This is a genomic window from Azospirillum thiophilum (genome assembly GCF_001305595.1).
Classification (GTDB): Bacteria; Pseudomonadota; Alphaproteobacteria; order Azospirillales; family Azospirillaceae; genus Azospirillum; species Azospirillum thiophilum.
Map to the genome: position 1 here is coordinate 452,501 of NZ_CP012405.1, position 57,671 is coordinate 510,171.

Genomic DNA, 57,671 nt, shown 5'->3' on the forward strand with positions numbered 1-57,671 from the left:
GCCAGTTCGTCGGCGAATGCCGGTTCGAAATAGGCGAGGCCGTCCTGGGCCATGCCGACCAGCGGCGTGGCGATGGACTGGTGCGCCCCGCCTTCCGGCGCAAGCGTGATGCCCGAAGGCGTCGCCACCAGCATGAAGCGGGCATCCTGGTAGCAGGCGTAATTCAGCTGGTCGGCGCCGCGCATGATGAAAGGGTCGTAGACGGTGCCGATGGGCAGCAGCCGCTCCCCGAACAGGCTGTGCGACAGGCCCAATGCCGACAGCAGGGTGAACAGGTTGGATTCGGCGATGCCCAGTTCCAGATGCTGGCCCTTCGGCGAAAATTCCCAGCTGTAGGTGGAAGGGATGCGCTCCTTCTTGAACAGGTCGGCCATTTCGCTCTTGGCGAACAGGCCGCGCCGGTTCACCCAGGCGCCCAAATTGGTGGAAACGGTGACGTCGGGGGCGGTGGTGACGATGCGCTCGGCCAGCGGCGAACGCTCGCGCCCGATCTCGTTCAGGATCAGGCCGAAGGCGGCCTGGGTCGACAGGCTCTTCTGCGTCGGGGCAGGCAGGACCGCGGGCACCCCGACCGCCGGCGCCTCGTAGCGGCGGCGGCCCTTCTGCGCGAAGGGCACACGGTGCAGGAACTCCTCAAGCGCCGCCACGGGCAGGTCCAGCCCTTCGAAACGTTCCCACTCATGACCGGGCCGGACCTTGTTGGCGGCGCGGAAGCCGTCCATCTGCTCGCGGGTCAGCAGGCCGGAGTGGTTGTCCTTGTGGCCGGCGAGCGGCAGGCCGAATCCCTTGACCGTGTAGGCGATGAAGCAGACCGGCCGGTCATGCGTGCGTGCCCCGGCAAAGGCCTCCAGCAGCGACGGCAGGTCGTGGCCGCCGAGATTGCCCATCAGCCGGGCCAACTGCTCGTCGGTCCGGTGCTCGATCAGGCGGGTGACGTCGCCCTGGTCGCCCAGATCGTCCATCAGGCGCCGACGCCAAGCGGCGCCGCCCTGGTAGGTCAGGGCCGAATAGAGCTGGTTGGGACAGTTGTCGATCCAGTCGCGCAAGCGCTCGCCGCCCGGCTCGCAGAAGGCCTCCTGCATCAGGGTGCCGTATTTCAGGATCACCACGTCCCAGCCGAAGGCGCGGAAGATGTTCTCCAGCCGCTCCCACAGCCCTTCGCGGATCACCGCATCGAGGCTCTGGCGGTTGTAGTCGACGATCCACCAGGTGTTGCGCAGGCCATGCTTCCACCCCTCCTGCAACGCTTCGAAGATGTTGCCCTCGTCCATCTCGGCGTCGCCGACCAGCGAGACCATGCGGCCCTCGTCCAGGCCGGGAGCCCAGCCCTTGGCCTTCAGGTAATCCTGGACCAGCGAGGCGAACAGCGTCTGCGCCACCCCCAGCCCGACCGAACCGGTGGAGAAATCGACGTCGTCCACGTCCTTGGTGCGCGACGGGTAGGACTGGGCCCCCTTGTAGCCGCGGAAATTCTCCAGCGTCCCGCGCGTCTGGTTGCCCAGCAGATACTGGATGGCGTGGAAGATCGGGCTGGCATGCGGCTTCACCGCCACCCGGTCCTCAGGCCGCAGCGCCGAGAAATAGAGCGCGGTCATGATGGTGGCCAGCGAGGCGCTCGATGCCTGATGGCCGCCGATCTTCAGCCCGTCGAGGTTGGGGCGGACATGGTTGGCATTGTGGATCGTCCAGGACGCGAGCCAGAGTACCTTGCGCTCCAGCTCGGCCAGGCAGGCGAGGTCGGCGGAGGACGGCAAGGTCGCGGTCATGGGTCTGCTCCCGGACTGGGGTTATGGTTTGCGGAGCCTATCATTTGCGATCTGGCAGGTGCTTGCGAAGTGGCGCCGGCTCCGCGTTTATTTTAGCATCGGATGTCAAATCACGGCTGGAAGCGGCATCCGATGCCAAAGCATGCCCTCGATCGCATCGACCGAAAGATCCTGGCCGCCCTGCAGGAGGATGGTCGCCTGCCCAACAACGAGTTGGCGGAACGTGTCGGCCTGTCCCCGTCGCCCTGCCTGCGGCGGGTCAAGGCGATGGAAGAGGCGGGCGTGATCGGCCGCTATGTGGCGCTGGTCGATCCGGCCTCCGTCGACCTGCCAGTCAACATCTTCGTCAGCGTCAGCCTGGAACGGCAGGTGGAGGCGCGGCTTGACGGGTTCGAGGCTGCGGTGATGACTCGACCGGAGGTGCTGGAATGCTACCTGATGACCGGCGACGCCGATTACCTGCTGCGGGTGGTGGTGCCGGACCTCGCCAGCTACGAACGCTTCCTGAAGGAACACCTGACACGTATCCCCGGCGTCGCCAACATCAGGTCGAGCTTCGCGCTGAAGCAGGTTCGTTACCGCACGGCGCTGCCGCTCGACCATCTGGGGTGATAGGGGTGACGTCCGGACCTCACCCCCGCGCGGCGGCCGGCTTGGCGCGCCCGGCACCGCGTCCCAGCATCGGCACCAGCAGGGCGGCGACCAGGCACAGGGCGCCGGCGATGGCAAAGGCCGGCAGGTAGCTCTGCAGGACGGTGCGCGACAGGCCTGCACCGAAGGCCGCGGCGGCGGCGCCGAGCTGGTGGCCGGCGAAGACCCAGCCGAAGACGAGGTTGGCACGCTCCCGGCCGAAGCGTTCGGCGGTGAGGCGAACCGTCGGCGGCACGGTGGCGATCCAGTCGAGGCCGTAGAAGACGGCGAAGACCGACAATCCGTAGAGGGTGAAGTCGGAGTAGGGCAGATAGAGCAGCGACAGCCCGCGCAGCGCGTAATACCAGAACAGCAGCAAGCGGTTGTCATACCGGTCGGACAGCCAGCCTGACCCGACCGTGCCGATGAAATCGAAGATCCCCATCAGCGCCAACAGTCCGGCGGCCTGCACCTCCGGCACGCTGAAATCGACGCAGAGCGGGATCAGATGGGTCTGGATCAGGCCGTTGGTGCTGGCACCGCAAATGAAGAAGGTCGTGAACAGCACCCAGAAGGTCCGTGTCGCCGCGGCGTCGCGCAGGGCGCCGAAGGCCGCCGGCAGGATCGGACCGGCCGGGGGAGGAGGTGGGGCGTCCTTCGCCTCGCCCAGGGCAGCGAGCCCCAGGTCGGCGGGACGGTCGCGCATCAGCACCAGCATGGCGAGCGCGGCCGTGGCGATCAGCCCGCACAGCAACGCGATGGCGGTCCGCCAGCCATAGGCCTCCGTCAGCATCGACAGGAACGGCATGAAGACCAGTTGCCCGGTGGCCGAACTCGCGGTCAGCAACCCGATCACCAGCCCGCGGCGGGCAACGAACCAGCGCGTGGCGATGGTGGCGCCCAGCACCATGGCGGTCAGGCCGGTGCCGAAGCCGACGACGAACCCCCACAGGACGATCAGCTGCCATACCTCGCGCATCGCCAGCGAGGCAAACAACCCCGCTCCGACCAGGGTCAGGGAGGACAGAACCATGCGGCGGACGCCGAAGCGGTTGATCATCGCCGCGGCGAAGGGTCCCATCAGCCCGAACAGCAGCAGGCGGATCGCCATGGCGGTGGAAATGTCGGCGGTATCCCAACCGAACTCCCGCTGGAGTGGCAGAAGCAGGACGCCGGGGGCGCCGACCGCGCCGGCAGAGACAAGCATCGACAGGAAAGTGACGGCGACGACGACCCATCCGTAATGGATGTTCCGCCGCGCCAGGACGGAGGCAAGAGGGGTGGACAGCATGAATTGCGTCTCCGGCAGCCGGCGCGCGGTCGATCTGGGGGTTACTGGGCGGTCACGCCGCCGTCGATGTTGATGGACTGGCCGGTGACGAAGCCGGCAGAATCCGAGCAGAGCCAGAGCACCGCGGCAGCAACCTCCTCGGGCCGGCCGACGCGGCCGACGGGATGGAGTCGCCCCAGCACGGCTTCGACCTGCTCCGCCCCACCAAAGGAACCCTGGGTCATCGGCGTCTGGATGATCGCCGGGCAGACGGCATTGACGCGCACGCCGGACGCCGCGACCTCGATCGCCGCGGTGCGGGTCAGTCCTTCCACCGCCGCCTTGCTGGCGGAATAGGCGGCATTGCCGGCCATGCCGATCTGGCCCAACACCGAACCGGTGTTGACGATGGAGCCATGACCCTGGCGCTTCATGATTGCCAGCTCATGCTTCAGGCAGAGCCAGACGCCCTTCACATTGACGGTCAGTATGCGGTCGAAGGCGGAATCGTCCATCTCCGTCAGCGGGGCGACCTGATGGATGCCGGCATTGTTGAAGGCGGCGTCCAGGCGCCCATGGTCGCGCTCGATCCGTCCGAACAGGGCGGCGACCTCCGCCGCATCGGCGACATCGGCCGCCACGAAGCTGCCGACTCCGCCGGCATGGCCGATCTGCGCCACCGTCTCCTGCCCCTCCGCCTCGCGCCGGCCGGTGACGATCACCGTCGCCCCAGCCTGACCGAAGGCCAGCGCCGTCGCCCGCCCGATGCCCGAGGTGCCCCCGGTGACCAGAACCACCCGCCCGCTCATATCCGTCGTGATGCTCATCGCTCGTCTCCCTGTTGAACTGCCGAATCCGCCACGGGCCAACCGGTGCGCACCACCGGCGCCAAGCGCCTTATAAATGATGTTCATCATGAATAAGAAATATGATGACGTCCATCATGATTGTTGACGGCAGGCTTGGCCCTCCGGCGCGGCAGCCATGCGCTCATTGAATGAAGACGGATCGGGGAAAATCCTCAGGAAATGTGCCGGTCCCGACATACGCAGGATCCGTTTGCCTCCCTTGCATAAGGACTCCCTTGACCGGTCGTCCGTATCGGATCATGTAAGCGGCGCCCGAACCCGCATGTATCCGCATGTATCCGGGCCGGCAGGTCTTTTAATTTCTTCTGGTCGGTGCGAATCGTGCTCTTGCAGCGCTTGGTCGGCCCAAGACTTGCCATCTCCCAACGGTACAGGCACCCGCCTGATCGATGGCAAGCTTTCATTAACCATAAATCCCCACAACATGTCGGCGGCACATGGCCGCATTCAGCCGACCGCCGGGACCGGGCACCGCTCGGGTCCGTTGGGCGCCACCGCGCTGATCCCTATCGGAAGGCTGATACAGCGTGACCCTGCTGAATACGCGGGCGAATGGCCCCATCGACGTCTCCCCGGCCGGCCAATCGACGATTTCCTCCTGCAGCGCCGCCGATGGTCCGGTGACGATGCTGCGCGGTCCCGTCGACCCGTCCCTGCTGCGGGACGAGTTGCTGTCCGACATTCCACAGACGACCGCCGCGGCCCATCCCGACCGCACGGCCATCATTCATGAGGGACGGCGCGTCAGCTACGCCGAACTCGATGCGCGGGCCAACCGGGTCGCCCGCGGCCTGCGGGCGCGCGGCATCGGCCCCGGCTGCTTCGTCGGGTTGTGGATGGCGCGGTCGCTGGATCTGCATGTGGCGCTGCTCGGCATCCTGAAGGCCGGCGCCGCCTATCTGCCGTTCGACGCCGACGCTCCGGCGGAGCGGGTGGCGGTCAGCCTGACCGACTGCGCCGCCCCGGCGATCCTGGTCGATCTCGTCACCGGCACCAAGGCGGCGGCCCTGACCGCCCACGGCGCGGCGGTACAGACCCTGCGCATCGGCGACGTGATGGGCGACGACGGTCGTCCGCTCGACCTGCGCGCCGACGGGGTCACGCCGGCCAGCCCGGCCTATGCCATCTACACCTCGGGCTCGACCGGCAAGCCCAAGGGCATCGTCATCAGCCACCGCAACATCTGCCATTACCTGCGCGCCGCCAACAGCGTCTACGGCATCACCGCCGAGGACGTGGCGTTCCAGGGCGCATCGGTGGCCTTCGACCTGTCGCTGGAGGAAATCTTCGTCCCCTATCTGGCCGGTGCGACCCTGTGGGTCGCCAGCCGCCAGGTGCTGGACGAGGCCGACCGGCTGGCCGACGTGCTGAACGACGCCGGCGTCACCGTGCTGGACACCGTACCGACCCTGCTGGCGATGCTGCCGAAGGACGTGCCGTCGCTGCGCGTCGTCATCCTGGGCGGCGAAGCCTGCCCGCCGGCGGTGGCTGTGCGCTGGTGCCGGCCCGGCCGGCGCCTGTTCAACAGCTACGGCCCGACCGAGGCGACCGTCGTCGCCACGGTGGCCGAGGTGCTGCCCGACATCCCCGTCACCATCGGCCGCCCGATCCCCAACTACACCTGCTATGTGGTGGACGAGGCGCTGAACCCGGTTCCTCCCGGCACCCAGGGCGAACTGCTGATCGGCGGCCCCGGCGTCGCGCAGGGCTATCTCGGCCGGCCGGAGTTGACGGCGGAAAAGTTCATCGCCAATCCCTTCCGGCCGGATGGCGCCGGAGATGGTCCCGATCCGCTGCTCTACCGCTCCGGCGACGCGGTCAGCCTGGATGCCGACGGCAACCTGCGCTTCCACGGCCGCATCGACGATCAGGTGAAGATCCGCGGCTTCCGGCTGGAGCTCGGCGAGATCGAGGCGAAGCTGACCGAGTTGCCGGGCGTCGCCCAGGCAACGGTGGTGCTGCGCAACGACAATGGCCTGGACCGGCTGGTCGCCTTCCTGGTCGCCCGGCCCGGCGCCGCACCGGACAGGATTGCGCTGCGCGATGCCCTGCGCGCCCAATTGCCGTCCTACATGGTGCCCGCGCACTACGAGCTGGTGGAGGCGCTGCCGCGCCTGACCTCGGGCAAGGCCGACCGCAAGACGCTCCAGGCGATGGCGCTGACCGGGGATGCCGGTGGCGCCGAACAGGAGGAGCCGGGCAGCCCGACCGAGGCCGTCCTGCTGGATGCGGCGCGGCGGGTCTTCCCCGGCCAGTCGATCCCGCTGGAGGCAGACTTCTTCCTCGACCTGGGCGGCCATTCGCTGCTGGCGGCACGCTTCGTGTCGGCGGTGCGCGAGACCGCGGGCCTGTCGGGCCTGACGCTCCAGGACGTCTACGGCGCCCGCAGCCTGCGGGCGATGGCCGAGCGGCTGGACGCCAAGGCGCCGGCCGGGCGCGGCGCCAAGCCGGCCGACCTGTCCTTCGAGCCGCCGCCGCTGCGCCGCCGCCTGCTGTGCGGGCTGGCCCAGGCCGCGGCGCTGCCGGTCATCCTGGCGCTGATGACCGTCCAGTGGCTGGGCGTTTTCGTCAGCTACATGCTGCTGTCGGGCGAGGACGCGACGCTGCTGGGCGAGATCTCCACCCTGTTCGGCGTCTACGTCGTCATCAACATTGCGACGATCGCCATCGCCATCGCCGCGAAATGGCTGATCATCGGCCGCACCATGCCGGGCCGCTACCCGCTGTGGGGCGTCTATTATTACCGCTGGTGGCTGGCGCAACGCTTCATCAGCCTCGTCCACCTGAAGTGGTTCCAGGGATCGCCGCTGATGCGGATGTTCCTGCGGGCGCTGGGCGCCCGGGTCGGCGCCGACGCCATGATCGGCGAGTTCGAATCCGGCGCCATCGATCTGGTGTCGATCGGCCGCGGCACCTCCACCGGCGGCAAGGTGAAGCTGGCCAATGCCGAGGTGATCGGCAACGAGCTGGTGATCGGCACCATCGAGATCGGCGACGACGCCTATATCGGCACCTCCTGCGTCATCGGGCACGACACGGTGGTCGCGCCGGGCACCGAACTGGCCGACCTGACCGCCCTGCCCGCCGGCACGCGCACCGGCGCCTATGAATCGTGGGACGGATCGCCCGCACGCAAGGTCGGCATGGTCGACCGTATCGCCCTGCCCCAGGCGTCCGCGGCTGGTGTCTCCCGCCGGATGACCCAGGGGCTGTTCTATCTGGTCGCCGTGGTCGGACTGCCGCCGGTGGCGCTGATCCCGATCTTCCCCGCCTTCTACCTGTTCGACCGGCTCGACGCCTGGATGGGCGGGGTGTTCAAGGTCAACTATCTCTATTACGTCCCCGCCATCGCCTGGCCGACCGCCATGTTCCTGGTGGCCTTCACCGTGCTGCTGATCGCCGCCATGCGCTGGATCGTGCTGCCGAAGGTGGAGTCCGGCTCCTATTCGGTCCACAGCTGGTTCTATGTCCGCAAATGGATCGTGGCCCTGGCGACCGAGGTGATGCTGGAGACGCTCAGCTCGCTCTACGCCACCGTCTACATGCGGGCCTGGTACCGGCTGATGGGCGCGAAGATCGGCCGCGACGCCGAGATCTCGACCAACCTCGCCGGCCGCTACGATCTGGTGGAGATCGGCGAGAAATGCTTCATCGCCGACGAGGTGGTGCTGGGCGACGAGGACATCCGCCGCGGCTGGATGGATCTGAAGCCGGTGAGGACCGAGGCCCGCGTGTTCGTCGGCAACGACGCCGTGGTCCCGCCTGGAGCGGTCATCCCCACCGGCACGCTGATCGGCATCAAGTCCAAGCCGCCGGCGAATGCCGAGATGCAGCCGGGCGACACCTGGTTCGGCAGCCCGCCGATCAGGCTTCCGGTCCGCCAGAAGTTCGACAACATCGCCGCCAACTGGACCTTCGAGCCATCGCGCGCCCGCCGTCTCGGCCGTGCGGTGTTCGAGGCCTTCAGCCTGTCGATGCCGTCGATGCTGTTCATCACCTTCGGCACCTTTGCAGTGGAGATGTTCGCGCCCGCGCTCCTCGACGGCCGCTGGGGAGCCTTCGCCTGGCAGTTCCTGGCGGTCAGCGTCGCCATCCCGGTCGCGATGGTGCTGGTGGTGGCGCTGGTGAAATGGCTGCTGATGGGCCGCTACGCCCCCACCATGAAGCCCATGTGGTCCTGGTGGGCGATGCGGACCGAGGCAGTGGCCGTGCTCTACTGGGGCCTCGCCGGCAAGGTGCTGCTCGACCATCTGCGCGGCACGCCGATGCTGCCCTGGGTGCTGCGCCTGTTCGGCACGAAGTTCGGCCGGGGGGTCTACATGGACACCACCGACATCACCGAGTTCGACTGCGTGGCGGTGGGCGATTATTCCGCGATCAACGCCCTGTCGGCGCTGCAGACCCATCTCTACGAGGACCGCGTGATGAAGGTCGGCCGGGTGAGCGTCGGCACCGGCGTCACCGTCGGGGCGGGGGCCACGGTGCTGTACGACACCCATGTCGGCGACTTCGCCCGGCTGGGTCCGCTGACCCTGGTGATGAAGGGCGAGGAGATCCCCGCCCATGGCGAATGGGCCGGCGCCCCGGCCGAACCGGTGACGCAGAGCCATGCGGCGGTGACCGGGCAGGTGAAGGCGGCGGCATAGGGAAGTTATCGCCGGGGAAGCGGCACTGGTCTGACCACTTCCCCGCGCTACTCCCAAGAAAATCCTCCGAACTGTCCCAAGTCAAACCGTCGCGACGCCTTCCGCACGGCCGACGGTTGTCTTCGTCCCGCAGCGGTGTATAAGGGGGGCCGAGCGCGGCTTGTTCCCCTTCGCGCGCCCGGCCGGGCGCGTTCCGCGAAGGCGAGCGGACGCAGTTGGATCGTCACGCCAGGATCGTCACGCCAGGATCGTCATAAAGGAACGCCCCCAATGCCCGACGACATCGCCTCAGCCCGCGGAGCCGGCCTGTTTCCGCTCGCCAAGGATGACACGACCTACCGCAAGCTGACCTCCGATCACGTCTCCGTCACCGAGTTCGACGGCGAACAGATCCTCAAGGTCGAGCCGGAAGGTCTGCGCCTGCTGGCCGAGGCGGCCTTCGCCGACATCAACCATCTGCTGCGCCCGGGCCATCTGGCCCAGCTCGCCAAGATCCTCGACGATCCGGAGGCGTCGGCCAACGACCGCTTCGTCGCGCTCGACCTGTTGAAGAACGCCAACATCGCCGCCGCCGGCACGTTGCCGATGTGCCAGGACACCGGCACCGCCATCATCATGGGGAAGAAGGGCCGCCGCGTCTTCACCAAGGGCGGCGACGAGCAGGCCCTGTCGGAAGGCGCGCGCGACGCCTACCTGAAGCGCAACCTGCGCTACAGCCAGCTGGCGCCGATCTCCATGTACGAGGAGAAGAACACCCGCAACAACCTGCCGGCCCAGATCGACATCTATTCCGAGGGCGAGGACTATTATAAGTTCCTGTTCATGGCCAAGGGCGGCGGGTCGGCCAACAAGACCTTCCTACATCAGGCCACGCCGTCGGTGTTGGCGCCCGACCGGCTGCTGAAGTTCCTGGAAGACAAGATCCGCTATCTCGGCACCTCGGCCTGCCCGCCCTATCATCTGGCCATCGTCATCGGCGGCCTGTCGGCCGAACAGAACCTGAAGACGGTCAAGCTGGCATCGGCCCGCTATCTCGACGACCTGCCGACCGAGGGCGGCGAGGACGCGCATGCCTTCCGCGATCTGGCGATGGAGGCCGAGGTCCACAAGCTGACCCAGAACATGGGCATCGGCGCCCAGTTCGGCGGCAAGTATTTCTGCCACGACGTCCGCGTCATCCGCCTGCCGCGCCACGGCGCCTCCATGCCGATCGGCGTCGGCGTGTCCTGCTCGGCCGACCGTCAGGCGGTGGGCAAGATCACCAGGGACGGCATCTTCCTGGAGCAGCTGGAGACCGATCCGGCCCAGTATCTGCCGGAGATCGGCGACGAACATCTGTCGGACGAGGTCGTGAAGATCGACCTGAACCAGCCGATGGAGCAAATCCGCGCCACGCTGTCCCAGCACCCGATCCGCACCCGCCTGTCGCTGACCGGCCCGCTGATCGTCGCCCGCGACCTCGCCCATGCCAAGCTGCGTGCCCGGCTCGATGCCGGCGAGCCGCTGCCCGACTATTTCAAGAACCACCCGATCTATTACGCCGGCCCGGCCAAGACGCCGGAAGGCTACGCCTCGGGCTCCTTCGGGCCGACCACGGCCGGTCGCATGGACAGCTTCGTCGACCAGTTCCAGGCGGCCGGCGGCTCCATGGTCATGCTGGCCAAGGGCAACCGCAGCGCGGAAGTGACGGCGGCCTGCAAGCAGCATGGCGGCTTCTATCTCGGCTCGATCGGCGGTGCCGCCGCCCGTCTGGCCCAGGACTGCATCAAGAAGGTGGAGTGCGTCGAGTATCCCGAACTCGGCATGGAAGCAATCTGGCGCATCGAGGTGGAGGACTTCCCCGCCTTCATCATCGTCGACGACAAGGGCAACGACTTCTTCAAGGAATTGAAGCTCGCCTGATCGGAGCCGGATATCAGGGGGCGCGGCGCCGATGGGAGCCGTGCCCTTTCCCCTGTCCGCTTGCCGGACGGCAGGGCGAAAGCCTATCTTCAATGCCGATGGTTTGCGGAGGGCTTTCCAATGGACGGTGTTCATGACCGGCGCGCACACAAGCAGGACGTCATCCTCTCCCTGGACGAGGACATCCTTCAGCGCGCGAAATCCCTTCCCGGCGACCTGTCGGAGCAGATCGAGAAGCTGCTTGCCGATGAATTGGCGAAGGCGGATCGTGAGCGCCGCCTGGACGCCACGATAGAAGCCTGGAACCTGTTCGACGAAAAGCACGGCTCTTTTGCCGATCAGTATGCCAACGACGTCCTATGAGCCAATTCGACGTCCATGGAAACACGGGCGCCCGCCGTCAGTTCATTCCGTTTGTGGTCGTCATCCAGTCCCGTAGATTCGATGCCGCACGCAGCCGCGTCATAATTCCGATGGTGGACAAGCGTGCCGAACCTCCGATCGATCCGGAGCTGAATCCGTCCTTCGAGATCGAAGGCCGTTCGGTGGTCCTTCATCCATTGCAGACTGTTTCGCTCCGTGCCGAGCAGCTCGGTGAAAAAATCGGCTCCCTCGCCGACGACGGCGACCGCATTATCGCCGCCATCGACCTCCTAATTTCCCGTGCCTGGGGATGAATTGCCCGTGACACCCGCCCAAATCCAAGAACGCATCCTGTACCGCGACGGGCTGATGCTGATCCTCGACAAGCCCCCCGGATTGCCGGTCCATGCCGGTCCCGCCGGCGGTCCGAACCTGGAGCGGCATTTCGACGCACTGCGCTTCGGTTTCCCCAAGCCGCCATCCCTCGCCCACCGGCTGGACCGCGACACCTCGGGCTGCCTGATCCTGGGCCGTCATGCCAAGGCGTTGCGCAAGATCGGCATCCTGTTCCAGAACGGCAAGGTCGATAAGACCTATTGGGCAGTGGTCGTCGGCACGCCGCCGCAGGAGTCCGGGCGGATCGAGCTGCCGCTCGCCAAGGTTTCCAACAAGACCGGGGGCTGGCGCATCGTCGGGTCGCCCGACGGGCAGACGGCAGTGACCGACTATGTCGTGCGCGGACAGGCGGACGGTCTGACCTGGCTGGAGCTGACGCCGCACACCGGCCGCACCCACCAAATCCGCGTCCATTGCGCCTCCATCGGCTGCCCGCTGGTCGGCGATCCGCAATATGGCGGGCCGGAAGGCAAGCCGCTGCACTTGCATTCCCGTGCCATCTCGCTGCCGCTCTACCCGAAGCGCGATCCGGTGGGGGCGGTGGCGCCGGTTCCGCCGCACATGCAGGCCGCGCTGGGCGCCTGCGGCTTCACCGAGGCATTATAGCCTCGCCAAGAGGTCCGGCCGTTGCCGTAACCATTGCCGCGATGCGGCAAACCACCCCATGATGCAGCCTCATGAGGGCGCCCCATGACGGGGCCGGGGAAAAGCGCATGATACCGATCGGCACGACCACGGCGCGCTGGATGACCGTGCGCTACGCCCTGGCGCTGATGCTGATCGCGCTGGGCACCCTTGCCGGCTTCGTCATGACCGAACGGGTGATCGGCCAGCACGAACGGATGCTGGAGGTCGTCAACGTCTCCGGCCGGCAGCGCATGCTGTCGCAACGGACCGCTCTGCTGGTCGAGCAGCTGAAGACCGTCACCGATCCGACGGTACGCGCCGAGCTTGCCCGAAGGCTGTCGGAGGCTACCGACATCTTCGAAACGGCCCACCGCCGGCTGAGCGGCCGGGCCGGACCGGAGGAAGGGCCGCCACTCGGGCCGCCGCCGGGCGACCTGTTCCACGACGGTCCCGATCCGCTCGACCCGGTGGTGACCGACCATATCGCCGCCCTGCGCCGGGTGATCGCTGCCACAGCGGCCGGCAATCCGCCCGACCCGGCGGAAGCGGACCGCATCACCGCCCAGGCGCTCGGCCCGCTGCTGCAACGGCTTGAAAACATGGTGGCCCTATACCAGGAGGAGGGGGAGGCCGGCTTCCACACCCTCCACCAGCTGGGGCTGGCTGCCTTGCTGGCGACCCTGCTGATCCTGGCGGTGGAGGCGCTGGCGATCTTCCGGCCGATGACCCGGCAGGTGCGCCGCCAGTTCACCGAAATCCTGCGCATGGCCGAGACCATCGAGCGGTCCAACGCCACGCTGGAACAACAGGTACGCGAACGGACGGCGGAACTGCAAGCCGCCAAGACTGCCGCCGAACAGGCACACCGCGCCAAGTCCCGCTTCCTCGCCCATGCCAGCCACGATCTCCAGCAACCGCTGCAGGCCATCGGCATGTTCACCGGCATGCTGGAACGCCAGCCCCAGAGCGGCAAGGCGGTGGTGCTGCTGTCCGACCTCAAGGCGGCGCAGCGGTCGATGCGCGACCTGCTGAACGCGATCCTCGACATCTCCAAGCTGGAATCGGGAGTGGTGACGCCGAAGCCGACCGACCTGCCACTCTCCCCCCTGCTCGACCAGTTGGAGGCCGAGTTCGCCGGTCTGGCGGAGACGAAGGGACTGCGGCTGCGCGCCGTCCCGACCGGCGCGGTGGTGCGCAGCGACCCGGCACTGCTGGAGCGCATCGTCCGCAACCTGATCGCCAACGCCATACGCTACACCGAGACCGGCGGCGTTCTGGTCGGTTGCCGTACCCGCGGCGAAACGCTGTGGATCGAGGTCTACGACACCGGCCGCGGCATCGCCGCCCCCGACCGTGCCCGCATCTTCGAGGAGTTCGTCCAGCTCGACCGGCCCGACCGCGACCGCAGCGAGGGGATCGGGCTGGGTCTCGCCATCGTCGAACGTCTGGCGCGGCTGCTGGGTCATCCGGTGACGGTGCGATCCATCGAGGGGCGCGGGACGGTGTTCGCGGTAGGGGTGCCGCTGGCGGGATAAGGGGAGCGGCATAGGTCCGATATTGTGCCTATTAAAGCAACAATCTGGTGTCATTTCCCCAGATTGTTCTCCATCGCCTCCGGTGCCAAATTCCCCTCCAGACAACGACAGCCCAATGGGCACGGAGGGTTCCATCATGATGACCATTCGCCATCGCGACGAGCGTGGGGTCGCCAACATGGGTTGGCTGAACAGCAACCACAGCTTCTCCTTCGGCCATTACTTCGATCCGGCCCATATGGGCTTCCGCGCGCTGCGGGTGATCAACGAGGATCGCGTGATCCCCGGCGCCGGCTTCCCCACCCATGGGCACGCCAACATGGAGATCGTCTCCTACGTGCTGAGCGGAGCGCTGGAGCACAAGGATTCCATCGGCACCGGATCGGTGATCCGCCCGGGCGAGGTCCAGCGGATGAGCGCCGGCCGCGGCATCCGCCACAGCGAGTACAACGCGTCCGACACCGAGCCGGTGCATTTCCTGCAGATCTGGATCCTGCCGGAGACCAGCAACCTGGCACCCGGCTACCAGCAGGCGGATTTCCCGGCAGCGGAAAAGCGTGGCCAGTTGAAGCTGGTCGGCTCGCGTGACGGACGGGAGGGCAGCGTCACCATCCATCAGGATGTCGACCTCTACGCCGCCCTGCTGGACGGGGAGGAAAGCGCCACGCTGGCCCTGCGCCCCGGCCGCCATGCCTGGGTCCAGGTCGCCCGCGGCTGGGTGCATGTCAACGGCACCCTGTTGAAGGCTGGTGACGGCGCCGCACTGACGGACGAGGAGGCGGTGACGCTGGACCGTGCCGACGAGGCCGAGGTGCTGGTCTTCGACCTGGCATGACAGGTCGGGCTTGACATAAAAGCTTGATTTGAACCGGGAGCGGGGCGCGCGGCAGGATTGCCGCCGTCCCGTTCCCGTCGGCGCCCCGCCGGCGGGCCGAACCCAGGGGTGGGCCATGGCAGACCAGATGGGCACCGAGAAGATCTATAACGTCCTGTTTTTGTGCACCCATAATTCCGCCCGCAGCATCATGGCGGAATGCCTGATGCGCCGTTGGGGTGCAGGCCGCTTCAACGCCTGGTCGGCGGGCAGTCACCCGGCTGGCCAGATCAACCCGCACACGCTGGCCACCCTTCAGGCCTTCAAGTTGCCGACCGAAAATCTGCGTTCCAAGAGTTGGAACGACTTCGCCCGGCCGGACGCACCGGCCCTCGATTTCGTCTTCACGGTGTGCGACCAGACCGCGGGAGAGATGTGTCCGGTGTGGAACGGGACGCCGCTGACCGCCCATTGGGGTGTCGAGGATCCCGTCGCTGCGACCGGGTCGGAGGACCGCATCCGCATGGCCTTCCGCCGCACCTATGTCGAACTGGAAAGCCGCATCAAGATCTTCGCCAGCCTGCGGGTGGAACAGTTGGACAGGCTGGCCCTGCAAAGCTCCCTGCATGCCATCGGCACCGTCCACGGTTCCGACATGGACATGATGGCGGACGCTCAGCAATAGAGTCGGCTTTCATCGGCTTGGGCAGGTCGTTTCCAATGGGATCGACCTGCCCGCCGCCAAAGGCATCAAGCGGTCAATCTCCGGCATGGTGAGCGGGATCGGATCGGCAGCCAGACCGATCCGGATCCTCTCCGCCGCCGGCCGCATTGCGCAAGACGGCGCAAAAAAACGAACACCGGCATGGCCAAGGCAAGGGGCCGACACCAGTCCAAAAGCGCAGACCCTATCGGTCGCGCCCAACCTCGCCCTTGGACAATTCCAGGCCGGCTCCGATGACCCGGCACGCCCCGGCCACCGGCATCGGATCTCCATTCCCCGATTCCAGACGTCCCCCTCGATCAAACCAACGCAGGTGGCACTCCATTTTTCGAAAAGTCGAAGTTCATCACTTCAGAACTGCAAACAATAAATCCACACCATTCATCAGACAACCATAATAAGTAGCCATATTCATGGCCATTGTCGCCTCAAACAAGGCTAATCTTCACTGGAAATTATGCCTTTTTATTAAATTCAACAGCAGAATTATTATCAGTTTTATTATATTATGGTTTCTAGAAAATTTTAGTCTTTTAATCAACAGATGAATAATTGTTAAAATTCCGTTAGGGCAGCACCCATCATCATTGGGGGCGACCCGAATATTCCCGCCTTGCGCCATATTGTAGACATGGAGATCGAATGCCCGCTTGACCGGGCCGCCCTCCGATCTTTGAAAGGCGCACGATGTCCGGCTTGCGCGATGCTGCAACCGTCGAGTGCTCGGGTTCCATGACATTGTCGGTGATAGAGGCCGTCCGGGACCGCTTGCAGGATGCGCTGGGCTCCACGACGCATGTCGAAGTGGATTGCCGCGGCCTCACGGATGCCGACGTCTGCTTCATACAGCTTTTGCTGTCGGCACGGGTGGCCGCGGCGCGGCGCGGCATCGTCCTGCGGATGAGCCAGCCGCTCGGGGCACCGCTGCGCGACGTCCTGGAGCGCGGGGGATTTGTCGACAAGTCCGGGGCGATCCGCCCCGATGATGATTTCTGGATCGGGGGGCCGTAACACAATGGCGAAAACCATTCTCAGCGTCGATGATTCGGCCAGCATGCGCCAGATGGTCAAGCTGACCCTGTCTTCGGCCGGCTATCAGGTGGTGGAGGCCGCCGACGGGCGCGAGGCGCTGGCCAAGGCGAAGACGGGCAGCTTCAATCTGGTGCTGACCGACCTGAACATGCCCAACATGGACGGGTTGACCCTGATCCGCGAGTTGCGGACGCTGGCCGCCTACCGCGGCATTCCGATCGTCTTCCTGACGACGGAATCGGACGCCGGGAAGAAGGCAGAGGCCAAGGCCGCCGGGGCCACCGCCTGGATCGTCAAGCCGTTCCAGCAGGACCAGTTGCTCAGCGTCGTCCGAAAGATCATCGGCGCATGACCGGGCATGGCGATCCGGGCCAGATCTTCCGCGAGGAGTCGGTGGAGCTGCTGGCCGATCTCGAAGCGGCGCTGCTCCGCCTGGAACAGCGGCCGACCGACCGCGACCCGCTCGACACCGCCTTCCGGGCCCTGCACACGATCAAGGGCTCGGGCGCCATGTTCGGGTTCGAGGCGGCAGCGAGCTTCACGCACCATCTGGAAAGTGCATTCGACCGGATGCGCAGGGGCGAGTTGAGCGCAACGCCGGCCCTGATCGGCATCGCCTTGGCGGCCAAGGATCACATCCGCATCCTGATCGACGATCCCGCCAACGCCGATGCCGCGACTGGGGAAGGGCTCCTGGCCCGGCTTGCGGAGCAGAGCGTCGCGTCGGCCGACGCCGCCCAACCGGCGGGGGAGGAGACGGAGGAACCGGCAAGCTGGCGCATCCGCTTCCGTCTCGCCCCCGACGCGCTGGAGCGCGGAACCAACCCGCTGTTGCTGCTCGACGAACTGCAGGGACTGGGCAAGGCCGAGATCGTCGCCCTGACCGACACGGTCCCTCCGCTGGAAGAGCTGGAGCCGACCCGTTGCAACATCGGCTGGGATCTGGTCCTGACCACGACCCACCCGCGCTCGACCATCGAGGATGTGTTCATCTTCGTGATCGACGAGACCGAACTGACCATCGAACCGGTCGCCGGACCGGCCGGCGCGTCCGCACCCGATCCGGTCGCGACTCCGGCAAGCCCATCCCCCGCAGAGCCGTCCGCCGCAGCCGAAGAAAGGGCCGGTGCCGCGGCTGCCATACCAGCCGCGGCACCGGCCATCGTGCCGGCAAAAGCACAGCCTGCGGCCAACTCGATCCGCGTGCCCGCGGAGCGGCTCGACGATCTGATGGATCAGGTCGGCGAACTGGTGATCGCACATGCCCGCCTGAAGCAGCTGATCGCCGACAGCCTGGACCTCCAGATCAAGTCGGTCACCGAGGAGATCGAACGGCTGTCCAACGGTCTGCGCGACATCACCATGGGAATCCGCATGGTGCCGGTCGGGTCGCTGTTCGGCCGCTTCCGCCGGCTCGTCCGCGACCTGTCCCAGGAGCTGGGCAAGGACGTCCAGCTCACCCTGTCCGGCGAGGAGACCGAGCTGGACAAGACGATGATCGAGCGGCTGAACGACCCGCTGGTCCACATCATCCGCAACAGCCTTGACCATGGGCTGGAGCCGGCGGCCGAGCGCGTGGCGGCGGGTAAGCCCGGCCAGGGGCAACTCCACCTGTCCGCGCGTCATGCCGGGACCCGCGTACTGATGACCATCCGCGACGACGGGCGCGGCCTGGACCGCGACCGCATCCGCGCCAAGGCGGAGGAGCATGAGTTGATCCAGCCGGGCGTCAAGCTGTCGGACGCCGAGCTGTTCCAGCTGATCTTCCATCCCGGTTTCTCGACGGCACGGACGCTGACCAGCGTGTCGGGGCGCGGCATCGGCATGGACGTGGTCAAGCGCACCGTCGATGCACTGCGCGGCACCATCGACGTGTCCAGCACGGCAGGCGGCGGGACCGAGATCACGCTGGGCCTGCCCCTGACGCTGGCGATCATCGACGGGCTCCTGGTCCGGGTCGGACAAGGCCGCTACGTCATCCCGCTGTTCGCGGTGGAGGAGTGCGTCGAGCTGCCGCCCGAGGGCCGGCGCCATTCCGGACGCAGCTTCCTGAACATCCGCGATTCCCTCGTGCCGTTCCTGCGCCTGCGCGATTGCTTCGGCGTGACCCATCCGCCCGATCCCTACCAGAAGGTGGTCATCATCTCCAACGGCGACCGGCGGGTCGGACTGGTGGTGGATCAGGTGCTGGGCGACCACCAGACGGTCATCAAGTCGATGTCGAAGCTGCACGCCGACGTCGCCAACTTCTCCGGCGCGACGATCCTGGGCGACGGGTCGGTGGCGCTGATCCTGGACATCGCCCAGGTCGTGGCCGCCGGGCAATCGCAGGACCAGCGGAGGGAAGCCTCATGAACGACGCTCCGGCAAGCCAGGGAAGCCCGACATGACCGCCAACGACAACCGCTCCTTCGAGGCGCTGACCTTGGGCCTGGGCGGCGAGATCTTCGCCATCGACGCCAATGCCGTGCACGAGATCCTCGACCTCGTCCCCCAGACCGAGGTGCCGGGCGCCCCGCCGATGGTCGGCCACCTGATCAACGTGCGCGGCAAGGTGGTGCCGCTGGCCGATCTGCGGATCCGGTTCGGCATGGACCGCACCCCGCCGACGATCGACACCCGCATCGTCGTGGTCGAGATCGAGCTCGACGGGGAGCCGACCGTGGTCGGGCTGCTGGCCGACAAGGTCTATGAGGTGACCGGCATCACCGGCGCCTCGATCGAAGACACCCCCGACATCGGCATGCGCTGGAACCCCGACCTGATCAAGGGCATCGGCAAGCGCGGCGCCGATTTCATCGTCATTCCGGACATCGTCCGCATCTTCACGACCCACTGAATCACGGCCTGCCGACCGTCGGACTCCCACAGGCTCGCGTAGCGAGGAACGACCATGCGCATCTCCATAAAAACCAAAATCGTCGCGGCTTTCGGCACCGTCATCCTGCTGTCAGCCGCCACCGCGGGCATCGCGATCAACGGCCTGTCGGACCTGAACCAGAAGATCGAGGACCTCGTCAGTGTCTCCACGCAACGGATCGGCATCGCGCGCCAGATCCCGGCGACGCTCTACATGATCCAGCGCGAAGAGAAGAACTTCCTGCTGTCCAGCAGCAATGAGGACATGGACCGCTTCGACAAGGCGATGCTGGGCCGACGGGACGATCTGAAGATGTTGGTTGAGCAATACCGACGCATCGCCGACTCAGAGGGCGTCCGCAAGGCGACGCAACTCGATGGCATGATCGCGGAATTCGCCGTCGCGCAGGACAAGGTCCGTACGACAGGCCGGGTGCATTCCAATGCAAAGGGTGCCGATCTGACCACCGGTGCCGGCACGGAGGCAGGAAGCACCGCCCTCGACACGTTGCGTCCGCTGCTCGATCGCGTGGAAAGCGGCGGGCTGGCGGCAACGCCCGAGCAAATCTCGATCGCTCACCAGATTCGCCGGATGACCACCGACTGGGCGCAGATTCGTCTGACCATCCGAAATGCACTTCTGGTCTCGGACGATGCCTCAACCGCAGCCGCGCTCAAACCGCTCCCGGATTTGATCCAAAAGGTCAATCAGCAGCAGGACCAGATCCGAAAGTCCCTTGTGACCGATGAAGATATTCGCGCCTTCTCCAGCTTCATGGAAAAATATCGGTCATATACCAAATACAATGACGAAGTGGTTTCACTGGCCCTTCAAAACACCGAGGTGAAAGCTCTTGGAATCTCGGTTGGCGATGTCCAGAACATTGCGAACAAAATGGCGCAGATATCCAATGAGCTCGTCTCCCTCGCCGAGAAGGGCATGGCCGACGACAAGCAGCAGGCCGACGCCACCTACGCACAGATCCGCATGGTCACCATCGCCGCGGTTTCGCTCTCCCTGTTGATCGCCATCGTCGCCGGCGCCTACATCGCCATCTCGATCGCGCGCGGCCTCGGCAAGGCGGTCGGTCTGGCGAACGCCGTGGCCGTCGGCGATCTCGGCCAGCAGGTGGACGTGTCGAGCGACGACGAGATCAAGGATCTGGTGAGCGCGCTGAACGGCATGACCGCCAATCTGCGGACGACCGCCGGGATCGCCGACGAGATCTCCCGCGGCAACCTGACGGTCCAGGCGAAACCGCTGTCCGACCTGGACACGCTGGGCATGGCGCTGGAGACCATGCTGGAGAAGCTGCGCATGGTCGTCACCGACGCCTCGTCGGCCGCCGACAATGTCGCGGCGGGCAGCCAGGAGCTGTCGGCCAGTTCCGAAGAGCTGTCGCAGGGCGCCACCGAACAGGCGTCGGCCGCCGAGCAGGCGTCGGCCTCCATGGAGGAGATGGCGGCCAACATCAAGCAGAACGCCGAGAACGCCACCCAGACCGAGAAGATCGCCCGGCAGTCCTCCAAGGACGCCCAGGCGTCCGGCGAAGCGGTCAGCCGGACCGTGCAGGCGATGCAGACCATCGCCGAGAAGATCAGCATCGTGCAGGAGATCGCCCGCCAGACCGATCTGCTGGCGCTGAACGCCGCGGTGGAAGCCGCGCGCGCGGGCGAACACGGCCGCGGCTTCGCCGTCGTCGCGTCGGAGGTGCGCAAGCTGGCCGAGCGCAGCCAGGGGGCGGCGGCGGAAATCAGCTCGCTGTCCACCGAATCGACCAAGATCGCCCAGGAAGCCGGGCAGATGCTGGGCCGTCTGGTGCCCGACATCCGCAAGACCGCCGAGCTGGTCGAGGAGATCAGCGCCGCCTGCCGCGAACAGGACATCGGGGCGGAGCAGATCAACCAGGCGATCCAGCAGCTCGACAAGGTGACGCAGCAGAACTCCAGCGCATCGGAACAGATGGCCGCGACATCCGAAGAGCTGTCCTCGATGGCGGCCCAGCTCCAGGAAACCATCTCCTACTTCGTAGTGGAGGAACAGGGTGCCCGCCGCCCCGCCGCCCGGACGGCCGCGCCGGCTCCGGCTTCCCGCGCCACCGCCGCGGCCCATCCGGCCCCCACCAACCGCCGCCCTGCCCCGGTTGCCGCCAACACCCAGTCGCACAAGCCGACCGGAAAACCGAACGGCAAGGACCGTGGAGTGAAGATCGCGCTCGAGGCCGGCAAGGGTCCGGACGACCTCGATGGCCGCTACGCCACCTTCTGACCGCCGTTCCCGACGACCACCGGGGGATGGCGCGCAGCCGGCGCCGTCCCCTCCTCCGCAACCCGCTATCCCCAGCCCGAGGAGCGGCGCCCATCCATGACCAGCGCAGCAGCGCCGCGCGAACCGGCGCAATATGTGACCATCGGCATCGACCGCGAGATCTTCGCCATCGAGGTCGGCATCGTCCGCGAAATCCTCGACATGCAGCCGGTCACCCGGCTGCCGCACGCCCCGCCGAGCCTCGTCGGCATGATCGACGTGCGCGGACAGGGGGTGCCGACGGTCGATCTGCGGGTCAAGCTCGGCCTGCCGGCGATACAGACCACGCCGCACACCCGCATCCTCGTGCTGGACGTGCCGCTGGAAGGGCAGCCGCTCCGGATCGGGGTCGTCGCCGACCGCGTGTTCGAAGTGACGGCGCTGGACGGCCATGCGCTGGAGGCGCCGCCCCAGGTCGGCGGACGGTGGCGGTCGGACTGCATCCAGGCGATCGGCCGCGCCAACGGAACCTTCGTCATCGTCTTCGACATCGCCCGCCTGTTCGCCGGTGACGATACGATGCTGCTGAGCCTGCCGGACGCGGTGTCATGAGCGACGCCGGGGATCCGTCCCCACCCCGGACGCGGACGCTCGGCCAGGACGGCCTGGACAGCCGCGACTTCGAGCGGCTGGCGGCGGTCATCGAACGTCATTGCGGCATCCGCATGCCGGCGTCCAAGCGGACGATGGTGGAAGGCCGCCTGCGCCGCCGCGTGCGGGCGCTGGGCCTGCCGGACATGCATGCCTATTGCCGCCATGTGCTCGACGAGGGAGCGCTGGAGGCCGAGTTGGGCGACCTGATCGACGCGGTCACCACCAACAAGACCGACTTCTTCCGCGAGATCGATCATTTCCGTTACCTGACCGGCACCGCCATCCCCGCGCTGACGCGCCTGCCCCATCGTCCCGGCATCGACCGCCCGATGAAGATCTGGAGCGCGGCCTGCTCGACCGGTGCCGAACCCTATACCGTGGCCATGCTGCTCCAGGAGCAGGAGCGGGCCGGCGCCCCCATCCGCCACGAAATCATCGGCACCGACATCTGCACCGAGGCACTGGCCGCGGCCAAGCTGGCCGTCTATCCCTTCGAGATGGCGAAGATGGTCCCGACGCCATTCGCCTCCCGCTACCTGATGCGGTCGCGCGACGGCGGCAACCCATCGATCAGGCTGGTGCCGTCCATTCGCCAGGCGGTCCGTTTCGGCCATCTGAACATGATGGACCCGGTCTATCCGATCGCCTCCGACATGGACGTGATCTTCTTCCGCAACATCCTGATCTATTTCGACAAGCCGACGCAGAAGGCGGTTCTGCACAAGCTCTGCCAGCATCTGCGGCCCGGCGGCTACCTGTTCGTCGGCCATAGCGAAACCATCACCAACATGGACCTGCCCCTGACCCAGGTCGCGTCCGCCACCTTCATCCGGAGCTGAGACATGGGCGCCAAAATCCGCGTGCTGATCGTCGATGATTCCGCAACCGTCCGGCGGACATTGACCGACATCCTGTCTTCGGACCCGGCGATCGAGGTGATGGGCGCGGCGGCCGATCCCTACGCCGCCGTCCGGCGCATCGGCGAGGAGGCCCCGGACGTCATCACCCTGGACGTCGAGATGCCGCGGATGGACGGCATCACCTTCCTGCGCAAGCTGATGAGCCAGCACCCGATCCCGGTGGTGATGTGCTCCTCGCTGGTGGAGGACGGCAGCGAGACGCTGATGCAGGCGCTGGAAGCCGGCGCGGTCGACGTCATCCTGAAGCCGCGGCTCGACACCCGCCAGAGCCTGCTCGACGCACAGGTCCGCATCTGCGACACCGTCAAGGCCGCCGCGCGGGCAAAGCCGCGGCCACGGAACCACGGCACCACGGGAACGGGAACAGGAGCCGCGCGCACCCGTGCGCCGGAACCGAAGCTCAACGCAGACGTCATGATGCCGGCCCCCACGCTGGGCGGGAAGGCGGGCGGCGCGATGGCGCGCACCACCGAACGGGTGGTCTGCATCGGCGCCTCGACCGGCGGCACCGAGGCGCTGCGCGAGGTGCTGGAAGCCCTGCCGGCCGACAGCCCGGGCATCGTCGTGGTTCAGCACATGCCGGAAAGCTTCACCGCCGCCTTCGCCCGCCGGCTCGACGGGCTGTGCGAGGTCACGGTGCGCGAGGCGCGCGACGGCGACACGGTGCTGCGCGGCCAGGTGCTGATCGCGCCGGGAAACCGCCATATGCTGTTGCAGCGCAGTGGCGCCCGCTATCTGGTGGCGGTGAAGGACGGGCCGCTGGTCTCGCGCCACCGGCCGTCGGTGGATGTGCTGTTCCGGTCGGCCGCGCATTGCGCAGGGGCCAACGCGGTCGGCGTGATCATGACCGGCATGGGCGACGACGGCGCCACCGGCCTGCGGGAGATGCGCGACGCCGGGGCCTTCACCCTCGCCCAGGACGAGGAGAGCTGCGTCGTCTTCGGGATGCCCAAGGAGGCGATCGCCCGCGGCGGCGCCGAGAAGGTGGTCGGGTTGACCTCCATCGCCCGCGAAATGCTGCGCCATGACCGGTCCTGACGCCGCTCCGCCACTGAACGACGATTTTCCGAAGGGTTCCGGTATGGACAGCATCTTCGCCGCCCCAGGTCCCCGCGCCGCCGAGGGTTCGGCGGTCGTCCCGGACGGCACCGCCGGGCTGCTGCGCGAGCTGACCGTTGAACTCCGCGCGGCATCGGCTCCGATCGAGGCGACCTTTCTCGGCGTCGGCGACGCGCTGGGCCGGTCGCTGGGCCTGCTGGACGCCATAGGCGACCGATTCCGCGCTTTGTCGACCCTGATCGACAGCGAGGACGGCAGCCGGGCCGTGGACATGCTGACCGGCGTCTGTTCCGGCACCGACGAACTGGCCGGCAACGCCCGGCATACGCTGGACGGGCTGGACGGGCTGGAGCAGGCAGGGACAGGGATGGCCGGGCTGTTCACCAGCCTGTCGGCGATCATCGGCGAGATCACCGCACTCGCGATCAACGCCAAGGTCCAGTCGGTGCAGATCCGCTCCACCACCGACGATTTCAGCGTCTTCAACCGGGAGATCGACCGGTTGCACCGGCTGGCCGAAGAGACGACGGCGAAGGCCTCGTCCCGGCTGGTGACGCTGCGCGCAGCCATCGCGACGGCGAAGGGCAGCGCCGCCGGCTTCCAGCACGACAACCGCGCCCATCTGGACGATGCCGGAACCCGGCTCCGCCGGAGCCTCGACGCGCTGGTGGCCCGCCGGGCCGCCGTCCGCGAGGCCGCCTGCCGGTTCGCCGACCGGGTGGGAGAGATCGGCCGGCGCATCGCCCGCTGCATCAGCGACCTCCAGGTCGGCGACGTCACCAGCCAGCGCCTTGCCCATATCGGCGACGCTCTGGAGGTGCTGCGGATCCTTACCGGCGACACCGACCCGGCCTTGCTGCGCGGCGACCGCCGCTGGCTGGCGACGCTGGAACCGCGCCGGCGGGCCGAACTGCTGGTGGCGATCTGCGAGCTGCAGGGCCGCCAGTGCCGCGACGCCAACCGCGACTTCGCCCAGCAGGTCGGATCGCTCGCCGCCAATCTGACCGGGCTGCTCCAGGATGCCGGGGCCATCGCCGACGAGGCACAGCGGCTCTTCGGTTCGGGGGCGCCATCAGGGACGCCATCGGCTGCCGGGAGGGACGGCGAAGCGGGTCCGGCCTTTCTGCAGGCCGTCGCCGCGGAGGTCGACCGCGCCTTGCAGTTGCTGGACCGCTATTGCCGCGCGGACGAGGTGATCCGCGCCCAGGTCGTCCAGGTGTCGGACGGGTTCGGAGCGATGAGGCGCGATGTCGCCGCCATCCATTCCATCGACGTCGACATGCGGCTGATGGGCCTGAACACCACCTTGAAATGCACCCGCCTCGGCCCGGCCGGCCGGGCGCTGGGGGTCGTCGCGCAGGAACTGCGGGCGTGCAGCCGCCGGACCGAGGATGTGTCCGAAGCGATCGCCCAGGCGATCCGGTCGGCATCGGAGCAGGCCGGCGATCTCGACCGGCGCTCGGCCGACGATCATCTGGCGGCGGCCGGGCTGACCGAGCGGATGACCGTGTCGATGGACATCCTGCGCAAGCTGCAGGCCGACCAGGAGCGCGCGCTGCAGGCCCTGATCCGCGACTGCGCGACGGCATCGGGCCTGCTCGGCACCGCGATGGCGCCGCTCGGCATCGGCCGGCGCCAGGAGGAGTTCGCCGAACGATTCGCCCAGCGGCTGGCGCTGATCGCCGGCTCGCTGCCGGCCGCGGTGCAGGATGCCGCACAGAGTGCCGACGTCGCCGGCGACCTGCACCGGCTCTTCGGCGACACCTACACCGTGGACAGCGAACGGCTGATCCATGGCGGCATCGCCCCGGCCGACGGCCCGGACCGCAATAACGCCAACGGGGCCGGCGAGGCCGGGATGGACGATTTCTTCCTGTAGGCCCGGAGGGCGGGAGACGCCCGAAATCCGGCTCACAGCACCTGCTTGGACAGCGACAGCAGCTCCTTCCTGATGCGGGTGAGGCTGGGGCGGTTGTCGGGGCCGAAGGCGATGGGCCGGCACAGATGCATGGCGGTCAGTCCGACCCGCGCGGTCAGCAGCCCGTTGATCACCCCCTGCCCCATCCGGGTGGAGATGGCCGCGGCGAGCGAGCCGCCCAGCGCCTCCACCGCCACGTGATGGGCGCTTTCCGTCACCCCGGCGACGGCGATGTTGGCGAGCATCCGGCGCAGCAGCCGCAGCGACCCGACATAGCCGGGACGGGCGCCGTAGAGCGCGGCGATCTCCCGCACCAGCTTCAGGTTGCGCCACAGCACCACCGCAAAGTCGAGCAGCGCCGCCGGGCTCAGCGCCGTGGCGACCGCGGTGTCGCGCGAGGCGCGCAGCACCCGCTGATAGGCGGCACGGTCGAGCGGACCCAGAACCTCGCGGTCGAGCAGCCGCACCACCTCATGCTCGTCATGGGCGTCGGTGACATGGTCGCGCACGCGGGCCAGCGCCGGGGCCAGTTCGCGCCGGTCGGCGTAGAGCGCCACCAGCGACCCGGCGAAGCGGTCGGCCCGGCCGCCCACGGCATCGGCCGCCAGCCGCCCGGCCTCGTCCCGCAGTTCCTCGATCCGGCGCAGGCGGCGCAGCGACAGCAGCTCGTTCACCAGCATGGCGAGCGCGGCGATGCCGGCGGTCACAGCCAGCAGCGCGACCAGAACGCCCAGCGCCAGGCTGGCGGCGAAGGCGCGGGCCAGCAGGTCGGCGGTGTCGAAGCCCAGCGCCACCAGCACCAGCGCCGCCAGCGCCCCGAACAGCCAGCGCCCCAGCCGGCGCGTGGTGCGCACCGGGGTCGCCGGGACCGGCAGCAGCTCCGCCGGATCGCCCGATCCGGTCAGCAGCGCCGCTTCCTCCTCCGCCGGCAGCGGCGCGGCACGGTCGAGCTCCAGCTCCATCGGCGGAATCCAGCCGGCGCTGCTGCGGGGGGGATCGCGCTCCGTCACTGCAGGTGATCCCCCAGCAGGAATTGCAGGGCCTGATCGACCCGGATGTGCGGCAGGCCGCGCGGGTCGCGGCCGAGATCGTCGGGCGGCCGGAAGGACAGGAAATTATAGGGGCGGTCGCGGCCGGGCGGGAATGCCTCGGCATCCTCCGGGATTTCGCCGGGGAACAGCACGGTCGGGCGGTCGCGCCCGACCGGCACGCCGCGCACGCAGCGCAGTTGCCGGCCCTCATGCTCCGTCACCACGCTTTCGGTGCATTTCAGCGCGGCGATGGCCATGGTCTCGACCTGGGCGCCTTCGAAGCGGATGGCGTTGCGGGCGTCGCCGACCAGCCTGTCGAGCAGGGCGCGAAGCTGGGCATGCTGGTGGGCGGCGATGTGGTCTGCCTTGGTCGCGGCGAACAGCACCCGGTCGATCCTGCTGCCGAACAGCCAGTCGAGCCAGCCCGACGCACCGTGGCGGAAGGGCTCCAGGCTCAACTCCAGCGCCCGCTTCATGTCGGCCATCCCGGCCGGCCCGGCATTCAGCGCCCCCAGCACGTCGATCAGCACGATCTGGCGGTCGAGCCGGGAGAAATGCTCGGCGAAGAAGCGGCGGACGACGTTGGTCTTGTAGGCCTCGTAGCGCTCCTCCATCAGCGCCCACAGGCTGCCGCGGCCGCGCGCCCCCTGGGGCTGGCCGCCGGACAGCGGGCAGAAGGTCAGCAGCGGCGCGTCCTTCATGTCGCCCGGTTCGACGAAGCGGCCGGGCTGGATCAGGCTGAGCAGCGTGTCGGCCCGGCGGCAGGCGTGGAGATAGTCCGTATAGAGCGCCGCGCCGCGCCGCGCCGTCTCCTCCTCCGCCGCGGCGGCCGGGTCGATGGTGGCGAGCCAGCCGCGCCAGGAGACCGACAGTTCGTCCCGCGGCGGCCGGGCGGCAAGCTCCAGGGTCAGGGCGCTCCATTCGGCAAAGCTCTGACGCAGCAGCGGCAGGTCGAGCAGCCATTCGCCGGGATAATCGACGAGGTCGAGGTTCAAGGTCGCCATCGGCTGCACCGCCCGCTTCAGGACCGAGTCCGGGCGGTAGCGCAGGGAGACGCGCATCTGGCCGATGCCGCGCGTCGGCTCCGGCCAATGGGGATCGGGTCCGGTCAGCGCAGCCAGATGGCCTTCGTAATCGAAGCGCGGCACGTCGGGATCGGGCTGGGGCCGCAGCCGGGCCGCCTGGAAGCGCCCCGAGGACATCGCATCGACGAAGGGCAGCCGCCCTGCCTTCAGCAGATTGTCGACGAGCGCGGTGACGAAGACGGTCTTGCCCGCCCGCCGCAGGCCGGTGACGCCGACGCGGACCGTCGATTCGAGGAGAAGCCGGCTGCCGGCATCGTACAGGCTGTTGAGATCGGGAATGCGCACGGGCGGTCGTTCACCTCTGGCCGATGACCGGTCCTATATGGGGGCGGCGGCCCCGAATGGAACATTTGAAACCGGATGAAACATCCTGGACCGCCTGTTCCACTGTTCCATCCGCCCGGCCGGAGGCGCCTGCGGCGGTGCGTCGCGGTGGGATGGCCGGTGTTGCGGCCAGTCCGGGAGCCGGTTTGGAGGCCGGTGCGGCGAACTGTTCGGGCATGACGGGGCCTCCATGGTCGGAAACGGATGTTCCATCCTATCATGGACGCCTGGCCCGGGTGACGCCCGGATGAAAACCGGCCGCCGTCAGCCGCCGATGTGGTTGGGCATCAGTCTCGCCTGATCGCCGACCCAGACGCTGCACCGGCTGTCCTGGCCGCGGAAGAAATAGACCTTTCCCGGCTGGCGGCGATTCTGCGGATCGATCAGGTTGGCCCCGCCGGAAAAGGCGACGCCATAGCGGCGGTCGGGCGCCGCAGCCCAATAGAATCCGTCGATCTTCTGCAGGAAGGCGCCGCGCCGGCACAGGCGCGACAGCTCCGGGTCGGGCGTGGCGAGGCCGTCGATCCCCTGGGGCAGCTTGTAGACCGCCCGGCTCTCGGTGCGGAGCAGGCGCGGCCCATGGCCGGGGGGCGGCGGCTCGTAAGCGCGGAAGGGCGGACGCAGATGGCCGGGAGCGGTGCGGTCGGTGCGCAGGACCTGCTCCGCCCCGGCGGCCGCGGCCGGGCGCGGCAGCGCCGCCGGAACGAGTGCGGCCGGAACGAGGACGGCCAGCGGCAGGACGAGGAGGAGGCGGGTCAGGATGTGGGGCATCGCGCCCCCGGTTCCGGCGGTCATCCGGGCGTCCGGTCAGGCTGCCGCAAGGAAACCGGCGATGGCGGCCTGGAATTCCTTGGGCTTGATCGGCTTGGAGACGTGGCCGTCGAAGCCGGCCTCGGTCAGCCGGCGCTTGTCGGCGGGGGTGGCGAGGTTGGTGACGGCCACCACCGGCGTCGCGGCCAGGGCGGCGTCGGCGCGGATGCGCTTGATCAGGTCGAGCCCCGACAGGCCGGGCATGACGATGTCCATCACCACCAGATGCGGCGCGCATTCATGCATCAGGTCCATCACGGCCATCGGATCGGCCGTTTCGATCACGGTGAAGCCGCCCTCCTCCAGGCAGCGGACGAACAGCTTGCGCATCAGCACATTGTCCTCGACCACGAGGATCGTCCGCGTCGTCCCGACCGTGTCCACCATGTCGCCATCCATGCCATTGGAGCGGGGGCCGCATCGCCGATCGCCGCGTCGCCGGAGGGGCGCCGGCAGGCAACACGACCGGAACGGCACGCTGCCGCAAGACGACCGCCACAAATCACACGTGGTCCGCTTGTGTACCGGGTTCGGATTTTAAGGTCAACCCGGCGGACGGCGCCGGCGTCATTCCGACGGGATCCGCGCTTGTCAGCGAGTGGTTCCGTCCGGGCCATCCGGCCGTCGCTTTCCACTGGCGCATCCCCCCCGATTGGGGCCATCTTCACGGCAAATCGAGCCCTCCGGCCCACCGGAAACGCCGCGCATCAAACCCCGCGCATCAGGGAGACAGAGCCATCGTGACCGACATCTCGACCGACACCGCGACCGCGCCCTTCATTCTCTACGGCAACGTGAATTCCCAGCCGGCGGCCCGCATCGCGCTGTTCTTCCGTCTGGCCGGCATCCCCTTCGGCTACCGTCATCTCGACCTGCGCAACGGGCAGCAGAAGACGCCCGAATATGGGGCGATCAACCGGTTCGGCCGGGTGCCGACCCTGGTGCATGGCGGACGCTCGATTTCCGAATCCAGCGTGATCCTGACCTATCTGGCCGAACAGACCGGCCGGTTCGGCGGCCGCGACGCGGACGAGACGATTCGCATCGCCGAGTGGCTGAGCTGGCTGGCCGACGTGCTGCTGCCGGTGCAGCGCGCCCGCGCGGTGCGCAAGTTCCACGGCGACGCCAACGCCCTGCCCTGGATCGATGCGGCCGCGGCCAGCGGGATGGCGCTGTTCGACCATCATCTGTCCGGCCACGGCTTCATCCAGGGCGAGCGGCTGACCATCGCCGACATCTTCGCCTTCCCCTGGATCGACCTGATGAACGAATCGGCGATGGAGGCCAAGGATTATCCCAACGTCCAGGCCTGGGCCGACCGCATCCGCGCCCAGCCCGGCTACAAGCCGCAGTACGAGCTGATGCCGCAGGCGGATGCCGAGTGCTGAGGTAGGATTCTTGGTAAGTTAGACCCCCACCTTAATCCTCCCCCGCTGGGCGGGGGAGGAGAGGAGTGCTTGTTCGGAAAATCGACGGCAATCCCTCCCCCGCCCAGCGGGGGAGGCTAGGTGGGGGTCTAACTGCCGCGCGACCGTTACCCCCGCGCGTCGTCGATCACCTTGCCGTCGTTGGGCAGGCTGCCCGGCGCGGCGAACTCCACGGCGCCCTTCAGCTTGGTGACCGCCGCCAGCGTCTCGCGGATGGCGGCGGCGAGCGCCTCGCCACCGTCAGGGCCGCTCTCCACCGCCTCGCACCGCAGGGTCATGGTGTCGCTGGCGTCCTGGCGGCCGACCACCAGGCGGGCGCGGGCGACCTCTGGATGGCGGCGCAGCACCTCGGCCACCTGGGCGGGGTGGACGAACATGCCCTTGACCTTGGTCGTCTGGTCGGCCCGGCCGAGCCAGCCCTTCAGCCGCATGTTGGTGCGGCCGCAGGGGCTGGCCCCCGGCAGCACCGCCGACAGGTCGCCGGTGGCGAAGCGGATCAGCGGATAGGCCGGGTTGAAGATGGTCACCACCACCTCGCCGACCTCGCCGTCGGGCACCGGGGCGCCGGTGCCGGGGCGGACGATCTCGACGATGCAGCCCTCGTTGACCACCAGTCCCGACCGCGCCGGGGTCTCGTAGGCGACGATGCCGAGGTCGGCGGTGCCGTAGCACTGATAGACCTCCAGCCCGCGCGCCTCGTAGAAGGTACGGGCGTCGGGCAGGTAGGGACCGCCCGACACGCTGGCGATGCGGATCGACGAGACGTCCAGCCCGAGCGCGTCGCCCTTCTCCAGGATGATCTTCAGGAAATCGGGCGTGCCGATATAGCCGCGCGGCCTCAACCCGGCGACGGCCTGGGCCTGCATCTCGGTGTTGCCGGTGCCGGCGGGGATGACGGCGCAGCCGATGGCATGCGCCCCGGTCTCGAACATCGAGCCGGCCGGGGTCAGGTGATAGGAAAAGCAGTTCTGGGCGAGGTCGCCGGCGCGGAAGCCGGCGGCGAACAGCGCGCGGGCGCTGCGCCAGGGGTCGGCGCCGTGCGGCTCCGGATCGTGGATCGGGCCGGGGGAGGCGAAGACGCGGGCCAGCCGCCCGACCGTCACCGCCGCCAGCCCGCCGAAGGGCGGGTTCGCCTGCTGGAGCGCGATCAGGTCCGCCTTGCGCGTCACCGGCAGGGTGGCGAGCGCCGCCCGGTCATGGATCGCCGCCGGGTCGATCGCCGCCAGCAATTGGCGGAAATAGGGGGCGGCGTCCTTGGCATGGTGGAGATGGGCGGGCAGTGCCGCGAACTGCTCGGCTTCGCGCCGGTCGGAGGAACGGGTTTCGAGGTCGTCGTAGAAATCGGTCATGGTCGTTCGTCCGTTCAGGGGTCGGCCGAGGTGACGCGCATTGCTCCGCCTTCCTCCTTGCCCCTCCCCATCCCTCCCCCGCCCTCGGCCGACCAAAGGTCGGTCCGATCGCGGTGGAGGGGGTAGGAGCTTTGCGGGAATGCTGCGGCAGTCCCCTCTCCCGCGGAGCGGGGGAAGGTTAGGGAGGGGGCAAAATTGAGAGGGCACCGAAGCGGAACCCCCCTCAAATCCAGCGCTTGCGCCGCTTGAAGCTCTTCAGGTTCTTGAAGCTCTTGCGCTCTTCGCTGCCGCCGCCGAGGTAGAATTCCTTCACGTCCTCGTTGTTGCGCAGCTCTTCGGCGGTGCCGTCCAGCACGACCTTGCCGTTCTCCATGATGTAGCCGCGGGTCGCGGCCTGCAGGGCCATGCGGGCGTTCTGTTCGACCAGCAGGATGGTGACGCCCAGATCGCGGTTGATCTGCTGGACGATGCTGAACACTTCCTTCACCATCAGCGGCGACAGGCCCATGCTCGGCTCGTCCATCAGGATCAGCTTCGGCCTCGCCATCATCGCTCGGCCGATCGCCAGCATCTGCTGTTCGCCGCCCGACAGGTAGCCGGCCAGCCCGGTGCGCTCCTTCAGGCGGGGGAAATAGCTGTAGACCATGTCCAGGTCGTCCTTCACCCCGTTGTCACGACGGGTGTAGGCGCCGAGCCGCAGGTTCTCCAGGCAGGTCATGTCGGCGATGATCCGCCGGCCCTCCATCACCTGGAAGATGCCCTTGCGGACGATCTTGTCGGGGTCGATGCCGTTGATGCGCTCGCCGTTGAAGGTGATGTCGCCGCGCGTCACCTCGCCGTCCTCGGTCTTCAGGAGGCCGGAGATCGCCTTCAGCGTCGTCGACTTGCCGGCGCCGTTGGCACCCAGGAGTGCGACGATCTCGCCCTCCGGCACTTCCAGGCTGAGGCCGCGGAGCACGAGGATCACGTCGTTGTAGACGACCTCGATGTTGTTGACGGACAGCATCATCCGCTTGGCGGCCGTGACGGGCGGCATTCCGGCCTGGGCGGGGGCGTTGGTCGGAGCGGCCGGGGCGGTGTTCAGCATGCGGCACCTGGACTGTTCTGAGAGGGGTGGCGCCCCCGCCGGAAGGAAGGCGGGGGCGCCGGGCACTCGACGGCTTACCAGCCCAGCCATTCCGGCTTGCGCGGGACGTCGACGGTGGTCAGCTTCTCCAGCTTGATGGTGCCGGCCTTGACCAGCTCGTCCACCCCGGCGCCGGTGTCGCCGCCCACCTTGGCGCGGTAGATGTTGACCGCCGTCATGCCGCGGTGGTCGGTATCGGTCCAGGTCGAGGGCACGCAGACGCCCTCCAGCCCGGCCGGAACCCAATCCTTCTTCTGGTACATCGCCTTGCGGATGTTCGGACCGGTGACGCCGCCGTTCTTGGCCGCCCAGTCCATCGCCTCCTTCATGTAGTAGGCGGTGCAGACGCCGGCCATGTAGTGCACCGGGCGATAGGCCTTGCCCGACGTGTCGGAGATCTTCGAGATCTCCTTCAGCAGGGCCATGCCCGGCACCTCGGCGTTCCAGGTCACCGAGGTGCGCATCGGGAACACGACACCATCGGCAGCGGAACCCGCTGCCTTGGCGGCATTCTCGTCCATGCCCCAGACATTGCCCATGAACTGCACCTTGGCGCCGACCGTCTGGCAGGCCTTCAGCACCGAGATGTTGGAGCCGGCGGTGTTGCCGAGATAGGCGTAGTTGACGCCGGACTGCTTCAGCGTCAGGCACTGGGCGGTGTAGTCGCCGGGGGTCAGCGCGAACTGCACGGCCGGCAGCACGTCGAAGCCCAGCTCCTTGGCCAGTTGCTCGCCGGCATCCTTGGGCGCATTGGGATAGGGGTGGTTGGCGCCCATATGGACGTATTTCGGCTTGCCCTGGCCGCCCTGCTTCTTCCAGTCCTCCGCCGCCCAGGTCAGCATGCCGCGCAGCGCATCGGAATAGGAGGGGCCGTAGAAGAAGTTGTAGGGCGCCGGCTTGGAGCCGTGCGGGCCCTTGCCGGTCGGGTCGGTCAGGTGGCCGGAATAGGAGCCGGAATAGGCCGGGATCTCGTCCTTGGTCACGAAGCCGGTCAGCGCCTCGGTGTCGGCGGTGCCCCAGCCCTGGAGCGCGGCGATCTTGTCGCTGCCCGACGACCATTTCTTGTACTGGCTGATGGCACGCGGCGCCTGGTAGCCGTAATCGACGCTGTCGACCGCAAGCTTGGTGCCGCCGACGCCGCCCTTGGAGTTGATGTAGGCGAGCGCGTCCGACACGCCCTGCGCATAGGGCACGCCGACGTCCGAGGTGGCGCCGGACTGGTCCGCCAGATGGCCGACCGGGATGTCGGCAAGTGCGGTGGCGGAGGTCGCCAGCAGGAGGGCGCCGGTAATGGCCGAGGTGGCGAAGAGCGCGGTCTTGATCGACATGGTGCGTTTACTCCCTGGTCTGTTCTGTTCGTTGACCGGCAAAAACGACCGGACTTAGTGCGAGAAGGGATAGAGCTTCCAGTAGGCCTTGATCTGCTTCCAGCGGTGGGCCAGCCCGTCGGGCTCGAACACCAGGAACAGGATGATGACGAGGCCGATCGACATCTCGCGCAGGAAGGCGATGTTGTCCTTCAGGTTCAGCGCGGTGTCGATGGCGGTGCCGCTGACCATCTTGGTCAGCGCCTGCATCAGCTCGGGCAGGAACACCATGAAGGCGGTGCCCATCAGCGTGCCCATGATCGAACCCAGCCCGCCGATGATGATCATGCCGAGGAACTGGATCGAGAACAGGATGGTGAAGCCCTCGACCGACACGAATTGCAGGTAGTGGGCGTAGAGCGCGCCGCCGATGCCGGCATAGAAGGCGGAGATGCCGAAGGACATCGTCCGGTACTTCGTCAGGTTGATGCCCATGATCTCGGCGGAGAGATAATGGTCGCGCACCGCCACCAGGGCGCGGCCGTCGCGGGTCCGCATCAGGTTGGTGGCCAGGATGTACATCACCACCATCGCCACCAGCACGACGTAGAAGAAGCGCTCGTCGGTGTCGAAGGCGAAGCCGAACAGGGTCAGCGGCTCGGCGATGGTGCCGGCGGTGCCGCCGGTGAACCAGTCGGCCCGTGCGAAGAAATCCTGCAGAATATACTGCGCCGCCAGCGTGGCGATGGCGAGGTAGAGGCCCTTCAGCCGCGCCGCCGGCATGCCGAACAGCAGGCCGACGCCGGTGGTGATGACGCCGGCCAGCGGGATCGCCAGCGCCACCGGCACACCCCAGCTGTTGTTCAGCCAGGCCGACGCGAAGGCGCCGAAGCCGAAGAAGGCGGAATGGCCGATGGAGATCTGGCCGGTGAAGCCGACCAGGATGTTGAGCCCCAGCGCCGCGATGCCGAGATAGCCGATCTGGATCAGCAGGCTGAGCCAGTAGCGGTCCATGAAGGCCGGGCAGGCCAGCAGCAGGACCACGCCGAGGATCGCGAAGTTGCGGCTGGTCTTCGTCGGGAAGATGGTGGTGTCGGTCCCGTAGGACGTCTTGAAATCGCCGCTCGGGATGATGCTGACATTCGCCATTTTGGCCTCACACGCGCTCGATGTCTTTGGTGCCGAACAGGCCGTAAGGCTTGATCATCAGGATGGCGATCAGGACGTAGAAGGGCGCGATCTCGTACATGTTGCCCCAGTTCAGCCACTGGCTGTCCAGATAGTGCGCCATGTTCTCCAGCACGCCGACGATCAGGCCGCCGACCACCGCGCCGATGATGCTGTCGAGACCGCCCAGGATCACCGCCGGGAACACCTTGATGCCGAAGAAGGACAGGGCCGACGACACGCCGTTGACCACGCCCACCGTGACGCCGGCCACCGCCGAAACCATGGCGGAGATCGCCCAACTCATCGCGAACATGTGGCGGACCGAGATGCCCAGCGACTGCGCCACCTGCTGGTCGAAGGCGGTGGCCCGCATGGCGAGACCGGTGCGCGAATATTTGAAGAACCAGCCGAAGCCCGCCATGATCAGGATCGAGATCAGCAAGGACATGACGTAGACGGTCTGCACCTCCAGCCCGAACAGGTTGGTGGTCGGGCTGGCGAAGATCTGCGGGAAGGGCTTGGCGAAGACGCCGAACATCCACTTCATCGCCGCCTGGAAGACGATCGACAGGCCGATGGTCACCATGATGACCGAGATGATCGGTTCGCCGATCATCGGCCGCAGCACGATGATCTGCAGGATGACGCCGAAGGCCAGCATGAAGACCAGCGTGATCGGGAAGCCGATCCAGAAGGGCAGCTGCCAGCTGGTCAGCAGCCACCAGCAGGTCCAGGCGCCGATCAGCAGGAATTCGCCCTGCGCGAAGTTGACGATGCGGCTGGCCTTGTAGATCAGCACGAAGGACATGGCGACCACGCCGTACAGCGCGCCGACGATCAGTCCGTTGACGAGAAGCTGGAACAGAAGGGTCATGGCGTGGCCTCGCCGAGATGGGATCCAAATCCCCCGATCCCCACCATCGCAAGCTTCGCTTGCGATGCCGACAGGCGAAGCGAAGCTTCGCTGAAAGGCGGGGAGAGGGTCGGGGTGAGGGGGACGCGCGGCGAGGAGCGTCCGGCAGACGGAACCCCCTCACCCATCCTCTCCCCGCTTTCGGCGGACCAAAGGTCCGCCTGTCGCGTCAGCGCAAACTTCGTTTGCGCGTGAGCGGGGGGGAGAGGGGTTTTCAGCGGTTGCATTGTTAAGCCGCCACCGGCTGCGGCTTCTTCGCCGCGGCAGGCACGAGGTCGATGACGGTCAGCGTGGTGCGGATGCGCTGCTTGGTGCCGTCCTGGAAGGCGATCGTCGTGTCGACGTCGATCCTCGGCTGGCCGGCATAGATGCTGTCGATGATGGTGCCATACTTCTCGGCGACCACGCCGCGCCGCACCTTGCGGGTGCGGGTCAGCTCGCCGTCATCGGCGTCCAGCTCCTTGTAGAGCAGCAGGAACTTGGAGATGCGCTGATATTCGGGAAGCGTCTGGTTGACCCGCTCCACCTCGCTGCGCAGCAGCTCGTACACCTCCGGCCTCGACGCCAGATCGGAATATGTGGTGAAGGCGATGCGGTTCTTTTCCGCCCATTTCGACACGATGGAGAAGCGGATGCAGACGATCGCCGACAGGTAGTCGCGCTTGTCGCCCAGGATCACCGCCTCGGCGACATAGGGGCTGAATTTCAGCTTGTTCTCGATGAACTGCGGGCTGAAGCGGTCGCCGCGGGCGGTGGTGGCGATGTCCTTGATGCGATCGATGATGACCAGATGCCCCTTCTTGTCGAAGAAGCCGGCATCGCCGGTGTGCATCCAGCCGTCCCGCATGTCGGCGACGGTCGCGCTCTCGTTGCGGTAATAGCCGGCGAACATGTTGGGATGGCGGGTGACGATCTCGCCGACGCCATTGTGGTCGGGGTCGATCACCTTCACCTCGATGCCGCCGTCGAACGGCACGCCGACGGTGTCGAAATCCACGTCGGTACCGCGATGGACGGTGTAGGCACCCATCGTCTCGGTCTGGCCGTAGATCTGGCGCAGCGGCACGCCCAGCGCCTGGAAGAACTTGAAGGTGTCGGGGCCGAGCGCGGCACCGCCGGTCGCCGCCGATTTCAGGTTGGTGAAGCCCAGCCGGTCGCGCAGCGCGGTGAACAGGATCCTGTCGGCCAGCGCCGACCGCTGCCCCTTGGCCAGCGCCTCCAGCCCGAGCTTCATGCCGAGATCGTACATCTTCTGCTTGAAGGGCGAGGCGTCCATCATCCGGGCGCGCACGTCGGCGGCGATGGCCTCCCACAGGCGCGGCGCGAACAGGACGAAGCTCGGCCCGATCTCGCGGAAGTCGTGCATCATCGTCTCGGCTTCCTCGACGAAGTTCACGCGCATCCGCGACACCATGCTCATGCCGACCGCATAGACCTGCTCCATGATCCAGGACAGCGGCAGGACCGAGACATACTCGTCCTCCGGCCCCTTGGGATCGGCCGACAGGTAGCTGGCGACATGGCGGATCAGCCGCCCGGCCGGCAGCATCGCCATCTTCGGGTTGGAGGTGGTGCCCGACGTGGTGCAGAGGATGGCGACCTCCTCGCCCTTCGTCTCCGCAACCATGCGGTCGTAGAGGTCCGGCTGCCGGGCATGCAGCTCCTCGCCCATGCGGATCAGGTCGGTGACCGGCATCAGGCGCGGGTCATGGTATTTGCGCATGCCGCGCGGGTCGGAATAGATGATGTGCTGCAACGTCGGCAGCCGGTCGGCGAGGTTCAGCAGCTTGTCGACCTGCTCCTCGTCCTCGGCGAACACCACCTTCACGTCGGCATAGGTGATGAGGTAGGCGACCTCCTCGTCCAGCGCGTCGCGGTAGATGCCCAGGCTGTAGCCGCGCACCGCATGGGTCGCGATCTCGCCCATCACCCAGTCGGGGCGGTTGTCGCCCAGCAGCCCGACCACCTCGCCCGGCACGACGCCGATCTTGGTCATGCCGAGCGCGAAGCCGCGGACCCGGGCCTGCACATCGGCCCAGGTGAAGCTGCGCCAGATGCCGAAATCCTTCTCGCGCATGGCGATGTCGCCGCCATGGTCGCGGGCGTGCAATGCCACCAGCTTCGGCAGCGTGTCGTGGACGGAGAGATCGGGCAAGCCGGAGGGGGAAGCGGTGGGGGAAACGGTGTTTGCGGCCATCACGCGACCTCCTTGCGGGGGGGCTGCTGGTGGGCGGCGGCGGGCGCCTCCTCGTCGTCGTCCTCGCCCAGATAGGCGCGGCGGACGCGGGGGTCGGCCAGAACCTCCTCCGGCCTGCCTTCGGCGATCTTCTTGCCGAATTCCAGCACCATCACCCGGTGCGAGATGTCCATGACCACGCCCATGTCATGCTCGATCATGACGACGGTCATGCCGAACTCCTCGTTCAGGTCGACGATGTAGCGGGCCATGTCCTCCTTCTCTTCCAGGTTCATGCCGGCCATCGGCTCGTCCAGCAGGATCAGGTCCGGCTTCAGCGCGATGGCGCGGGCCAGCTCCACCCGCTTGCGCAGGCCATAGGACAGGGTGCCGGCGGTGGCCTTGCGGACATGCTGGATTTCGAGGAAGTCGATGATCTCCTCCACCTCGCGGCGGTGGGACAGCTCCTCCTTGCGGGCGCCGGTCAGCCAATAGAGCGGGCCGGTCAGGAAATTGTTCTTCAGCAGGTGGTGGCGACCGACCATGATGTTGTCGAGCACGGTCATGTGCCCGAACAGCGCCAGATTCTGGAAGGTGCGGCCGATGCCGAGCGAGGCGCGATGGTTCGGGGTCATCCCCGTCACGTCGCGTCCCTTGAAATAGACCTTGCCATCGGTCGGCCGGTAGCGGCCGGAGATGCAGTTGACCATCGAGGTCTTGCCGGCCCCGTTCGGGCCGATGATCGAGAACAACTCGCCCTTGCGGATGCCGAAACTGACGTCGGTCAGCGCATGGACGCCCCCGAAGCGCAGATTGACGCCCCGAGCCTCGAAGATGGTCTCCGCCTGGGTAGTCGCCTGGGTGGCGGGCGAATTTTGGGCAGGGCCGGGGTGTGGTGCGACGGGCGCGCCTGACATTTCCTCCTCCGTTGCTGTTGGTACCGCTTCTCGGGGTCACGACCCGGCTCTTTGGTGGCCGGCGAGGTCCATATTGTGGACCGTTTCATGAGCAACTTCCTCACTATATACCGGGCTCCGGTCTGTTTTCAACACTGACATTCCGCCACTGCATGTTTTTTCCCGCGACAACCCGGCGCATGGTCCATATGATGGACCCATGACCCGCCATGCCGACATCGCCCCCGCTCCGGCCGCCCCGAACGCCGCGGGCGGCACCCAAAGCCTGGAACGCGCCATCGCCCTGCTGCGCGCGGTCGCCGCCGCCGGGACCGGCGGCGCCCGGCTGGCCGACCTGATGACCGGCGTCGGCCTGTCGAAGGCGACGGCGCACCGGCTGCTGACGGCGCTGGCGCGCGACGGGCTGGTGGACCAGGATGCCCGCAGCAGGCGCTATCACCTGGGGCCGGATCTGGTGGCACTGGGCGATCTGGCGGCCTTGCGGCACCGCCCTGCCCCCCCTCCCCCGCTCCGCCCGCCGGAAGCGGCAATTCCGGAACCGGCGAATGCGGAACCACCGCTTGCCGAGTCGATCCCGCCGGAGCCGGCCCTTCCGGTGCCGCTGGTCCGCGCCTCCGCCTTCCTGCGGCCGGAATATCGCGGCGACGCCATCGCGCTGGCGACGCTGCTGTGCGACCGCCATGTCCGCGCCGCCGACGGCGCGCGGGCGGCGCTGCTGCATGAAAGCGTGGCGGGACAGACGACGGAGCTGAGCTTCGCCCGGCTGGCCCGCGATTCGGCGCGCTTCGCCAGCGTGCTTGCCGGGATGGGGGTGGGACAGGGCGACCGGGTGGCGGTGCTGCTGCCCAAGGGATCGGAGCTGCTGATCACCGCGCTGGCGATCTGGCGGCTGGGCGGGATCTACATGCCGCTGTTCACCACCTACACCACGTCGGCGGTCGCCTACCGGCTGGCCGACAGCGACGCGCGGGCCATCGTCACCAACGGCTTCCTGCGCCGCAAGGTGCCGCGCGACAACAGCCGCCCGGTGGTGACGGTCGAGGGCGACGAGGCGTTCGGCCCCGACGCCGTGCCCTTCTGGTCGTCACTGCACGAGGCGGCGCCGCGGGCGGAGGTGGCACGCTACCGGGAAAGCGATGCCTTCGCCCTGATCTACACCTCGGAATCGGAACCGACGCCGCTCGGCGTCCCGCTGCCGGTCAAGGCGCTGTCGGGAATCGAACAGTACATGCGCATCGGCCTCGACCTGCGCGACGACGACATCTATTGGAACATGGCCGATCCCGGCTGGGCCTATGGCGCCTATTACGGGCTGGTCGGGCCGCTGCTGCTGGGGCGGACGACGATCTTCTGCGACGGCCCCTACGACGTGCGGCAGGGCTACCGGATGCTGACCAAGTTCGGCGTCACCAACCTGACGGCGGCACCGTCGCAGATCCGCGCCTGGCACGGCGCCGATCCCGGCGTGTCGCACCAACTCGCCCTGCGCATCCTGTCGGTGGTGGGCGAGCCGCTGCCGCCCGACCTGATCGCCTGGGCCAACCGGACGGTGAAGGTGCCGCTGCTCGACCAGTATGGCCAGCGCGAGACCGGCATCTTCATCGTCAACCGCTACGACCCCGAAGGGATCGGCCGTTACGATGCGGACGGGACGGAAGGGGGCGACGCCGCCCAGCCGCCCAGCGGCTCGCTCGGCCGGCCGATGCCGGGCTTCCGCGTCGTCGTCCTCGACCCCGACGGGCGGGAGGCGCCGGTGGGCGGGGTCGGCGAGATCGCCATCGACGTCGACCACTCGCCGCTGTTCTGGTTCGAATCCTACGCCAACGACCCGGAGCGGACCGCCCGGCGCTTCCGCCACGGCCGGCGCTATTACCTGACCGGCGACTGGGCCTTCCTGGACACCGACGGCAACATCCACTATCGCGGCCGGGCGTCGGACGCGATCCAGATGCAGCAGGGCGAATAGGCAGCGGCGCCCCTTTTCGGGTATAGATCGCCGTCGGGACTGCGGCGGCGGACGCCTGGGGAGCGCGAAGGACGGGGATGGAAGCCAAAACGAAGAACCGCGAGTCCTGGCTGGCCGCCGCCTTCGCGGCGCTGGCCGAAGGCGGCGTCGACAAGGTGCGGGTGGAACTGCTGGCCAAGACCCTGAAAGTCACCAAGGGCAGCTTCTACTGGCATTTCCGCGACCGCACCGACCTGATGGGCGCGCTGCTGGAGAGCTGGAAGCTGGGCCGCATCGCCGCGATCAAGGAACAGACCCGGCTGGACGGGCGCGAGCCTGCGCGGCAGTTGCGCGACATGCTGGCGCTCTATGGCGGCAGCAAGCCGCGCGGCATGGCGATCGAGCTGGCGGTGCGCGACTGGGCGCGGCGCGACCCCGACGCCGAGCGCATCATCGCCGAGGTCGACCGCGAGCGCCTGCACAGCGTCGCCGGCCTGTTCGCGGCGCTCGGCCTGCCGGCCGACCAGGCCTTCGCCCGCGCCTACCTGTTCTATGCCTTCGCCTTCGGCCAGGGCCTGCTCGCCCCCGCCGCGGCCGCCGACCGGGCCGAGTTGGTGCGCGCGATCTGCGCCGACGTGCTGGTGCCGGAGGCGCGGGCGGCGGAATAGGACCGGTCGCGAGAGCGCGGGCGATGGGGAATGGCGCGGTGAACCCCGTCAGGCCCGACCGAGGTGTTTCCGAGGCGGATAGCCCATCACGCGCTTGAAGGCGGTACTGAACGCGGCCTCCGACTCGTAGCCCAGCGAAATGGCGATGGCGCCGACCTGCTCGTTTCCCTTGGCCAGACGATCCTTGGCCAGGAGCATCCGCCATCGGGTCAGGTAATCGATCGGCGAGGTGCCCGCGACGGCCTTGAACCTCGAAGCGAACTTGGAACGGGACATTCCCGCCTGCTCCGCGAGCATCGGCAGGGTCCAGCGAGCGCCCGGATCCGCGTGCATCATCCGGATCGCCGCGCCGACCTTCGGATCGCCCAGCGCGAACAACCACCCGGCCCCCTGCCCGGCGCCATGGGACAGATAGAGCCGCAAAGCCTGCACCAGCATCAGATGGGCGAGCTGTTGCACGACGAGAAGCCTGCCGGGCTGCGTGCCGGTGAGTTCCTGCCGCATCCGGTCCAGCGCCCAGCGCAGCCCCGCCTTGTCGCTGTCGTCCCGCAGGCGGACGACCGGCGGCATGGTTCCGAGCAGCATGTCGGTGTGCGCGTCGGAAAAGGCGAAATGCCCGCCGAGCATCATCGTGCCGCCGCCGCCATTCACGGTCGCGATGCCGCCGCTCCACTCGGATTCCGGCAGCGCACGGAAAGAATGAGGCTGGAGGGCGAGATCCTTGGCAATGATGAACCGCTTTCCATGCGGCAGCAGAACGCAATCCCCCGCCTCCAGCGGTATCGGAGCCGCCTCGCCGTCGATGGCGATCCAGGCAGCCCCCGACACCAGTGCGAAATATTTGACGCCGCTGTGGACCTCGAATTGAACCGACCAGTCGCCGCCCAGATCGAAGCCGCCCGCCACATAGGTTCGGGGCTTAAGGATCGACAGGACATCGGAAAGCGGATCTGCCGGCATCGGGGACAATCGCGAAAGAATTATGGATTATCCAACATAGATCATCCCCCATGGATTTGCCATCTTCGACTTGTGGCCGCCTCGCGGACCGCATTCGCCAACAAGGAGCTCCCATGATCAAGATCATCCTGGGCTTTAAGCGCCGGCAGGGAATGAGCCTGCAGGAATTCAAGGACTATCGCCGCGATGTTCACGCACCTCTTCTTTTCGCCATCCCCGAAGCGAAGAAGATTCGCCGGTTCGTCGTCTCCTATCCGGTTTCCGCCCCGCGCTTCCCCGAACCCAGCTACGACGCCGTGGTCGAGGCGTGGTTCGACAGCCTGGAGGACATGAACGACCTCTATTTCTGCGAGAATTTCCGGACGAAGGTCGATCCGGACCATGCGAACTTCATCGACCTGGCTTCCGTGGGACGGGTGATCTCGGAAGAGATCGTGGTCATCGAATGACGATCCGCCTGTCGTCCGGCAGGAGCGGCAAGTCCTCGATTTGGGACGTGCCCGCCGTCACGGCATGTAGGCCAGCCGCAGATTGCCCCAATGCCGGCCGCGCACGGTGATGGGCACATCGACCTCCTTCAGCCGCACCGTCTGTCCGCCGCCCATGTCGCGGCGGTAGGCCTGCAGCAGGAAGGCGCGGGTGTTGCGCGCCGCGGCAAGGCCGGAACGGTCGGCGAAGACCCGGCGGTTGCGGCAGTGGGAGGCGTTCCACACCGCATCGCCCGGCCGCTGCGGTTCGGAATAGCGGGCGTTGTGGGTCGGCAGATAGCCGACGGCATTGACCGCCGCGCAGAACTGGAAGCGCGGGTTGGACGCCAGGACCGCCTCCTGGACCGCCGGGAACAGGCGGTCGGTCAGGTCGGTGAAGGGGGCAAGGCATTGTTCCGGCTCGCTGCCGGGAATGGTGGAGAGGTCGGTGGAGAACAGCGCCTCCTCGCCGATGCCGCCGGTCGACAGGGCGCCTTCCAGGGCCGTCGCCAGCGCCGCCGCGGCGTCCTGCGCCTGGCGGATGATGGCGGAATCGGCCTCGATCATCGCCCGGTAGGCGCGCTCCAGCCGGTCGGCCTGGGTGTCCGTCAGATCGTCGAAGGCAAGATGCAGGCCGAGGTCGCTGGCGCCGGCGACGATGGCCGGCAGGTCGCCGGCATTGCGCAGGGTCACGGTCAGCCGCGTCTGCTCGGCCAGATCGGACATCCCCTTCAGGTCCACCAGCAGCCCGTCGAGCGACAGGTCCAGCATGGTGGCGGACAGGCGCTGGCCGTCCACGGTCAGGCCGACCGGCTCCTCGCACGGGATGCGGTCGGAGACGCGGCGGTCGCCGGCCACCGACTGGCGCAGCGCGATGACAAGGCGGCGCTTCAGGTCGGCCACCGCGGTCTGGGTGTCGGTCATGCGGCGGCGGACATCGGTGGCGATGCCGGTGATCCCGTCGGTCTGGTCGCGGATGTGCAGCACGCTGCCCGACACCTGCACGGCGCCCCCGGCGGAATTGCCGGCGCTGCGCCCGATCTCGGCATTGGCGGCGGATTGCTGCTCCACCGCGACGGCGGTGGCGGACGCCGCCTCTTCGATCTCCTCGATCACGGAAATGACGGTCTGGATCGCCGACACGCCGCCGCCGACCGCCTGCCTCAGCTGGTCGATCTGGCGGGCGATCTCGCCGGTCGCCCGCGCGGTCTGGTCGGCGAGCTGCTTGACCTCGCCCGCCACCACGGCGAAGCCCTTGCCGGCCTCCCCGGCGCGGGCGGCCTCGATGGTGGCGTTCAGCGCCAGCAGGTTGGTCTGGCCGGCGATCTGGTTGATCAGGCCGGCGACCTTGGCGATCTCCCCGGTCGCGACCTCCATCCGGCCGATGGCGGAGGCGGAGCCGCGGGCATTGTCGACCGCGCGCCGCGCCACCTCGCTGGAGCGGGCGGCCTGCCGCGCGATCTCCCGGCCGGACGAGTTGAGCTGCTCCGTCGCGGCGGCGACCGACTGGGCGTTGGCGCTGGCCTGTTCGGAGGCGGCGGAGACCACCATCGTGTTCTCGCGCACCACGCCGAGCGCCTCCATCAGGTGGCGGATGCCGTCGCCGGCACGGTTGCTCGCCAACTCCACCCCGATCCAGGTGGCGTCCAGGTCGCTCTCGATCGACTTGCAGGTTTCCAGCAGGGCCTGGCGGGTCTGCGCCTTCTGCCGCTGCTCGGTTTCGTGATTCTCATGGATGTTGTAGGCGAGCTTCGCCTTCATCGCGTTCAGCTCGGTGGCGACGCGGCGGAACTCCGGCACGGCGATGGCGGCCATCTGGTCGGTGAAGGCCCCCTGGGCGATGCGTTCGAAGGTCCGTTCCAGCACCTCCAGCGGCCGGCGAACCGTGCGCAGGATCAGCAGGCCGAACAGGGCCGCCAGCAGGCAGCTCGCCAGCACCGCAACCGCGATCTGGACGAAGCGGACGGTGTAATCGGCCTCCGCCTTGTCGAATTCCTCCCGCGCCACCCGGATTTGCAGGTCGAGCAGCGCAACCGACACCCGATGCAGGTCGGCGAAGGCCGGCCGGACAATGCTGCGCAGATGGGCGTCCAGCGCCGCGGCGTTCCGCTCCCGCGCCAGGGCCAGGGCCGGGGCAATCCCCTTCTCGAGATAGGCCGCGACCAGCGGCTTGAACCTCTCGGCAAGGACGGCCTCCTCCGGCGTCAGGTAGGTGGCGAGATACTCGGTCAGCAGCCGCTGCATGACGCCGCCGTTGGCGGCGACCTCCGCCTCCATCGCGGCGAGGTCGGCGGCGCTCTTCCCGGCCTGCAGGTCGGCTGTGAGATCGGTCAGCTGCTGCCGGCTGTCGCGGGCGCGGTTCTCGATCTCGCCGATCTGGTAGGCCGGAACGGTGCGGTCCTCATAGACCGTGCGCAGCGACCGGTTGGACCCGGCCATGCCGTCCAACCCGAGCCAGCCCGCCAGCAGCATCGCCAGGATCAGCAGCCCGAACACCGCGAACAGGCGCCCGGACAGGCTGGCGCAGGCGGTGGCGGCGGCACGGCCGGCACGGTTGCGCCGCACCAGCATCCCTTCGACCAGTTCCACCGTGGCAAGCCCGTCGCGCATGGCGGCATAGAGCGCCTCCGCCGACCGCACCTCGTCCAGCGACGGCTTGGACCGGATGGAGATGTAGCCGGCGACCACACCGTTCTCGATCACCGGCGTGACGTTGGCACGCACCCAATAGAAATCGCCGGCCTTGGTGCGGTTCTTGACCAGCCCTTCCCAGGGTCGTCCGGTCTTCACCGTCGCCCACAGGTCGGCGAATGCCTCCTTCGGCATGTGGGGATGGCGGACGATGCTGTGCGGTGCACCGATCAACTCCTGCTCGTCGAAGCCGCTGATCTCGACGAAGGCCCGGTTCACGAAGGTGATGCGCCCGCCGGTGTCGGTGCGCGACACCAGGGGAACCCCATCGGTCAGGTGGACTTCGCAGTCGGTGATCGGTGTGTTGACACGCATGTCGCGGTTCCGCTCCAGCCTTGATCTCGCAGGGAATGGCCGGTCATGGCGGCCGGACGCAGGCCACAGAACGGCGTCACGGGTCGCGCACCCGGACCGGAGGCTTCGCTGCAAGCGGCATGCCGCATCATTTTGTCAGCAAACGAACAAGACGGCTCTGCCCTGCAGGAGGCCGGCACAAGGGCGGGCGGCGGAACTCATCGCAAAATGCGTACTGAAACGGGAACGAGAGGGATGGACTGTGCAAATCGAAAATTGTTGCAGAGTCCATCCATTCAGGGGCGCGACAGGCCGTCCAGCGGGATGGCGGTGACGCTCTTGACCTCTTCCATCACGGCGTAAGTGTGGGTTTCGCGGACACCGCGCGCGGTCGACAGCAGTTCGCCCAGGAACAGCCGGTACTCGTTCATGTCGCGCACCCGCGCCTTGACCAGATAGTCGAAGCCGCCGGCGACCATGTGGCATTCCATGATCTGCGGCATGCGCAGCACGGTGGCCTTGAAGTCGTCGAAATTGTCGGGTGTCGTACGGTCCAGCACCACTTCGACGAAGACCAGCATCCCGGCCTCCAGACGATGCGGGTCGAGCAGCGCGACATAGCGCTGGATGACCCCGTCGCCCTGCAGCCGCTTCACCCGTTCCAGGCAGGCGGCCGGGCTGAGATTGATGCGGCGCGCCAGCTCGACGTTGCTGAGGCGCCCATCCTCCTGCAGTTCGCGCAGGATCTTGAGATCGGTGGAATCGAGGCTGCGGTCCATCTGCTGCTCGGAATGCTGTTCGGCTGGCGGCGCTGATCCTCGGGTAAAGAACGGATGCAGCCAGCTGTGACCATAGCATGAACGGCGCGGACGGCGCCACTCCGGAGCCTGTTCGCCGAAGAAATGCCGATTGATCCTCACGCCGCCGGCGGCGGTTGGCCCTCACGCCGCCAGCGGCAGCGCCACCGTCATCCGCAGGCCGCCGGCCGGCCGGTTCTCCGCGCGCACCCGGCCGCCGAAGGCCTCGATGTTGCGCCGCACGATCCACAGCCCGATGCCGAAATGCGCCGCCCCCGCCTGATGGGCCGCCGCCTCGTCCTCCGGCATGCCGCGGCCGGGTTCGCGGTGGGAGAAGTAGCGATCGAAGATGCGGTCCAGGTTGGCGGGATCGACGCCCGGCCCCTCGTCATCCACCACCAGCTCGGCCCAGGGGCCGTTGCGGGTCAGCCGCACGCTGACCGCCGCGTCGGGCGGCGAGAAGCTGACGGCATTCTCCACCAGATTCTCGACGATGGTTTCCAGCGTCTCCTCGCTGGCGCGCACCACCAGACCGGCGTCGATGCGCGAGCGCATGTGCAGCCGCTGTTCGGCGAGCAGACCGGTGTAGCCGCCGGCCATCCGTTCCACCAGCGCCGACAGGTCGACGCGGCGGCGCGAGGGGGCCAGCAGGTCGGCCGCCGCCTCGTCCATGCGGCGGGCAAAGGAGACGAGGCCATCCAGCTTGTCCAGCGACTTCTCGATCATCGTCAGCGCCCGCTGGCTGCGGGCGTTCTCCGCCGGCAGGGCACGGCGCAGCGGCTCCACCGATTGGCGGATCACGGCGATCGGCGTCTTGAAGGCGTGGGCGTTGTCCTCCGCGGCGCGGCGCAGCGACTGGGCGCTGTCGCGCAGCGTGGCGACCAGGCGGTCGAAATCCTCCGCCACCCCCGCCAGTTCCGGCACGGTGTTGCGCGCGGCGAAGGAGGCGCTGCGGCCCTTCCGGTCGGTGCAGTCCTCGCCGCCGACAATGCCGCGCGCAAGGTCGCCGAAGCGGTTCAGGTTGCGCCAGATGCCGGCCAGCACGGCCAGCACCAGCGCCGCCATCGCCAGATAGATCGCCGCGGCGGCCTGCACCGCCGGCGTGCTCCAATAGGGCCGGCCGAGCGAGGAGGAGATGTAGGCCTCGGTGGCGTGGCTGGTGACCAGCGCCCAGCAGCCGAAGCTGGTCTTGATCGGCGTGATGGAGGACAGCACCTCCTCGCCGCCTTCGATATGGGGGACGCGCATCGCCAGGGTGGCGTTGCCGGCGCAGCTCGATCCCAGCCGGTCGAGCACCCCCTGTTCGAGCAGCAGGCGCCGTTCGGCGTCGATGTCGGCGGTGGACAGGCTGGGGGCGGCGGCGACGTAGAAGAAGGGTTCCGGCCCGGCCCTGACGCCGGAGGAGGACGCCCCGAGCCCCGCCGCCGAGACGCGCGGCCGGACCAGCAGCTTCAGCCGGGTGCGGTCGTCGCCGTAGCGGGCGAGCGCGCCGCTGAGGCCGGGAAGGGCGGCGCGGTCGACGCCCAGCAGCTCGGGTTCCAGCGCGCGGGCGATCAGCTCGCCCTGGCGCTGGGCGCTTTTCAGCAGGAGCTGCTGCGTCGCCTCGTCGGCCCGCTGGAACTGGTCGTAGAGCAGGACCGGAACCGCGACGAAGACGAGGGTGAGCAGCAGCAGGCGGCTCGCCATCGAGCGCCACAGCCAGAGCAGGCGGGCGGACGCCCGTCCATGCGCCCGCATCGCAAGGTCAGTCGGCAGCAGCGCCATCGATCAGCATATCCTCGCCAACACCGTCCCCGATACCATCCTCGTCGCGGCCCTGGTTGGCCGCATCGTCGCCCTTGCCCCAGCGGTAGCCGAAGCCGGGATAATTCTCGATGCAGGCGAAGCCGGCGTCGACCGAACGGAACTTCTGGCGGATGCGCTTGATGAAGGCGCGGACGTTGGCACGGTAGCCCGACGGGCCGTAGCCGGCCATGAAGCCCTTGCCATGGACGAGGTCGTAGATCTCGCGATAGGACACGTCCTCTTCCGGGCGGGTCGACATCAGCTTGACGATGTTGAACTCGGTCAGCGTCAGGTCGATGCGCTTGCCCTTCCAGAAGGCGCGGCTGTTGTCCAGGCGCAGCTCCAGCTCGCCCAGGCGGTGGAGCGTGGCGCTGCCGGCGGCCTCCCCCTCCTCGGCCGCGCCCTTGGCACCGTCCCCCTTGGTGCCGTCCAGGATCAGGCGCATGCGCTTCAGCAGGATCGACAGGCTGCGCGACTTCTCGACGAAGTCCAGCGCGCCGCCGGCCAGCGCCGCCTCTTCATAGATCTGGTCGGACAGGACGGTCAGGAAGATGACCGGCACGTCGATGCCGCGGGCGCGCATCTGGCGCAGGACGTCGATGCCGTCCAGCTTGGGCATGCGCCAGTCCAGCAGGACGATGTCGACCACCCCGCCGGCGGCGAAGAAATCCAGCGCCGGCTCACCGCGGTCGAAGGTGACGACCTCGTACCCCTCGTCGCCGAGGTTGAGGCTGAGCGACTCGCGGAACAGGTCGTCGTCATCCACCAGGGCGATGCGGGCAATGGTCGGTTCGGTCATCGCGGACATTCCCTTGTTCTGCTCCGCCCTACTGTAATCCGGGGCGGACAGGGCGCCCTGTGTCAGCTTGAGCGAGGAGCCGGGCGAAACATCGGTGGTCGGCGTCAGGGACATTTTGGCTGCTCTTCATATCGTAGGAGAGGGCGCGGAAGTCCTGGGACGAGGTCATATCCATGAAGAAGAAGACCTTGAGGGTGCAATCGCCTTTGGCATACCGCCAGATCTTGGCGGGAGGCGCCTCTTCCCGTGCAACGGGGGACCCCAGGAGGTTGAGAGTCTGGACTTCGTCCAGCCCGACAAGGCTGTCGGGGTCGGCGTTGGAGGTTGCAGGGGCGGAAGTTGCAAGGGCGGCGGCTGCGGGAGGGGCGGACGCCAGCTGGGTGGCTGTCGTCAGCTCACCGACGGTCACCGGCGGACCGGGCTGCGGCATCGGCAGGGTCGGCGCCAGCGCGGTGGCGTCGGGCACCTTGCGGGCCGGCTTCTGCCTGGGCACCGGCGGGGCGGCCGGGCGGCCGTTCGGGTTGGCCGCCGTCAGGTCCGGCCCCCCCGGTCCCGTCATGTTGGACGGGCAGCCGGCCAGCAGCAGGACCGCAACCAGCAGGCCCGCATGTCGGCCCCGGCCGGCGGCGTAGGCGCCGATCTGCGCCACATCGCGGAGGAGTGCCGGCACGGTCATGGGGGCGGGCCTTTCAAATCCAGAGGAACGGTCATAACGGCATCACACGGAAGGCATCGGCACGAGGCGCAAGCCGGTTTCATCCGATTGGGAAGTCCGATTGGGAAGTCAACTTCGCGCCTTGGTTGGAGTTGCCTGCGTCCGATGTCCCTAAACTCAATCCAGTCTGGTTAATGGCGCGTTAAAGCTACAGCCCGTACCCCCATTTTGCAAAAGCAGATCAATATTTTTCGAAGTTTCGTTTGAATTTCGAGCGAATCCGGTTGGACCGGCACCGTCCTTTGCTCAAAAGTGGTAGAAATTCCAGCAAGATCCATTATGCACCGGCCGCTGCCATGGTGATGTGCGGAGGGTGACAGGACGTGACCGAAATGAGGCGGGAGGATGACCGGGATTGGGCGGGACGATGGCCGAGCGCCCAAAAAAACACCCGGCGGGCCATACGGTGGGCCAGGAGGCGGCCAAAAACAATCGGCGGCGGAGCCACCCGGGTATGGCTCCGCCGCCGCTCAGCCGGACGGGCAACAGATGTGTCGCGACGCGCCGAGGCGGTCGGAAGATGTTGCCTCTGGAACTCCAGCCGTGGTTCCGGCCGGCTCTCAGGCCGGTCGGCGTCGTGGGAACAATGCGTTTTCGGCACCATCCATCACGGAGCCCATCATGCGCCGGACCGCCGGGCCGGTCAAGTTCGTAGCGCGTACAATTTTGTAGGGCGACTATCCGGCGGGGGAGAACGAGCCATCGGGCCGGACATTGAAAACCGGAAGGATTTTCCTTACTGTTGAATCGGCCCTTGCCGTGAGGTTCCGATGATCACCAGCAAGCTTACCAGCAAAGCGCAAACCACCATCCCGCAGCCTGTGCGCGTCGCCCTCGGCCTGCATGAGGGCGACGAGATCGCCTACAGCATCGAGGACGGGCGCGTCATCCTGACACGCGCCGTTATGGAAACTGGTGACGATCCGTTCCGCACCTTCGCCGAATGGAACAGCGATGCCGATCGGCGCGCCTATGCCGACCTTTGAGCCCTGGGACATCGTCAAGGTCCCGTTTCCCTACACCGACAGGCCGGTGCGCCAGCGGCGGCCGGCACTGGTCATCGCGGCCGGCGACCTGCTGACGCACCACAACCTCATCTGGGTCCTGATGATCACCAGTGCCGAAAACCGCGGCTGGCCGACCGATGTCGTCGTCAGCGATCTTGCCGTCGCCGGGTTGCCGGCCCCGTCCGTGGTCCGCACCGCCAAAGTGGCCGTCATCGACTGCCGCGACGCGGAGCGCCTCGGAACGCTGTCGAATGCCGACCGTGCCGCCGTGGCGGCTCACCTCGCCAGCCACCTGGCCGCCACCATGCACGCCCCACCGGGTGCATGAGGACCCCACCAGCCGGTTGGTGTCGCGCAGCGATCTTCCATCAGGATGGAGAGGATTGAGCCGAACGCGAAAGGGCCGCGCCCCCGCCGGGAGCGCGGCCCTTCCGTTGCCGAAGGATCCCTCACGCACAACCACGAGCGCGGGCCACCTTCGATGCGGTCGGGCGGCCAATGGCGTCACTGATGAACGCCCCGGCCGCGATCAGCCTGTCCAGATCGACCCCGGTCTCGATGCCGAGGCCGTCCAGCATGTACAGCACATCCTCGCTCGCCACGTTGCCGGACGCCCCCTTGGCATAGGGGCAGCCGCCAAGACCGGCGACGGAGCTGTCGACCACCGCCACGCCCATCTGCAACGCCGCCAGGATGTTGGCCAGTGCCTGCCCGTAGGTGTCGTGGAAATGGACGGCGATCCTCTCCACCGGCACCCGGTCGGCGACCGCGGCGATCATCAGTTGCGCCCTGGTCGGGGTGCCGGTGCCGATGGTGTCGCCGAGCGAGATCTCGTAGCAGCCCATGGCGTACAGCCGCTCGGCCACCTCGGCCACCGCACCCGGCGAAATCTCGCCCTCGTAGGGGCAGCCGAGCACGCAGGAGACATATCCCCGCACCGGCACGCCTTCGGCCTTGGCCCGCTCCATGACGGGCGCGAAGCGGTCCAGGCTCTCGGCGATGGAGCAGTTGATGTTCTTCCGGCTGAAGCTCTCCGACGCGGCGCCGAACACCGCCACCTCGTCGGCCCTGGCCGCCAGCGCGCCCTCCAGCCCCTTCAGGTTGGGGGTCAGAGCGGCATAGCGCACTCCGGGCTTGCGGGCGATGCCGGCCAGCACCTCGGCGCTGTCGCCCATCTGCGGCACCCATTTGGGCGAGACGAAGCTGGCCGCCTCGACGACCGTCAGCCCGGCGTCGGACAGCCGGTCGACCAGTTCCACCTTCACCGCGGTCGGCACCATGGTCTTTTCGTTCTGGAGGCCGTCGCGCGGCCCGACCTCCACCATGCGGACGAATTTGGGCAACTGCATGATCACGCCTCCGCGATGTCGAGAACCAGCAGGTCGACGCCTTCCGACACCTGATCCCCTGCCGAGAAATTCACGGCGCTGACGGTGCCGGCGGCCGGCGCCTTGATGGTGTGCTCCATCTTCATGGCTTCCAGCAGCATCAGCGGCGTGCCGGCCTCCACGCTCTGGCCGGGCTCGACCAGCACGCGGACGACGGTGCCCGGCATCGGCGCGGTCAGGCGGCCGGACCCGCCCTCCTGCTCCGCCGCGCGGGCGCTGGGGTCGTCCAGCGTCAGGCGCGATACCGCGCCGTCGATCAGCACGGTGAGGTCCAGCCCCTGCCGGACCACGGTGGCGCGGGTGCGCATGCCGTCCAGCGTCGCGGTCAGCACGCCGTCCGTCAGGCTGACGCCGGTCACCGGCATCGGCTTGCCGCCATCCACCGCGACCTCGTAATCGTCGCCGCGGAAATGCAGCGTCACCTCGCGCGCCGTCTCGCCGTCCATCAGGCGCAAGTCGTAATGGTTCTCCTCGTTCAGCCGCCAGCCATTGGCGAGCAGCCAGGGGGAATGACGGTCGGAACGGGCGCGCAGCGCGGCCTGGGCCTCCTCCCGGCGCTTCAACAGCACCGACAGGGAGGCCGCGGCCAACGCCCGGTCGGCGACCGGGGCCGGCGGCGGCAGCAGGTCGGCGCGATGGCGCTCGATGAAACCGGTGTCGATCTCCACCGCCCGGAAGGCCGGATGGCCGGCGATGGCACCGAGGAAGGCGACATTGGTGGTGACGCCGACCACCTCATACTCGGCCAGCGCCACCCGCAGGCGGCGCAGCGCGCTGTCGCGGTCCTCATCCCAGACGATCAGCTTGGCGATCATCGGATCGTAATACATCGTCACCGAATCGCCTTCGCGGACACCGGTGTCGACGCGGACATGCTCGGTCTCGGCCGGCGGGCGCAGGCGGAGCAGCCTGCCGATGGCGGGCAGGAAGTCGCGCTGCGGATCCTCGGCGTAGAGCCGCGCCTCGAAGGCATGGCCGCGGCGGGTCAGCTGGTCCTGGCGCAAGGGCAGCTCGGCCCCGGATGCGACGCGCAACTGCCACTCGACCAGATCGAGGCCGGTGATCTTCTCGGTCACCGGATGCTCCACCTGGAGGCGGGTGTTCATCTCGATGAAGTAGAAGCCGCCATCCTCATAGAGGAACTCGACGGTGCCGGCGCCGACATAGCTCACCGCCTTGGCGGCAGCCACCGCGGCCTCGCCCATGCGGCGGCGGAGATCGTCGGGGAGGTTGGGGGCCGGCGCTTCCTCGATCACCTTCTGGTGGCGGCGCTGGACCGAGCAGTCGCGCTCGAACAGATAGACGCCGTTGCCGTGGGTGTCGCAGAAGACCTGGATTTCGACATGGCGCGGGCGGCTGAGATATTTCTCCAGCAGCAGGCTGTCGTCACCGAAGGCGGCCTTGGCCTCGCGCTGGGCACCCGCCACCGCATCGGCCAATTCAGCGGCGGCGCGCACCACGCGCATGCCCTTGCCGCCACCGCCGGCCGACGCCTTGACCAGCACCGGGTAGCCGATGCGCTCGGCCTCCGCCGACAGGGTGGCGAAATCCTGGTCGGTGCCGTGATAGCCCGGCACCAGCGGCACGTCGGCATTCGCCATCAGCCGCTTGGACTCGGCCTTGGACCCCATGACGCGGATGGCGTCGATCGGCGGGCCGATGAAGACCACGCCGGCCGCGGCGCATGCGGCGGCGAAGCCGGCATTCTCCGACAGGAAGCCGTAGCCGGGATGGATGGCCTGGGCGCCGGTGCGCCTGGCGACGTCGAGGATGACGTCGCCGCGCAGATAGCTTTCGCCGACCGGGGCCGGGCCGATGCAGACGGCCTCGTCGGCCATCTGGACATGCATCGCGTGCGCGTCGGCCTCCGAATGGACTGCGACGGTGCGGATGCCCATCCGGCGGGCGGTGCGGATGACCCGGCAGGCGATTTCACCGCGGTTGGCGATGAGAATTTTGTCGAACATGGCCATTTGGGACATTTGGGTCAGCTCCGCCAGGACGGGGTGCGTTTTTCGAGGAAGGCGCCAACGCCCTCCTTGCCTTCGGCGCTGGCGCGCTGGCGGGCGATGCGCTCCGCCGTGTCGCGCATGACCTCCTCGGTCAGCGGCCGGCGGGCGACGGCGCGGATCAGATCCTTGGCGGCGCTGACCGCGGTCGGGGCGCTGTCCGTCAGGCTCTTCACCATCTTCGCCACCGCGTCTTCCAGACCGTCGGCGTCGGTCAGCTCATGCAGCAGACCGATGCGGTGGGCCTCCGCCGCGCTGAACCGCTCGCCGGTCAGGAAATAGCGGCGGCAGGCGCGCTCGCCGATGGCGGCGATGACATAGGGGCTGATGGCGGCGGGGATGATGCCCAGCCGCACCTCCGACAGGGCGAAGGTCGCGCTCTCGACGCCGATGGCGATGTCGCAGGCCGACACGAGGCCCACGCCGCCGCCGAAGGCCGGACCCTGCACCACGGCGACCGTCGGCTTCGGGCATTCGTCAAGCGTGCGCAGCATGGTGGCGAGGCCCATGGCGTCGGCCAGATTCTCCGCGTGGGAGTAGCCGGCCATCCTCTTCATCCAGGACAGGTCGGCCCCGGCCGAGAAGCTCCTGCCCACCCCGCGCAGCAGGACGACGCGCACCGCCGGATCCTCGCCGACCCGGCGGAAGGCGGAGGTGAGGTTCGCGATGACCTGCTCGTTGAAGGCGTTGTGGACGTCGCCGCGGTTCATGGTGACGGTGGCGACGCCGGTGTCGGCGATGTCGACCAGAATATCGTTTCGGAGAATGTCGGTCATGCTCGCCCCCCTCACATCCGGAAGACGCCGAAGGGCGTCTTCGGCACCGGCGCGTTCAAGGACGCCGACAGACCCAGCCCAAGCACCATGCGGGTGTCGGCCGGGTCGATGATGCCATCGTCCCACAGGCGGGCGCTGGCGTAATAGGCGTGGCTCTCACGCTCGAACTGGGCGCGGATCGGCGCCTTCAGCGCCTCGTCGTCCTCGGCCGACCAGGGCTTGCCCTGGGCCTCCATCGCGTCGCGCTTGACCTGGGCCAGCACGCCGGCCGCTTGCTCGCCGCCCATCACCGAGATGCGGGCGTTCGGCCACATCCACAGGAAGCGGGGTGAGTAGGCCCGGCCGCACATGCCGTAATTGCCGGCGCCATAGCTGCCGCCGATGATGACGGTGAATTTCGGCACGCGGGCGCAGGCGACCGCGGTGACCAGCTTGGCGCCGTCCTTGGCGATGCCGCCGGCCTCGTATTTCCGTCCGACCATGAAGCCGGTGATGTTCTGCAGGAACACCAGCGGGATGCGGCGCTGGCAGCACAGCTCGACGAAATGGGCGCCCTTCAGGGCGGATTCGCTGAACAGGATGCCGTTGTTTGCGATGATGCCGACCGGATAGCCGAAGATGTGGGCGAAGCCCGTCACCAGCGTCGTGCCGTAGAGCGGCTTGAACTCGTCGAAGCGGGAGCCGTCGACCACCCGCGCGATCACCTCGCGCACGTCGAAGGGCTTGCGGGCGTCGCTGGGGATGACGCCGTAGAGCTCGCGCGGGTCGAAGGCGGGATCCTCCGGCTCGCGGAGATCCAGGTCGATGTGCTTGGCGCGGTTCAGGTTCGACACCACGCGGCGCGCCATCGCGAGCGCGTGCGCGTCGTTCATCGCGTAATGGTCGGTGACGCCCGAGGTGCGGGAATGCACGTCGGCGCCGCCCAGATCCTCGGCCGACACCACCTCGCCGGTCGCCGCCTTCACCAGCGGCGGGCCGCCCAGGAAGATGGTGCCCTGGTTGCGGACGATGATCGCCTCGTCCGACATCGCCGGGACATAGGCGCCGCCGGCGGTGCAGCTTCCCATCACCACCGCGATCTGCGGGATGCCGTCGGCCGACATGTTGGCCTGGTTGTAGAAGATGCGGCCGAAATGGTCGCGGTCGGGGAAGACCTCGTCCTGGTTCGGCAGGTTGGCACCGCCGCTGTCCACCAAGTAAATGCAGGGCAGGTTGTTCTGCTGGGCGATCTCCTGCGCCCGCAAATGCTTCTTGACCGTCAGCGGGTAGTAGGTGCCGCCCTTCACCGTCGCGTCGTTGGCGACAATCATGCACTCCTGCCCGGCGACGCTGCCGATGCCGGCGATGATGCCGGCCGACGGGATGTCGTCGGCATAGACGCCGTCGGCGGCCAGCTGCGACAGCTCCAGGAAGGGCGAGCCGACGTCGAGCAGCTGGCGGATGCGCTCGCGCGGCAGCAGCTTGCCGCGGGCAAGGTGCTTGTCTCGTGCCTTGGCCCCGCCG

General features: G+C 67.8%; 48 protein-coding genes (2 of these 48 running past the window's edge). 24 read left to right on the forward strand and 24 right to left on the reverse strand.

What is annotated here, in order from left to right:
- A protein-coding gene (locus AL072_RS28070; RefSeq protein ID WP_045585677.1) for a transketolase-like TK C-terminal-containing protein crosses the window boundary here: on the reverse strand, nt 1-1,766 show its 5' portion. The gene continues 646 nt to the left of window position 1, outside the view; the window shows 1,766 of its 2,412 coding nt (coding positions 1-1,766); it begins with the start codon at nt 1,764-1,766; its stop codon lies off the left edge, out of view.
- 132 nt (nt 1,767-1,898) lie between these two features.
- Here AL072_RS28070 and AL072_RS28075 point away from each other — a divergent pair, with 132 nt between their 5' ends.
- Nucleotides 1,899-2,378, forward strand: coding sequence for an Lrp/AsnC family transcriptional regulator (locus AL072_RS28075; protein ID WP_045585678.1), 480 nt, complete (start codon nt 1,899-1,901; stop codon nt 2,376-2,378).
- 19 nt (nt 2,379-2,397) lie between these two features.
- Here the strand turns inward: AL072_RS28075 and AL072_RS28080 are convergent, their stop codons facing one another.
- A complete protein-coding gene (locus AL072_RS28080; protein WP_045585679.1) occupies nt 2,398-3,687 on the reverse strand; it encodes an MFS transporter in 1,290 nt (429 codons plus the stop codon).
- 41 nt (nt 3,688-3,728) lie between these two features.
- The gene (locus AL072_RS28085; RefSeq protein ID WP_245637031.1) at nt 3,729-4,493 is read right to left on the reverse strand and encodes an SDR family NAD(P)-dependent oxidoreductase; all 765 of its coding nucleotides are present in this window, start codon (nt 4,491-4,493) and stop codon (nt 3,729-3,731) included.
- Nucleotides 4,494-5,062: 569 nt separating this feature from the next.
- On the opposite strand from AL072_RS28085, the gene AL072_RS36070 reads away from it, so the two are divergent.
- From AL072_RS36070 to AL072_RS28170, 17 genes are all read left to right on the forward strand, one after another.
- Entirely contained in the window at nt 5,063-9,181 is a 4,119-nt protein-coding gene (locus AL072_RS36070) for a Pls/PosA family non-ribosomal peptide synthetase (RefSeq protein ID WP_045585680.1), read from the forward strand.
- A gap of 270 nt (nt 9,182-9,451) precedes the next feature.
- Nucleotides 9,452-11,083, forward strand: coding sequence for a fumarate hydratase (locus tag AL072_RS28095; protein ID WP_200909936.1), 1,632 nt, complete (start codon nt 9,452-9,454; stop codon nt 11,081-11,083).
- A 120-nt stretch (nt 11,084-11,203) separates the two neighbouring features.
- Nucleotides 11,204-11,446, forward strand: coding sequence for a type II toxin-antitoxin system CcdA family antitoxin (locus tag AL072_RS28100; protein WP_045585681.1), 243 nt, complete (start codon nt 11,204-11,206; stop codon nt 11,444-11,446).
- Nucleotides 11,443-11,760: a CcdB family protein gene (locus AL072_RS28105; RefSeq protein ID WP_045585682.1), complete on the forward strand. Its 318-nt coding sequence runs from the start codon at nt 11,443-11,445 to the stop codon at nt 11,758-11,760. The genes AL072_RS28100 and AL072_RS28105 overlap by 4 nt, the downstream gene beginning before the upstream one ends.
- 7 nt (nt 11,761-11,767) lie before the next feature.
- Nucleotides 11,768-12,448: an RluA family pseudouridine synthase gene (locus tag AL072_RS28110; protein ID WP_045585964.1), complete on the forward strand. Its 681-nt coding sequence runs from the start codon at nt 11,768-11,770 to the stop codon at nt 12,446-12,448.
- Between the two features lie 107 nt (nt 12,449-12,555).
- Nucleotides 12,556-14,004: an ATP-binding protein gene (locus AL072_RS28115; protein WP_052710440.1), complete on the forward strand. Its 1,449-nt coding sequence runs from the start codon at nt 12,556-12,558 to the stop codon at nt 14,002-14,004.
- 136 nt (nt 14,005-14,140) lie between these two features.
- Complete coding sequence (locus tag AL072_RS28120; protein WP_045585965.1) at nt 14,141-14,839, forward strand: pirin family protein; 699 nt, start codon at nt 14,141-14,143, stop codon at nt 14,837-14,839.
- A gap of 115 nt (nt 14,840-14,954) precedes the next feature.
- Nucleotides 14,955-15,503 (forward strand): arsenate reductase ArsC, encoded by a 549-nt coding sequence (locus AL072_RS28125; protein WP_425388620.1) that lies wholly within the window; start codon nt 14,955-14,957, stop codon nt 15,501-15,503.
- A 726-nt stretch (nt 15,504-16,229) separates the two neighbouring features.
- On the forward strand, nt 16,230-16,553 hold the full coding sequence (locus AL072_RS28130) for an STAS domain-containing protein (protein ID WP_052710441.1): 324 nt from the start codon (nt 16,230-16,232) through the stop codon (nt 16,551-16,553).
- Nucleotides 16,554-16,557: 4 nt separating this feature from the next.
- Complete coding sequence (locus tag AL072_RS28135; RefSeq protein ID WP_045585684.1) at nt 16,558-16,926, forward strand: response regulator; 369 nt, start codon at nt 16,558-16,560, stop codon at nt 16,924-16,926.
- Nucleotides 16,923-18,929, forward strand: a complete 2,007-nt coding sequence (locus AL072_RS28140; protein WP_045585685.1) for a chemotaxis protein CheA — start codon at nt 16,923-16,925, stop codon at nt 18,927-18,929. Before AL072_RS28135 ends, AL072_RS28140 begins: the two co-directional genes overlap by 4 nt.
- A gap of 31 nt (nt 18,930-18,960) precedes the next feature.
- Nucleotides 18,961-19,413: a chemotaxis protein CheW gene (locus tag AL072_RS28145; protein WP_045585686.1), complete on the forward strand. Its 453-nt coding sequence runs from the start codon at nt 18,961-18,963 to the stop codon at nt 19,411-19,413.
- 54 nt (nt 19,414-19,467) lie between these two features.
- Nucleotides 19,468-21,702, forward strand: a complete 2,235-nt coding sequence (locus tag AL072_RS28150; protein WP_045585687.1) for a HAMP domain-containing methyl-accepting chemotaxis protein — start codon at nt 19,468-19,470, stop codon at nt 21,700-21,702.
- A 96-nt stretch (nt 21,703-21,798) separates the two neighbouring features.
- Nucleotides 21,799-22,293: a chemotaxis protein CheW gene (locus tag AL072_RS28155; RefSeq protein WP_045585688.1), complete on the forward strand. Its 495-nt coding sequence runs from the start codon at nt 21,799-21,801 to the stop codon at nt 22,291-22,293.
- Complete coding sequence (locus AL072_RS28160; RefSeq protein WP_045585689.1) at nt 22,290-23,174, forward strand: CheR family methyltransferase; 885 nt, start codon at nt 22,290-22,292, stop codon at nt 23,172-23,174. The genes AL072_RS28155 and AL072_RS28160 overlap by 4 nt, the downstream gene beginning before the upstream one ends.
- Nucleotides 23,175-23,177: 3 nt before the next feature.
- On the forward strand, nt 23,178-24,293 hold the full coding sequence (locus AL072_RS28165) for a protein-glutamate methylesterase/protein-glutamine glutaminase (protein WP_045585690.1): 1,116 nt from the start codon (nt 23,178-23,180) through the stop codon (nt 24,291-24,293).
- Nucleotides 24,280-26,193, forward strand: a complete 1,914-nt coding sequence (locus AL072_RS28170; protein WP_144428394.1) for a hypothetical protein — start codon at nt 24,280-24,282, stop codon at nt 26,191-26,193. Before AL072_RS28165 ends, AL072_RS28170 begins: the two co-directional genes overlap by 14 nt.
- A 32-nt stretch (nt 26,194-26,225) precedes the next feature.
- On the opposite strand, the gene AL072_RS28175 is transcribed toward AL072_RS28170, so the two are convergent.
- From AL072_RS28175 to AL072_RS28190, 4 genes are all read right to left on the reverse strand, one after another.
- The gene (locus tag AL072_RS28175; RefSeq protein WP_045585692.1) at nt 26,226-27,242 is read right to left on the reverse strand and encodes a TIGR01620 family protein; all 1,017 of its coding nucleotides are present in this window, start codon (nt 27,240-27,242) and stop codon (nt 26,226-26,228) included.
- A complete protein-coding gene (locus AL072_RS28180; RefSeq protein WP_045585693.1) occupies nt 27,239-28,633 on the reverse strand; it encodes a YcjX family GTP-binding protein in 1,395 nt (464 codons plus the stop codon). The genes AL072_RS28175 and AL072_RS28180 overlap by 4 nt, the downstream gene beginning before the upstream one ends.
- Nucleotides 28,634-28,936: 303 nt before the next feature.
- Nucleotides 28,937-29,467, reverse strand: a complete 531-nt coding sequence (locus AL072_RS28185; protein ID WP_045585694.1) for a hypothetical protein — start codon at nt 29,465-29,467, stop codon at nt 28,937-28,939.
- 12 nt (nt 29,468-29,479) lie between these two features.
- Nucleotides 29,480-29,869 carry a response regulator gene (locus tag AL072_RS28190; protein WP_045585968.1) on the reverse strand — a complete coding sequence of 130 codons (390 nt, stop codon included), beginning with the start codon at nt 29,867-29,869 and terminating at the stop codon, nt 29,480-29,482.
- 353 nt (nt 29,870-30,222) lie between these two features.
- Here AL072_RS28190 and AL072_RS28195 point away from each other — a divergent pair, with 353 nt between their 5' ends.
- Nucleotides 30,223-30,870, forward strand: a complete 648-nt coding sequence (locus AL072_RS28195; RefSeq protein WP_245637032.1) for a glutathione S-transferase family protein — start codon at nt 30,223-30,225, stop codon at nt 30,868-30,870.
- Between the two features lie 146 nt (nt 30,871-31,016).
- Here the strand turns inward: AL072_RS28195 and AL072_RS28200 are convergent, their stop codons facing one another.
- The 7 genes from AL072_RS28200 to AL072_RS28230 form a co-directional block, all read right to left on the reverse strand.
- Entirely contained in the window at nt 31,017-32,258 is a 1,242-nt protein-coding gene (locus AL072_RS28200; protein WP_045585695.1) for a phenylacetate--CoA ligase family protein, read from the reverse strand.
- A 223-nt stretch (nt 32,259-32,481) separates the two neighbouring features.
- Entirely contained in the window at nt 32,482-33,294 is an 813-nt protein-coding gene (locus AL072_RS28205) for an ABC transporter ATP-binding protein (RefSeq protein WP_045585970.1), read from the reverse strand.
- 125 nt (nt 33,295-33,419) lie between these two features.
- Complete coding sequence (locus tag AL072_RS28210) at nt 33,420-34,712, reverse strand: ABC transporter substrate-binding protein (protein WP_045585696.1); 1,293 nt, start codon at nt 34,710-34,712, stop codon at nt 33,420-33,422.
- 54 nt (nt 34,713-34,766) lie between these two features.
- Nucleotides 34,767-35,840, reverse strand: coding sequence for a branched-chain amino acid ABC transporter permease (locus AL072_RS28215; RefSeq protein ID WP_045585697.1), 1,074 nt, complete (start codon nt 35,838-35,840; stop codon nt 34,767-34,769).
- Nucleotides 35,841-35,847: 7 nt separating this feature from the next.
- A complete protein-coding gene (locus tag AL072_RS28220) occupies nt 35,848-36,735 on the reverse strand; it encodes a branched-chain amino acid ABC transporter permease (RefSeq protein WP_045585698.1) in 888 nt (295 codons plus the stop codon).
- 268 nt (nt 36,736-37,003) lie between these two features.
- Nucleotides 37,004-38,971, reverse strand: a complete 1,968-nt coding sequence (locus AL072_RS28225; RefSeq protein WP_082109375.1) for a long-chain fatty acid--CoA ligase — start codon at nt 38,969-38,971, stop codon at nt 37,004-37,006.
- Complete coding sequence (locus tag AL072_RS28230; protein WP_200909937.1) at nt 38,971-39,867, reverse strand: ABC transporter ATP-binding protein; 897 nt, start codon at nt 39,865-39,867, stop codon at nt 38,971-38,973. The genes AL072_RS28225 and AL072_RS28230 overlap by 1 nt, the downstream gene beginning before the upstream one ends.
- 199 nt (nt 39,868-40,066) lie before the next feature.
- Between AL072_RS28230 and AL072_RS28235 the strand changes: the two genes are divergently transcribed.
- Nucleotides 40,067-41,833 carry an AMP-binding protein gene (locus AL072_RS28235; protein ID WP_045585699.1) on the forward strand — a complete coding sequence of 589 codons (1,767 nt, stop codon included), beginning with the start codon at nt 40,067-40,069 and terminating at the stop codon, nt 41,831-41,833.
- A 77-nt stretch (nt 41,834-41,910) separates the two neighbouring features.
- Nucleotides 41,911-42,480 carry a TetR/AcrR family transcriptional regulator gene (locus tag AL072_RS28240; RefSeq protein WP_045585700.1) on the forward strand — a complete coding sequence of 190 codons (570 nt, stop codon included), beginning with the start codon at nt 41,911-41,913 and terminating at the stop codon, nt 42,478-42,480.
- A gap of 48 nt (nt 42,481-42,528) precedes the next feature.
- Here the strand turns inward: AL072_RS28240 and AL072_RS28245 are convergent, their stop codons facing one another.
- The gene (locus AL072_RS28245; protein WP_045585701.1) at nt 42,529-43,440 is read right to left on the reverse strand and encodes an AraC family transcriptional regulator; all 912 of its coding nucleotides are present in this window, start codon (nt 43,438-43,440) and stop codon (nt 42,529-42,531) included.
- Nucleotides 43,441-43,553: 113 nt separating this feature from the next.
- Between AL072_RS28245 and AL072_RS28250 the strand changes: the two genes are divergently transcribed.
- Nucleotides 43,554-43,889 (forward strand): EthD domain-containing protein, encoded by a 336-nt coding sequence (locus AL072_RS28250; protein WP_045585702.1) that lies wholly within the window; start codon nt 43,554-43,556, stop codon nt 43,887-43,889.
- Nucleotides 43,890-43,946: 57 nt separating this feature from the next.
- Here the strand turns inward: AL072_RS28250 and AL072_RS28255 are convergent, their stop codons facing one another.
- From AL072_RS28255 to AL072_RS28275, 5 genes are all read right to left on the reverse strand, one after another.
- A complete protein-coding gene (locus AL072_RS28255; protein ID WP_045585703.1) occupies nt 43,947-46,913 on the reverse strand; it encodes a methyl-accepting chemotaxis protein in 2,967 nt (988 codons plus the stop codon).
- A gap of 275 nt (nt 46,914-47,188) precedes the next feature.
- Nucleotides 47,189-47,671 carry an Lrp/AsnC ligand binding domain-containing protein gene (locus AL072_RS28260; RefSeq protein WP_045585704.1) on the reverse strand — a complete coding sequence of 161 codons (483 nt, stop codon included), beginning with the start codon at nt 47,669-47,671 and terminating at the stop codon, nt 47,189-47,191.
- 162 nt (nt 47,672-47,833) lie between these two features.
- Nucleotides 47,834-49,453: a sensor histidine kinase gene (locus AL072_RS28265; RefSeq protein ID WP_045585705.1), complete on the reverse strand. Its 1,620-nt coding sequence runs from the start codon at nt 49,451-49,453 to the stop codon at nt 47,834-47,836.
- A complete protein-coding gene (locus tag AL072_RS28270; RefSeq protein ID WP_045585973.1) occupies nt 49,434-50,273 on the reverse strand; it encodes a response regulator transcription factor in 840 nt (279 codons plus the stop codon). Before AL072_RS28270 ends, AL072_RS28265 begins: the two co-directional genes overlap by 20 nt.
- A gap of 28 nt (nt 50,274-50,301) precedes the next feature.
- Nucleotides 50,302-50,949 (reverse strand): hypothetical protein, encoded by a 648-nt coding sequence (locus AL072_RS28275; protein ID WP_045585706.1) that lies wholly within the window; start codon nt 50,947-50,949, stop codon nt 50,302-50,304.
- A gap of 809 nt (nt 50,950-51,758) precedes the next feature.
- Here AL072_RS28275 and AL072_RS28280 point away from each other — a divergent pair.
- Both AL072_RS28280 and AL072_RS28285 read left to right on the forward strand, forming a co-directional pair.
- The gene (locus AL072_RS28280) at nt 51,759-51,974 is read left to right on the forward strand and encodes a type II toxin-antitoxin system PrlF family antitoxin (RefSeq protein ID WP_045585707.1); all 216 of its coding nucleotides are present in this window, start codon (nt 51,759-51,761) and stop codon (nt 51,972-51,974) included.
- Entirely contained in the window at nt 51,961-52,323 is a 363-nt protein-coding gene (locus AL072_RS28285) for a type II toxin-antitoxin system PemK/MazF family toxin (RefSeq protein ID WP_045585708.1), read from the forward strand. The genes AL072_RS28280 and AL072_RS28285 overlap by 14 nt, the downstream gene beginning before the upstream one ends.
- Before the next feature lie 121 nt (nt 52,324-52,444).
- Here the strand turns inward: AL072_RS28285 and AL072_RS28290 are convergent, their stop codons facing one another.
- The 4 genes in view from AL072_RS28290 to AL072_RS28305 are tightly spaced (at most 20 nt apart) and all read right to left on the reverse strand, a layout consistent with a single transcriptional unit that may run on beyond the window.
- Nucleotides 52,445-53,344 carry a hydroxymethylglutaryl-CoA lyase gene (locus tag AL072_RS28290; RefSeq protein ID WP_045585709.1) on the reverse strand — a complete coding sequence of 300 codons (900 nt, stop codon included), beginning with the start codon at nt 53,342-53,344 and terminating at the stop codon, nt 52,445-52,447.
- A gap of 2 nt (nt 53,345-53,346) precedes the next feature.
- Nucleotides 53,347-55,350, reverse strand: coding sequence for an acetyl/propionyl/methylcrotonyl-CoA carboxylase subunit alpha (locus AL072_RS28295; RefSeq protein ID WP_045585974.1), 2,004 nt, complete (start codon nt 55,348-55,350; stop codon nt 53,347-53,349).
- A 20-nt stretch (nt 55,351-55,370) separates the two neighbouring features.
- Entirely contained in the window at nt 55,371-56,168 is a 798-nt protein-coding gene (locus tag AL072_RS28300; RefSeq protein WP_045585710.1) for an enoyl-CoA hydratase/isomerase family protein, read from the reverse strand.
- Between the two features lie 11 nt (nt 56,169-56,179).
- Nucleotides 56,180-57,671 carry the 3' portion of a carboxyl transferase domain-containing protein gene (locus AL072_RS28305; protein WP_045585711.1) on the reverse strand. 116 nt of this gene lie beyond the right edge of the window, so 1,492 of the gene's 1,608 nt are visible here — the last part of the coding sequence; the start codon falls outside the window, past its right edge; it ends in the stop codon at nt 56,180-56,182.

Coding starts and splice junctions, on each gene's coding strand:
- AL072_RS28075 (WP_045585678.1), top strand. CDS start 1,899: ATGCCAAAGCATGCCCTCGATCGCATCGACCGAAAGATCCTGGCCGCC.
- AL072_RS28080 (WP_045585679.1), bottom strand. CDS start 3,687: ATGCTGTCCACCCCTCTTGCCTCCGTCCTGGCGCGGCGGAACATCCAT.
- AL072_RS28085 (WP_245637031.1), bottom strand. CDS start 4,493: ATGAGCATCACGACGGATATGAGCGGGCGGGTGGTTCTGGTCACCGGG.
- AL072_RS28095 (WP_200909936.1), top strand. CDS start 9,452: ATGCCCGACGACATCGCCTCAGCCCGCGGAGCCGGCCTGTTTCCGCTC.
- AL072_RS28100 (WP_045585681.1), top strand. CDS start 11,204: ATGGACGGTGTTCATGACCGGCGCGCACACAAGCAGGACGTCATCCTC.
- AL072_RS28105 (WP_045585682.1), top strand. CDS start 11,443: ATGAGCCAATTCGACGTCCATGGAAACACGGGCGCCCGCCGTCAGTTC.
- AL072_RS28115 (WP_052710440.1), top strand. CDS start 12,556: ATGATACCGATCGGCACGACCACGGCGCGCTGGATGACCGTGCGCTAC.
- AL072_RS28120 (WP_045585965.1), top strand. CDS start 14,141: ATGATGACCATTCGCCATCGCGACGAGCGTGGGGTCGCCAACATGGGT.
- AL072_RS28125 (WP_425388620.1), top strand. CDS start 14,955: ATGGCAGACCAGATGGGCACCGAGAAGATCTATAACGTCCTGTTTTTG.
- AL072_RS28130 (WP_052710441.1), top strand. CDS start 16,230: ATGTCCGGCTTGCGCGATGCTGCAACCGTCGAGTGCTCGGGTTCCATG.
- AL072_RS28135 (WP_045585684.1), top strand. CDS start 16,558: ATGGCGAAAACCATTCTCAGCGTCGATGATTCGGCCAGCATGCGCCAG.
- AL072_RS28140 (WP_045585685.1), top strand. CDS start 16,923: ATGACCGGGCATGGCGATCCGGGCCAGATCTTCCGCGAGGAGTCGGTG.
- AL072_RS28145 (WP_045585686.1), top strand. CDS start 18,961: ATGACCGCCAACGACAACCGCTCCTTCGAGGCGCTGACCTTGGGCCTG.
- AL072_RS28150 (WP_045585687.1), top strand. CDS start 19,468: ATGCGCATCTCCATAAAAACCAAAATCGTCGCGGCTTTCGGCACCGTC.
- AL072_RS28155 (WP_045585688.1), top strand. CDS start 21,799: ATGACCAGCGCAGCAGCGCCGCGCGAACCGGCGCAATATGTGACCATC.
- AL072_RS28160 (WP_045585689.1), top strand. CDS start 22,290: ATGAGCGACGCCGGGGATCCGTCCCCACCCCGGACGCGGACGCTCGGC.
- AL072_RS28165 (WP_045585690.1), top strand. CDS start 23,178: ATGGGCGCCAAAATCCGCGTGCTGATCGTCGATGATTCCGCAACCGTC.
- AL072_RS28170 (WP_144428394.1), top strand. CDS start 24,280: ATGACCGGTCCTGACGCCGCTCCGCCACTGAACGACGATTTTCCGAAG.
- AL072_RS28185 (WP_045585694.1), bottom strand. CDS start 29,467: ATGACCGCCGGAACCGGGGGCGCGATGCCCCACATCCTGACCCGCCTC.
- AL072_RS28190 (WP_045585968.1), bottom strand. CDS start 29,869: ATGGTGGACACGGTCGGGACGACGCGGACGATCCTCGTGGTCGAGGAC.
- AL072_RS28200 (WP_045585695.1), bottom strand. CDS start 32,258: ATGACCGATTTCTACGACGACCTCGAAACCCGTTCCTCCGACCGGCGC.
- AL072_RS28205 (WP_045585970.1), bottom strand. CDS start 33,294: ATGCCGCCCGTCACGGCCGCCAAGCGGATGATGCTGTCCGTCAACAAC.
- AL072_RS28210 (WP_045585696.1), bottom strand. CDS start 34,712: ATGTCGATCAAGACCGCGCTCTTCGCCACCTCGGCCATTACCGGCGCC.
- AL072_RS28215 (WP_045585697.1), bottom strand. CDS start 35,840: ATGGCGAATGTCAGCATCATCCCGAGCGGCGATTTCAAGACGTCCTAC.
- AL072_RS28220 (WP_045585698.1), bottom strand. CDS start 36,735: ATGACCCTTCTGTTCCAGCTTCTCGTCAACGGACTGATCGTCGGCGCG.
- AL072_RS28225 (WP_082109375.1), bottom strand. CDS start 38,971: ATGGCCGCAAACACCGTTTCCCCCACCGCTTCCCCCTCCGGCTTGCCC.
- AL072_RS28230 (WP_200909937.1), bottom strand. CDS start 39,867: ATGTCAGGCGCGCCCGTCGCACCACACCCCGGCCCTGCCCAAAATTCG.
- AL072_RS28235 (WP_045585699.1), top strand. CDS start 40,067: ATGACCCGCCATGCCGACATCGCCCCCGCTCCGGCCGCCCCGAACGCC.
- AL072_RS28240 (WP_045585700.1), top strand. CDS start 41,911: ATGGAAGCCAAAACGAAGAACCGCGAGTCCTGGCTGGCCGCCGCCTTC.
- AL072_RS28245 (WP_045585701.1), bottom strand. CDS start 43,440: ATGCCGGCAGATCCGCTTTCCGATGTCCTGTCGATCCTTAAGCCCCGA.
- AL072_RS28250 (WP_045585702.1), top strand. CDS start 43,554: ATGATCAAGATCATCCTGGGCTTTAAGCGCCGGCAGGGAATGAGCCTG.
- AL072_RS28255 (WP_045585703.1), bottom strand. CDS start 46,913: ATGCGTGTCAACACACCGATCACCGACTGCGAAGTCCACCTGACCGAT.
- AL072_RS28260 (WP_045585704.1), bottom strand. CDS start 47,671: ATGGACCGCAGCCTCGATTCCACCGATCTCAAGATCCTGCGCGAACTG.
- AL072_RS28265 (WP_045585705.1), bottom strand. CDS start 49,453: ATGGCGCTGCTGCCGACTGACCTTGCGATGCGGGCGCATGGACGGGCG.
- AL072_RS28270 (WP_045585973.1), bottom strand. CDS start 50,273: ATGACCGAACCGACCATTGCCCGCATCGCCCTGGTGGATGACGACGAC.
- AL072_RS28275 (WP_045585706.1), bottom strand. CDS start 50,949: ATGACCGTGCCGGCACTCCTCCGCGATGTGGCGCAGATCGGCGCCTAC.
- AL072_RS28280 (WP_045585707.1), top strand. CDS start 51,759: ATGATCACCAGCAAGCTTACCAGCAAAGCGCAAACCACCATCCCGCAG.
- AL072_RS28285 (WP_045585708.1), top strand. CDS start 51,961: ATGCCGACCTTTGAGCCCTGGGACATCGTCAAGGTCCCGTTTCCCTAC.
- AL072_RS28290 (WP_045585709.1), bottom strand. CDS start 53,344: ATGCAGTTGCCCAAATTCGTCCGCATGGTGGAGGTCGGGCCGCGCGAC.
- AL072_RS28295 (WP_045585974.1), bottom strand. CDS start 55,350: ATGTTCGACAAAATTCTCATCGCCAACCGCGGTGAAATCGCCTGCCGG.
- AL072_RS28300 (WP_045585710.1), bottom strand. CDS start 56,168: ATGACCGACATTCTCCGAAACGATATTCTGGTCGACATCGCCGACACC.